This window comes from Streptomyces sp. NPDC001492 (assembly GCF_053597275.1).
On record NZ_JBSFHW010000067.1, the window covers coordinates 1 to 43,233 of the forward strand.

42 protein-coding genes and 1 pseudogene are annotated in these 43,233 nt (G+C 70.4%); 28 read left to right on the plus strand and 15 right to left on the minus strand.

Translation table 11 applies throughout. From position 1 onward, the window contains the following. Positions 1–113: 113 nt before the first annotated feature. From pgl to tkt, 5 genes are read right to left on the minus strand one after another with little or no spacing between them, the layout of a single operon-like run. Positions 114–896 (minus strand): 6-phosphogluconolactonase, encoded by a 783-nt coding sequence (gene pgl, locus ACWC1K_RS46235; protein WP_450839734.1) that lies wholly within the window; start codon positions 894–896, stop codon positions 114–116. Then, positions 893–1,966 carry a glucose-6-phosphate dehydrogenase assembly protein OpcA gene (gene opcA / locus ACWC1K_RS46240; RefSeq protein WP_450839736.1) on the minus strand — a complete coding sequence of 358 codons (1,074 nt, stop codon included), beginning with the start codon at positions 1,964–1,966 and terminating at the stop codon, positions 893–895. Before opcA ends, pgl begins: the two co-directional genes overlap by 4 nt. Then, entirely contained in the window at positions 1,963–3,486 is a 1,524-nt protein-coding gene (gene zwf / locus ACWC1K_RS46245; RefSeq protein WP_450839738.1) for a glucose-6-phosphate dehydrogenase, read from the minus strand. The genes opcA and zwf overlap by 4 nt, the downstream gene beginning before the upstream one ends. A gap of 4 nt (positions 3,487–3,490) precedes the next feature. Continuing rightward, entirely contained in the window at positions 3,491–4,609 is a 1,119-nt protein-coding gene (gene tal, locus ACWC1K_RS46250) for a transaldolase (RefSeq protein WP_450839739.1), read from the minus strand. A gap of 33 nt (positions 4,610–4,642) precedes the next feature. Continuing rightward, entirely contained in the window at positions 4,643–6,745 is a 2,103-nt protein-coding gene (gene tkt / locus ACWC1K_RS46255; RefSeq protein WP_450839741.1) for a transketolase, read from the minus strand. A 373-nt stretch (positions 6,746–7,118) separates the two neighbouring features. On the opposite strand from tkt, the gene ACWC1K_RS46260 reads away from it, so the two are divergent. The 3 genes from ACWC1K_RS46260 to ACWC1K_RS46270 all read left to right on the plus strand — a co-directional run bounded on the left by ACWC1K_RS46260 (position 7,119) and on the right by ACWC1K_RS46270 (position 9,664). After that, the gene (locus tag ACWC1K_RS46260) at positions 7,119–8,072 is read left to right on the plus strand and encodes a heme o synthase (RefSeq protein WP_450839743.1); all 954 of its coding nucleotides are present in this window, start codon (positions 7,119–7,121) and stop codon (positions 8,070–8,072) included. A gap of 92 nt (positions 8,073–8,164) precedes the next feature. Then, a complete protein-coding gene (locus ACWC1K_RS46265) occupies positions 8,165–8,497 on the plus strand; it encodes a hypothetical protein (protein ID WP_181922503.1) in 333 nt (110 codons plus the stop codon). Between the two features lie 60 nt (positions 8,498–8,557). Further along, positions 8,558–9,664, plus strand: coding sequence for an amidohydrolase family protein (locus ACWC1K_RS46270; protein WP_450839744.1), 1,107 nt, complete (start codon positions 8,558–8,560; stop codon positions 9,662–9,664). A 19-nt stretch (positions 9,665–9,683) separates the two neighbouring features. On the opposite strand, the gene ACWC1K_RS46275 is transcribed toward ACWC1K_RS46270, so the two are convergent. The 4 genes and pseudogenes from ACWC1K_RS46275 to ACWC1K_RS46290 form a co-directional block, all read right to left on the minus strand. Further along, on the minus strand, positions 9,684–10,676 hold the full coding sequence (locus ACWC1K_RS46275) for a COX15/CtaA family protein (protein WP_450839792.1): 993 nt from the start codon (positions 10,674–10,676) through the stop codon (positions 9,684–9,686). An 85-nt stretch (positions 10,677–10,761) separates the two neighbouring features. Next, positions 10,762–11,478 carry an ABC transporter permease gene (locus tag ACWC1K_RS46280; protein WP_450839794.1) on the minus strand — a complete coding sequence of 239 codons (717 nt, stop codon included), beginning with the start codon at positions 11,476–11,478 and terminating at the stop codon, positions 10,762–10,764. A 53-nt stretch (positions 11,479–11,531) separates the two neighbouring features. Beyond that, on the minus strand, positions 11,532–12,455 hold the full coding sequence (locus ACWC1K_RS46285; protein ID WP_450839746.1) for an ABC transporter ATP-binding protein: 924 nt from the start codon (positions 12,453–12,455) through the stop codon (positions 11,532–11,534). 11 nt (positions 12,456–12,466) lie between these two features. Then, a pseudogene (locus tag ACWC1K_RS46290) lies at positions 12,467–13,209 on the minus strand (AAC(3) family N-acetyltransferase). A gap of 172 nt (positions 13,210–13,381) precedes the next feature. Between ACWC1K_RS46290 and ACWC1K_RS46295 the strand changes: the two are divergent. The 8 genes from ACWC1K_RS46295 to ACWC1K_RS46330 are packed head-to-tail and all read left to right on the plus strand — an operon-like array spanning position 13,382 to position 19,948. Further along, on the plus strand, positions 13,382–14,134 hold the full coding sequence (locus ACWC1K_RS46295; protein ID WP_450839747.1) for a helix-turn-helix transcriptional regulator: 753 nt from the start codon (positions 13,382–13,384) through the stop codon (positions 14,132–14,134). Beyond that, positions 14,131–15,552, plus strand: coding sequence for a Fe-S cluster assembly protein SufB (gene sufB / locus ACWC1K_RS46300; protein ID WP_450839750.1), 1,422 nt, complete (start codon positions 14,131–14,133; stop codon positions 15,550–15,552). The genes ACWC1K_RS46295 and sufB overlap by 4 nt, the downstream gene beginning before the upstream one ends. Before the next feature lie 54 nt (positions 15,553–15,606). Further along, positions 15,607–16,788: a Fe-S cluster assembly protein SufD gene (sufD, locus tag ACWC1K_RS46305; protein WP_450839752.1), complete on the plus strand. Its 1,182-nt coding sequence runs from the start codon at positions 15,607–15,609 to the stop codon at positions 16,786–16,788. Beyond that, a complete protein-coding gene (locus ACWC1K_RS46310; protein ID WP_058926031.1) occupies positions 16,788–17,108 on the plus strand; it encodes a non-heme iron oxygenase ferredoxin subunit in 321 nt (106 codons plus the stop codon). Before sufD ends, ACWC1K_RS46310 begins: the two co-directional genes overlap by 1 nt. Before the next feature lie 7 nt (positions 17,109–17,115). Then, positions 17,116–17,880 carry a Fe-S cluster assembly ATPase SufC gene (sufC, locus tag ACWC1K_RS46315; protein ID WP_030933405.1) on the plus strand — a complete coding sequence of 255 codons (765 nt, stop codon included), beginning with the start codon at positions 17,116–17,118 and terminating at the stop codon, positions 17,878–17,880. Further along, positions 17,877–19,133: a cysteine desulfurase gene (locus ACWC1K_RS46320; protein WP_450839754.1), complete on the plus strand. Its 1,257-nt coding sequence runs from the start codon at positions 17,877–17,879 to the stop codon at positions 19,131–19,133. The genes sufC and ACWC1K_RS46320 overlap by 4 nt, the downstream gene beginning before the upstream one ends. 18 nt (positions 19,134–19,151) lie before the next feature. After that, positions 19,152–19,619 (plus strand): Fe-S cluster assembly sulfur transfer protein SufU, encoded by a 468-nt coding sequence (gene sufU / locus ACWC1K_RS46325; RefSeq protein WP_450839756.1) that lies wholly within the window; start codon positions 19,152–19,154, stop codon positions 19,617–19,619. Further along, positions 19,616–19,948, plus strand: coding sequence for a metal-sulfur cluster assembly factor (locus tag ACWC1K_RS46330; protein ID WP_037708299.1), 333 nt, complete (start codon positions 19,616–19,618; stop codon positions 19,946–19,948). Before sufU ends, ACWC1K_RS46330 begins: the two co-directional genes overlap by 4 nt. A gap of 633 nt (positions 19,949–20,581) precedes the next feature. Here ACWC1K_RS46330 and ACWC1K_RS46335 read toward each other — a convergent pair. Next, entirely contained in the window at positions 20,582–21,412 is an 831-nt protein-coding gene (locus tag ACWC1K_RS46335; RefSeq protein WP_450839757.1) for an AbfB domain-containing protein, read from the minus strand. A 224-nt stretch (positions 21,413–21,636) separates the two neighbouring features. Here ACWC1K_RS46335 and ACWC1K_RS46340 point away from each other — a divergent pair, with 224 nt between their 5' ends. The 3 genes from ACWC1K_RS46340 (at position 21,637) to dapD (ending at position 23,687) form a co-directional block, all read left to right on the plus strand. Then, positions 21,637–21,957, plus strand: coding sequence for a DMT family transporter (locus ACWC1K_RS46340; RefSeq protein WP_450839758.1), 321 nt, complete (start codon positions 21,637–21,639; stop codon positions 21,955–21,957). Next, positions 21,957–22,493, plus strand: coding sequence for a TetR/AcrR family transcriptional regulator (locus ACWC1K_RS46345; protein ID WP_450839760.1), 537 nt, complete (start codon positions 21,957–21,959; stop codon positions 22,491–22,493). The genes ACWC1K_RS46340 and ACWC1K_RS46345 overlap by 1 nt, the downstream gene beginning before the upstream one ends. Positions 22,494–22,697: 204 nt before the next feature. Beyond that, positions 22,698–23,687 (plus strand): 2,3,4,5-tetrahydropyridine-2,6-dicarboxylate N-succinyltransferase, encoded by a 990-nt coding sequence (gene dapD, locus ACWC1K_RS46350; protein WP_450839762.1) that lies wholly within the window; start codon positions 22,698–22,700, stop codon positions 23,685–23,687. Positions 23,688–23,738: 51 nt separating this feature from the next. On the opposite strand, the gene ACWC1K_RS46355 is transcribed toward dapD, so the two are convergent. Next, positions 23,739–24,242, minus strand: a complete 504-nt coding sequence (locus ACWC1K_RS46355; RefSeq protein ID WP_450839763.1) for a hypothetical protein — start codon at positions 24,240–24,242, stop codon at positions 23,739–23,741. A gap of 116 nt (positions 24,243–24,358) precedes the next feature. Between ACWC1K_RS46355 and ACWC1K_RS46360 the strand changes: the two genes are divergently transcribed. Further along, positions 24,359–24,928, plus strand: a complete 570-nt coding sequence (locus ACWC1K_RS46360) for a SigE family RNA polymerase sigma factor (protein ID WP_450839764.1) — start codon at positions 24,359–24,361, stop codon at positions 24,926–24,928. Next, positions 24,925–26,145: a WD40 repeat domain-containing protein gene (locus tag ACWC1K_RS46365; RefSeq protein WP_450839766.1), complete on the plus strand. Its 1,221-nt coding sequence runs from the start codon at positions 24,925–24,927 to the stop codon at positions 26,143–26,145. The genes ACWC1K_RS46360 and ACWC1K_RS46365 overlap by 4 nt, the downstream gene beginning before the upstream one ends. Here the strand turns inward: ACWC1K_RS46365 and dapA are convergent, their stop codons facing one another. After that, positions 26,146–27,042, minus strand: coding sequence for a 4-hydroxy-tetrahydrodipicolinate synthase (gene dapA, locus ACWC1K_RS46370; RefSeq protein ID WP_450839768.1), 897 nt, complete (start codon positions 27,040–27,042; stop codon positions 26,146–26,148). A gap of 177 nt (positions 27,043–27,219) precedes the next feature. Between dapA and ACWC1K_RS46375 the strand changes: the two genes are divergently transcribed. From ACWC1K_RS46375 to ACWC1K_RS46400, 6 genes are all read left to right on the plus strand, one after another. After that, complete coding sequence (locus ACWC1K_RS46375) at positions 27,220–27,354, plus strand: hypothetical protein (protein WP_351469211.1); 135 nt, start codon at positions 27,220–27,222, stop codon at positions 27,352–27,354. After that, on the plus strand, positions 27,351–28,034 hold the full coding sequence (locus ACWC1K_RS46380) for a hypothetical protein (RefSeq protein ID WP_450839770.1): 684 nt from the start codon (positions 27,351–27,353) through the stop codon (positions 28,032–28,034). The genes ACWC1K_RS46375 and ACWC1K_RS46380 overlap by 4 nt, the downstream gene beginning before the upstream one ends. Before the next feature lie 73 nt (positions 28,035–28,107). After that, entirely contained in the window at positions 28,108–28,527 is a 420-nt protein-coding gene (locus ACWC1K_RS46385) for a phage holin family protein (RefSeq protein ID WP_450839772.1), read from the plus strand. Continuing rightward, positions 28,524–29,048, plus strand: coding sequence for a DUF3618 domain-containing protein (locus ACWC1K_RS46390; protein WP_450839774.1), 525 nt, complete (start codon positions 28,524–28,526; stop codon positions 29,046–29,048). Before ACWC1K_RS46385 ends, ACWC1K_RS46390 begins: the two co-directional genes overlap by 4 nt. A gap of 92 nt (positions 29,049–29,140) precedes the next feature. After that, the gene (locus tag ACWC1K_RS46395; RefSeq protein WP_450839775.1) at positions 29,141–29,737 is read left to right on the plus strand and encodes an ArsR/SmtB family transcription factor; all 597 of its coding nucleotides are present in this window, start codon (positions 29,141–29,143) and stop codon (positions 29,735–29,737) included. 13 nt (positions 29,738–29,750) lie between these two features. Next, positions 29,751–30,485: an SRPBCC family protein gene (locus tag ACWC1K_RS46400; protein WP_450839777.1), complete on the plus strand. Its 735-nt coding sequence runs from the start codon at positions 29,751–29,753 to the stop codon at positions 30,483–30,485. A 15-nt stretch (positions 30,486–30,500) separates the two neighbouring features. Here the strand turns inward: ACWC1K_RS46400 and ACWC1K_RS46405 are convergent, their stop codons facing one another. Next, positions 30,501–32,327, minus strand: a complete 1,827-nt coding sequence (locus ACWC1K_RS46405) for an endonuclease/exonuclease/phosphatase family protein (RefSeq protein WP_450839779.1) — start codon at positions 32,325–32,327, stop codon at positions 30,501–30,503. A gap of 278 nt (positions 32,328–32,605) precedes the next feature. Between ACWC1K_RS46405 and ACWC1K_RS46410 the strand changes: the two genes are divergently transcribed. The 5 genes from ACWC1K_RS46410 (at position 32,606) to ACWC1K_RS46430 (ending at position 39,592) form a co-directional block, all read left to right on the plus strand. Next, positions 32,606–34,069, plus strand: coding sequence for a hypothetical protein (locus ACWC1K_RS46410; RefSeq protein ID WP_450839781.1), 1,464 nt, complete (start codon positions 32,606–32,608; stop codon positions 34,067–34,069). Positions 34,070–34,343: 274 nt separating this feature from the next. Then, positions 34,344–35,789: an alkaline phosphatase PhoX gene (locus ACWC1K_RS46415; RefSeq protein WP_450839783.1), complete on the plus strand. Its 1,446-nt coding sequence runs from the start codon at positions 34,344–34,346 to the stop codon at positions 35,787–35,789. A gap of 453 nt (positions 35,790–36,242) precedes the next feature. Further along, positions 36,243–37,823 carry a TROVE domain-containing protein gene (locus ACWC1K_RS46420; protein WP_450839784.1) on the plus strand — a complete coding sequence of 527 codons (1,581 nt, stop codon included), beginning with the start codon at positions 36,243–36,245 and terminating at the stop codon, positions 37,821–37,823. Between the two features lie 84 nt (positions 37,824–37,907). Next, positions 37,908–38,555 (plus strand): GntR family transcriptional regulator, encoded by a 648-nt coding sequence (locus ACWC1K_RS46425; RefSeq protein WP_450839786.1) that lies wholly within the window; start codon positions 37,908–37,910, stop codon positions 38,553–38,555. A 20-nt stretch (positions 38,556–38,575) separates the two neighbouring features. Continuing rightward, a complete protein-coding gene (locus ACWC1K_RS46430; RefSeq protein WP_450839788.1) occupies positions 38,576–39,592 on the plus strand; it encodes a 1-aminocyclopropane-1-carboxylate deaminase in 1,017 nt (338 codons plus the stop codon). Here the strand turns inward: ACWC1K_RS46430 and ACWC1K_RS46435 are convergent. Beyond that, the gene (locus tag ACWC1K_RS46435) at positions 39,589–41,037 is read right to left on the minus strand and encodes an MFS transporter (protein WP_450839790.1); all 1,449 of its coding nucleotides are present in this window, start codon (positions 41,035–41,037) and stop codon (positions 39,589–39,591) included. The genes ACWC1K_RS46430 and ACWC1K_RS46435 overlap by 4 nt on opposite strands. 162 nt (positions 41,038–41,199) lie before the next feature. Here ACWC1K_RS46435 and ACWC1K_RS46440 point away from each other — a divergent pair, with 162 nt between their 5' ends. Further along, on the plus strand, positions 41,200–41,778 hold the full coding sequence (locus tag ACWC1K_RS46440) for a TetR/AcrR family transcriptional regulator (RefSeq protein ID WP_450839791.1): 579 nt from the start codon (positions 41,200–41,202) through the stop codon (positions 41,776–41,778). 49 nt (positions 41,779–41,827) lie between these two features. Here the strand turns inward: ACWC1K_RS46440 and ACWC1K_RS46445 are convergent, their stop codons facing one another. Then, entirely contained in the window at positions 41,828–43,006 is a 1,179-nt protein-coding gene (locus ACWC1K_RS46445; protein ID WP_450839795.1) for a TerD family protein, read from the minus strand. Positions 43,007–43,233 lie beyond the last annotated feature (227 nt).

The following is a 43,233-nucleotide window of genomic DNA, read 5'->3' on the forward strand; positions in this document are numbered from 1 at the left end:
CCACCCTCCCCAGCTCCTCACCACAAACACCCCTCCCCTGGTGGTTTTTGCGGGGGGGGGGGGGGGGGGCCGGCCCCCGGGACGGGAAGGGGCGGCGGGGGCGGATCACATCCTCACGGCGAAGCCGGTGGGTACAGCGAGCGGGGCAGCTGGGAGGCCGCCGTCGCGTCCAGGAGCCACAGGGTGCGGGAGCGGCCGCGGGCACCCGCCGCCGGGGCCTGCACCTCGCCCGCGCCCGACAGGGCGATAGCCACCGCCTGGGCCTTGTCCTCGCCGGCGGCCAGGAGCCACACCTCACGCGCCGCCCGAATGGCGGGGAGCGTCAGGGTCACGCGGGTCGGCGGCGGCTTCGGCGCGCCATGGACGCCCACCACCGTCCGCTCCGTCTCACGCACCGCGGGCAGCTCCGGGAACAGCGACGCCACGTGCGTGTCCGGACCCACCCCCAGCATCAGAACGTCGAACGTCGGCACGGCACCGTGGTTCTCGGGGCCGGCCGCCCGGGCCAGCTCCTGCGCATAGCCCTCCGCCGCGGCCTCGACGTCCGCACCGTACGGACCGTCCGACGCCGGCATGGCGTGCACCCGCTTCGGATCCAGCGGGACGGAGTCCAGCAGGGCCTCACGGGCCTGCGTGACATTCCGGTCCGGGTCGCCCTCCGGCAGGAAGCGCTCGTCGCCCCACCACAGGTCCAGCCGGCCCCAGTCGATCGCGTCCCGGGCCGGAGCGGCGGCGAGCGCCGCCAGCAGGCCGTTGCCGTTGCGGCCGCCCGTGAGGACCACGGACGCGTAGCCCCGGGAGGCCTGCGCGTCCACGATCTTCGTGATGAGGCGGGCCGCGGCGGCCTGCGCCATCAGTTCCTTGTCGTGGTGCACGACCAGCTGCGGAGTGCTCACTTCGCCGCCGCCTTCTTCGGCTCGTCCTTCACCGGTGCCTCCGCCGCCGCGTCCTGCGCGGGAGCTTTCGCAGCCTCTTCGACAGGGGTTTCGACGGGGGCTTCGGCCGTGTTCGGTTCTCCTTTGGCCGGCGCTTCCGGTAGGGAGGGGTTCAGCCGCTCCACCCCGAACCGCAGCGCCGAGGCATACGTGTCGTCGGGATCGAGCCGCCGCAGTTCCTCCGCGATCAGCTCGGCCGTCTCACGCCGCTTCAGCGCGACCGCACGGTCCGGCTGGCCCTGGATCGACAGCGTGGCCAGTGAGCCGTCCGCACGGTCCAGGACTATCTGGCCGGTGTTCGTCGCCATGCGGACCGCCGTCAGGCCCGGTCCGCCCGACAGCGACCGCTTCACCGGCACGTCCAGCCGGTCCGCGAGCCACATCGCCAGCAGTTCGCAGCTCGGGTTGAACTCCTCGCCCTCCACCTCGACGGCCTCCACCTCACAGGTGACCTGGTCGAGCGCGGCGGCCAGCATCGAACGCCACGGCGTGATGCGGGTCCAGGACAGGTCGGTGTCGCCGGGGGTGTACGTGTCGGCGCGGGCCGTCAGCTCCCGTACCGGCTGCTCCGCGGCGTACGTGTCCGTCACCCGGCGCTGGGCCAGTGCGCCCAGGGGGTCGTTCGCCGGGTCGAGGGGCGCGTTCACCGGCCACCAGGCCACCACCGGGGCGTCCGGCAGCAGCAGCGGCAGGACCACTGACTGCGCGTGGTCCACGATCTCGCCGTACAGGCGCAGGACGACCGTCTCGCCGGTGCCCGCGTCCGCGCCCACCCGCACCTCGGCGTCGAGGCGCGACTGCGTACGGTCGCGGGGCGAGCGCGAGACGCGCTTGATGACCACGAGGGTGCGCGAGGGGTGCTCGTGCGAGGCGTCGTTCGCGGCCTTCAGGGCGTCGTACGCGTTCTCCTCGTCCGTCACGATGACCAGCGTGAGCACCATGCCGACGGCCGGCGTGCCGATGGCACGGCGGCCCTGCACCAGCGCCTTGTTGATCTTGCTGGCCGTGGTGTCCGTGAGGTCTATCTTCATGGCCGGCGCCAGCTCCGTCCGTCTCGCTCGAGCATTTCGTCCGCCTCGACGGGCCCCCAGGTGCCGGACGGGTACTGGGCGGGCCTGCCGTTCTTGTCCCAGTACTCCTCGATCGGGTCGAGGATCTTCCAGGACAGCTCGACCTCCTCGGTGCGCGGGAAGAGGTTCGAGTCGCCGAGCAGGACGTCCAGGATCAGACGCTCGTACGCCTCCGGGGAGGACTCGGTGAAGGACTCGCCGTAGGCGAAGTCCATCGAGACGTCCCGGATCTCCATCGAGGTGCCCGGCACCTTCGAGCCGAAGCGGACCGTCACGCCCTCGTCCGGCTGGACGCGGATGACGATCGCGTTCTTGCCGAGCTCCTCCGTCGCCGTGTGGTCGAAGGGGGAGTGCGGCGCCCGCTGGAAGACGACCGCGATCTCGGTGACACGGCGGCCCAGCCGCTTGCCGGTGCGCAGGTAGAAGGGCACGCCCGCCCAGCGGCGGTTGTCCACCTCCAGCTTGATGGCCGCGTAGGTGTCCGTCTTCGACTTGGCGTTGATGCCCTCCTCCTGGAGGTACCCCACCGCCTTCTCGCCGCCCTGCCAGCCCGCCGCGTACTGACCCCGCACGGTGTCCCGGCCGAGGTCCTTCGGCAGCCGTACGGCCCCGAGCACCTTGGTCTTCTCCGCGGCCAGCGCGTCCGCGTCGAAGGAGGCGGGCTCCTCCATGGCCGTCAGGGCCATCAGCTGGAGGAGGTGGTTCTGGATGACGTCACGGGCGGCGCCGATGCCGTCGTAGTAGCCGGCCCGGCCGCCGATGCCGATGTCCTCGGCCATGGTGATCTGCACATGGTCCACGAAGGACCGGTTCCAGATCGGCTCGAACATCGTGTTGGCGAAGCGCAGCGCCAGGATGTTCTGGACGGTCTCCTTGCCCAGGTAGTGGTCGATGCGGAAGACCTGGTCCGGGGCGAAGACCTCGTGGACGACCTTGTTGAGCTCCTCGGCCGACTTCAGGTCGTGGCCGAAGGGCTTCTCGATGACCGCGCGGCGCCAGGAGCCGCCGGTCTGGTCGGCCAGACCGTGCTTCTTGAGCTGCTGGATGACGACCGGGAAGGAGCGCGGCGGCACGGAGAGGTAGAAGGCGAAGTTGCCGCCCGTGCCCTGTGCCTTGTCGAGTTCCTCGATGGTGCCGCGCAGCCGCTCGAACGCGTCGTCGTCGTCGAAGGTGCCCTGGACGAAGCGCATCCCCTGGATGAGCTGCTGCCAGACCTCCTCGCGGAACGGCGTACGGGCGTGCTCCTTGACGGCGTCGTGCACCTCGGCCGCGAAGTCCTCGTGCTGCCACTCGCGGCGTGCGAAGCCGACGAGGGAGAAGCCCGGCGGCAGCAGACCCCTGTTGGCGAGGTCGTACACGGCGGGCATGAGCTTCTTCCGTGACAGATCGCCCGTGACGCCGAAGATGACCAGGCCCGACGGCCCCGCGATACGCGGGAGCCGTCGGTCGGCGGGGTCACGCAGCGGGTTGCTGCTCGACAAGGGTTCAGCCCTCCGAGGGGGCGAGGCGCTCCAGCTCCGCCTCGGTCGACTTGAGCAGGTCGTTCCAGGACGCCTCGAACTTCTCGACGCCCTCGTCCTCGAGGAGCTGCACCACGTCGTCGTACGAGATCCCGAGCTTCTCGACGGCGTCGATGTCGGCGCGGGCCTGCTCGTACGTACCGGCGACGGTGTTGCCGGTGATCGAGCCGCTCTCCTCGGTGGCGTGCAGGGTGGCCTCCGGCATGGTGTTCACCGTGTTCGGCGCCACCAGGTCGTCGACGTAGAGGGTCTGCTTGTACGCCGGGTCCTTCACACCGGTGGAGGCCCACAGCGGACGCTGCTTGCGGGCGCCCGCGTTCTCCAGCTTGCTCCAGCGGTCGGAGGAGAAGACCTCCTCGTACGCCTGGTAGGCGAGCCGCGCGTTGGCGACGGCGGCCTTGCCGCGCAGCGCCTTGGCCTCGTCGGTGCCGATCTCGTCGAGCCGCTTGTCGATCTCGGTGTCCACGCGGGACACGAAGAAGGACGCCACCGAACGGATCTGCGAGAGGTCGAGGCCGCGCTCCTTGGCCTTCTCCAGTCCGGAGAGGTAGGCGTCCATGACCTCGCGGTAGCGCTCCAGCGAGAAGATCAGCGTCACGTTGACGCTGATGCCGAGGCCGATGACCTCGGTGATCGCCGGCAGACCCGCCTTGGTGGCCGGGATCTTGATGAGCGTGTTGGGGCGGTCGACCAGCCAGGCCAGCTGCTTGGCCTCGGCGACCGTCGCCCTGGTGTTGTGCGCCAGACGCGGGTCGACCTCGATCGACACGCGGCCGTCCTGGCCCTCGGTGGCGTCGAAGACCGGGCGCAGGATGTCGGCGGCGTCCCGGACGTCCGCCGTGGTGATCATGCGGACGGCCTCTTCGACGGTGACCTTGCGGGCGGCGAGGTCGGCGAGCTGCTGCTCGTAACCGTCACCGGACGAGATCGCCTTCTGGAAGATCGTCGGGTTGGTGGTGACGCCCACGACGTGCTGCTGGTCGATCAGCTCGGCGAGGTTGCCGGACGTGATCCGCTTGCGCGACAGGTCGTCCAGCCAGATCGCGACGCCTTCTTCGGAGAGGCGCTTCAGTGCGTCTGTCATGGAATTACATCTCCTACGTGTCGTATGTGAGCGTCAGCGCTGGGCGGCGGCGATGGATTCCCGCGCCTTCGCGGCCACGTTCTCCGCAGTGAACCCGAACTCGCGGAAGAGGACCTTGCCGTCGGCGGACGCACCGAAGTGCTCCAGGGAAACGATGCGGCCGGCGTCCCCGACGTACTTGTGCCAGGTGAGACCGATGCCCGCCTCGACCGCGACCCGCGCCTTCACCTGCGGCGGCAGGACGCTGTCCCGGTACCCCTGGTCCTGCTCCTCGAACCACTCCACGGAGGGCATGGACACGACCCGTGTCGGCACCCCGTCCGCCTGGAGCTGCTCACGCGCCTCGACGGCGACATGCACCTCGGAACCGGTGGCGATCAGGATGACCTGCGCCGCGGCGCTCTGCCCTTCGGGCCCTTCGGCCTCGAACAGGACGTAACCGCCCTTGGCCGCGTCCTCGTTGGGCGCGTATGTCGGAACGCCCTGGCGGGTCAGCGCGAGGCCGTGCGGGGCGCCCTTGCCGAACTCCTTGGTGTAGCGCCCCAGGATCTCGCGCCAGGCGATCGCGGTCTCGTTGGCGTCGGCCGGGCGGACCACGTTCAGACCCGGGATCGCGCGCAGCGAGGCCAGGTGCTCGACCGGCTGGTGGGTCGGGCCGTCCTCACCCAGGCCGATGGAGTCGTGCGTCCACACGTACGTCACCGGCAGGTGCATCAGCGCCGACAGACGCACCGCGTTGCGCATGTAGTCGGAGAAGACCAGGAACGTACCGCCGTAGATACGCGTGTGGCCGTGCAGCGCGATGCCGTTCATCTCCGCGGCCATGGAGTGCTCGCGGATGCCGAAGTGGATCGTGCGGCCGTACGGGTTCGCCTCCGGCAGCGGGTTGTCCGCCGGCAGGAACGAACTGGTCTTGTCGATCGTCGTGTTGTTCGAGCCGGCGAGGTCGGCGGAGCCGCCCCACAGCTCGGGGATGATCGCGCCGAGCGCCTGCAGCACCTTGCCGGAGGCGGCACGCGTGGCGACACCCTTGCCCGGCTCGAAGACGGGGAGCTTGTCCTCCCAGCCGGCCGGCAGCTCACCGGCGTTGATGCGGTCGAACTCGGCGGCGCGCTCGGGGTTGTTCTGCCGCCACAGCTGGAAGGACTTCTCCCACTCGGCCTTCGCCTCGCGGCCCCGCTCCAGCGCCTGGCGGGTGTGCTTGATGACGTCGTCGGAGACCTCGAAGGACTGCTCCGGGTCGAAGCCCAGCACGCGCTTGGTGGCGGCCACCTCGTCGTCGCCGAGCGCCGAGCCGTGGGCGGCCTCGGTGTTCTGGGCGTTCGGGGCGGGCCAGGCGATGATCGAGCGCATGGCGATGAAGGACGGCTTGTCCGTCACCTGCTTCGCGGCCTCGATCGCGTTGTAGAGGGCGTGCGGGTCCAGGTCGCCGTCGGGCTTCGGGGCGACGCGCTGCACATGCCAGCCGTAGGCCTCGTACCGCTTGACGGTGTCCTCGGAGACGGCCGTCTCGGTGTCGCCCTCGATCGAGATGTGGTTGTCGTCCCACAGCAGGATCAGATTGCCCAGCTTCTGGTGACCGGCCAGCGAGGACGCCTCGGCGGAGATGCCCTCCTGGAGGCAGCCGTCACCGGCGATCGCGAAGATGTAGTGGTCGAAGGGGGACTCGCCCTGCGGGGCCTCCGGGTCGAACAGACCGCGCTCGTAGCGGGCGGCCATCGCCATGCCCACCGCGTTGGCGACACCCTGGCCGAGCGGGCCGGTCGTGGTCTCGACACCCTTGGTGTGGCCGTACTCCGGGTGGCCGGGGGTCTTCGAGCCCCACGTGCGGAAGGCCTTGAGGTCGTCCAGCTCCAGGCCGAAACCGGCCAGGTAGAGCTGTGTGTAGAGAGTCAGGGACGAGTGGCCGGCGGACAGCACGAAGCGGTCGCGGGCGACCCAGTCCGGGTCGGCCGGGTCGTGCCGCATCACCTTCTGGAAGAGGGTGTAGGCGGCGGGCGCCAGGCTCATCGCCGTACCCGGATGGCCGTTGCCGACCTTCTGTACGGCGTCGGCGGCCAGGACGCGGGCGGTGTCCACGGCCCGCTGGTCCAACTCGGTCCACTCGAGGTCTGTGGTGGTCGGCTTGGTGCTCACCCTGAGTCAGGGCTCCTCTCCACATGTCACGCATGTCGAAACGTCACGCATGTCGAATGCCGGCGCACTGGACGCCCACCGGCCGCTGTCGAGCCTACCCCCGTGAGAACGCGCATTTTTTCGAGTCATTACAGACTGCCGGGCCCACGGACGATCCGCCTCCCGACTGGGCGGATCGCATTCGGCAACTGAATACGGAGCGGCTCATCCGAGTGCTCAATCGAGCTGTCGATCGAGCGTGTGTACGCCCCCTCCCAACACGACCCCACCCCCGCGAAGGTCGGGGTATGGGCAACGTCTACAGTGGCGTGGTACGCGCGAGCCTTTACCGGGACTTCACACGGGTGAGGCTTGCTGGGATGTCTCTGTAGGGGTGTGCGTGACGGCCGTCGAATCCCGTCCAGCCGGGGTGCTGGGGGAGAGCAGGAGCTCGAGTCACCGGCCGTTCGGGGCCCGTGTCAAGGCGTTCGTGGCGCTCACCAAGCCGCGGATCATCGAGCTGCTGCTCATCACCACCGTTCCGGTGATGTTCCTGGCGCAGCAGGGCGTGCCGGACCTGACGCTGGTGCTGCTCACCTGCGTCGGCGGCTACCTCTCCGCGGGTGGCGCCAACGCGCTGAACATGTACATCGACCGCGACATCGACGCCCTCATGGACCGCACCTCGCAGCGCCCGCTGGTCACCGGAATGGTCAGCCCGCGCGAGTGCCTCGCCTTCGGCATCACCCTCGCGGTCGTGTCGACGCTGCTGTTCGGCCTCACCGTCAACTGGCTGAGCGCCTGGCTCTCCCTCGGCGCACTCCTCTTCTACGTCGTCGTCTACACGATGATCCTCAAGCGCCGTACCTCGCAGAACATCGTGTGGGGCGGCATCGCCGGCTGCCTCCCGGTGCTCATCGGCTGGTCGTCCGTCACGAACTCCATGTCGTGGGCGCCCGTCATCCTCTTCCTCGTCATGTTCTTCTGGACGCCGCCGCACTACTGGCCGCTGTCCATGAAGGTCAAGGAGGACTACGCGCGCGTGGGCGTCCCGATGCTGCCGGTCGTCGCCTCCAACAAGGTGGTCGCCAAGCAGATCGTGATCTACAGCTGGGTGATGGTCGGGGTCTCGCTGCTGCTGACCCCCCTCGGCTACACGGGCTGGTTCTACACGCTCGTGGCGCTGCTGGCCGGCGGCTTCTGGCTGTGGGAGGCGCACGGCCTGCAGAACCGGGCCAAGGCCGAGGTGACGGGCGCGAAGCTGAAGGAGATGCGTCTGTTCCACTGGTCGATCACCTACGTGTCGATCCTGTTCGTGGCGGTCGCCGTGGACCCGTTCCTGCGCTGAACCCTTTGTGACGTCCGCCGGGCGGGGCGCGTGGTCAAGGCCACGCACCCCGCCCGTCGCCGTTGGATCTACCCGTCGGTAGCATCCTGGCCATGGCAGAGACTCAGCAGGTTGACCCGAAGGCCGAGCGCAAGGTGGCACGGCTCGCCAAGCAGATCAGCGCCTTCTCCAAGGCGCACGGCGGGGCCGAGGGCCAGGTGGCCTACATCGGCGAGCGCGGCGCGCGCATCGTCCTCGTCGGCGAGGACGGCGGCTGGGGCGACCTGGTGGCGCCCTCGTACGAGCTGGCCGAGAAGGCGGTGGAGAAGGCCGGCATCACCGTCCACGAGGACTTCGACGGCGAGTTCGCGGCCAAGGTGAAGACCGGCCGCTACGAGTGGACGCGCATGGCCGGGATCCAGGTGGGCGGTCCGAGCAACACCTAGTGCCGGGTTCACCCGTTAGGCCCTGTGACAGGTGCAGGGACCAGCACACGGGGAGTCCGGATGATCGAAATGCCGTCCCTCGTGGACCAGTACTGCCACGGCGTACTGAGGACGGAGCTGGGCCTCGGCACCTTCGAGGCCCAGCTGTCCCGCACCGAGGGCCCGCCCGCCGCGGGCACCACCCTCTTCGACACCCAGACCGGTTTCGCCGTACGACGCTGGTGCCCTCCGCTGCTCGGCCTGGAACCGCACTGCCCGCCCGCCCGCTATCTCGCCCGCCGTCGTGAACTGGGCGTACTGGAAACGGGCCGCAGGCTGCTGCGCGGCAGCGGCATCACGACCTATCTGGTCGACACGGGGCTGCCCGGTGATCTGACCGGGCCCTCGGAGCTGGCGTCCGCCGGGGCCGCCGAGGCCCGCGAGATCGTCCGCCTGGAGTTACTGGCCGAACAGGTCGCCGACACCTCGGGCACCGTGGAGTCCTTCCTGGCCAACCTCGCCGAGTCGGTGCATGCCGCGGCCGCGAACGCCGTGGCCTTCACGTCGGTCGCGGGCCTACGGCACGGTCTGGCCCTCGCGCCCGAGCCGCCGGGGCCGGGAGAGGTGCGGGGCGCCGCCGGCCGGTGGCTGGCCGGACGCCGGGTGGGCGGCGAGCTGACCGACGCCGTACTCCTGCGGCACCTGCTGTGGATCGCCGTCGCCTCGGGCCTACCGCTCCAGCTCCACGCGGGCCTCGGCGAGCCGGGCCAGCGCATCGACCGCACCGACCCGGTGCTGCTCACGGACTTCGTCCGCGCGACGGCGGGCCTGGGCACCGACCTGGTCCTGCTGCACGGCTACCCCTACCACCGCCACGCCGCCCACCTGGCCGGCGTCTTCCCGCACGTCTACGCCGACTCGGGCGCCGCCCTGGTCCGCACCGGCGCCCGCGCCGCGACCGTCCTCGCCGAGATCCTGGAACTGGCCCCCTTCGGCAAGATCCTCTTCTCCAGCGGCGCCCACGGCCTGCCCGAACTGCATGTCGTGGGGGCGCGGCTGTTCCGGGAGGCCCTGGGACAGGTGCTGGGCGGCTGGGTCACCGAGGGGGCGTGGTCGCTGGCGGACGCGCAGCGCGTGGCGGGCATGGTGGCGGCGGGGAATGCCCGCAGGGTGTACGGACTGGAGTGAGCCGTACCGGGACAGGGCCTCAGGCGCGCGTGCCCACCGTGACCTCGGCCGAGGGGCCGGGCAGGTCGGCAACGGCCTCCGGTCGCTCCCGCAGTGCCAGCAGCACGCGCAGCGCCCAGATCCAGATCAGGCAGGAGCCGAACATGTGCAGCCCGACGAGCACCTCGGGCAGGTGCGTGAAGTACTGGACGTAGCCGATGACGCCCTGAGCGAGCAGCACCAGGAACAGCTCGCGGGTGCGGGCCAGGGGGTCCCTGGGGGCGTCGACCGCCTTCAGGACGAACCACAGGGCGAAGGTCAGCGTCACCACGATCCAGGCGAGCACCGCGTGCAGCTTGGCGACCGTCTCCCAGTCGATCGGGATCCGCTCGACCTCCTTGGAGTCGCCCGCGTGCGGTCCCGCGCCGGTGACCACCGTGCCCACGGCGATCAGCAGCACGGTGGCGAGGACCAGGAACCACACCATCTGCTGCACCGGCTTGCCGACCAGCGGGCGGGGCGCCCCGTCGCCCTCGCGAGTGCGCTGCCACATCACCACGGCGACCGCGATCAGCGCGGAGGCGAGCAGGAAGTGCGCCGCGACCGTGTACGGGTTGAGGCCGACCAGGACCACGACGCCGCCGAGCACCGCGTTGCTCATGACCAGCCAGAACTGCGCCCAGCCCAGACGGGTCAGGCTGCGCCGGTACGGCTTCTCGGAGCGCGCGGCGACGATCGCCCAGCCGATGGCGGCGCACAGCACATACGTCAGCATGCGGTTGCCGAACTCGATGGCGCTGTGGAAGTTCATCTCGCCCGTGGGCGCGAGCGAGTTCGCGGTGCACTTGGGCCAGGTCGGGCAGCCGAGCCCGGAGCCGGTCAGCCGCACCGCCCCGCCGGTGACCACGATGACCACCGACATGACGAGCGCGGACAGAGCCGACCGCTGGACCGTCCGGGGCTCGGGGGTCCAGCGTCCGGCGATGAAGGAGAGCGGGTTGCGCAGGGCCGCCACGGCGTCGGCGCGGGTCACGTTTGGCACGGGCCCATCGTAGGCGGGCCGCTTGTGCACGCGTTCACGAGGGTCCGCGAAGCCCCTGTGCCCGCACTGCTGCGGGTTACTCCCAGCGGAAGAACCTGCCGGCCGCCGCGAGCCCCACGACCGCCCACACCCCCAGAATCCCCAGGTCACCCCACGGCATCCCGGCCCCGTGCTGCAGCACGTCCCGCAAGCCGTCGGAGAGGGCGGAGATCGGCAGGAGTCCCAGCACGTCCTGCGCGCCCTGCGGGAACTTGTCCATCGGCACGATCACGCCGCCGCCCACGAGCAGCAGCAGGAAGACCAGGTTGGCGGCGGCCAGGGTCGCCTCCGCCTTCAGGGTGCCCGCCATGAGGAGCCCGAGGCCGGAGAAGGCCGCGGTGCCGAGGATCAGCAACAACAGGACTGCGGCCGGGTTTCCGTGCGGCGACCAGCCCAGCGCGAAGGCGATCACCGTCAGGAGGATCACCTGCAGGACCTCGGTGACCAGCACTGATGCCGTCTTCGCGGTCATCAGGCCCCAGCGGGGGAGCGGCGAGGAGGCCAGGCGCTTCAGGACGCCGTAGCGGCGCTCGAAGCCCGTGGCGATCGCCTGGCCGGTGAACGCCGTCGACATCACGGCGAGCGCCAGGATGCCGGGGGTGAGGAAGTCGACGGCCTTGCCCGCGCCGGTGTCGACGATGTCCACCGAGCTGAACAGGACCAGCAGGAGGGTCGGGATGACGACCGTCAGGAGGAGCTGTTCGCCGTTGCGCAGCAGCATCCTCGTCTCGAGCGCGGCCTGCGCCGCGATCATGCGGGGGAGGGGGGCCGCGCCGGGCTTCGGCGCGTACGTACCGGTGGCCGTGGTCACGAGCGCAGCTCCTTGCCGGTGAGCTCCAAAAAGACGTCTTCGAGGGTGTGCCGTTCGACCGAGATCCTGTCCGGCATCACCCCGTGCTGCGCGCACCAGGACGCCACCGTCGCCAGCAGCTGCGGGTCGACCTTGCCGACGACCCGGTACGAGCCCGGGGTCAGCTCCGCCGCCGAGCAGTCCGCGGGCAGCGCCTTGAGCAGGGAGCCCACGTCCAGGCCCGGGCGGCCGGTGAAGCGGAGCGTGTTCTCGGCGCCGCCGCGGCACAGCTCCTCCGGGGAGCCCTGGGCGATGACCCGGCCGGCGTCGATGATCGCGACGTCGTCGGCGAGCTGTTCGGCCTCGTCCATGTAGTGCGTGGTGAGGATGACCGAGACGCCGTCGGCGCGCAGGTCGCGGACCAGGTCCCAGGTGGCATGCCGGGCCTGCGGGTCGAGGCCGGCGGTCGGCTCGTCCAGGAACACCAGCTCCGGGCGGCCGACGACGGCCATCGCGAGCGCGAGGCGCTGCTGCTGGCCGCCGGAGAGGCGGCGATATGTCGTACGGCCACAGGAATCGAGGCCGAGCCGCTCTATCAGGGCGTCCACGTCCAGCGGGTCGGCGTGCAGTTTCGCCACGTGCCGCAGCATCTCGTCCGCCCGCGCACCCGAGTAGACGCCGCCGGACTGCAGCATCACGCCGATGCGCGGATGCAGCTCACGCGCCTGCCGTACCGGGTCGAGCCCCAGGACGCGCACGGTGCCCGAGTCCGGTCTGCGGTATCCCTCGCAGGTCTCGACGGTCGTGGTCTTGCCCGCGCCGTTCGGGCCGAGCACGGCGGTCACACCCGCCTGGGCCACCAGGTCGAGGCCGTCCACAGCGGTTTTGGTGCCGTACCGCTTCACCAGGGCCTGAACCTGGACCACGGGCTCACTTCGCATGGGACCAGAGTCTAGGTACGGGTTCCACGGCCCGGACGGGCGGGTGCAGGATCTCCACTCCCAGGGGGTGCGGGGATCTCGTCCTCACGGGACCGGTGCAAGGCCGGCCACCGCCGCATACGCCACCGCGTCAGCCACGGGGAACAGCCGGACCTCGGCGGCGCCCACCTTCCCGCGCACGACGGCACGGTCCCGCTCGAAGTCGTACCCCAGCTCGTCGAACCGCTCGGAGGTGATCGACACCTCCGTCACCGTCTCCCAGCCGCCCCCGGGCGCGGGGCGCCCCACCGCGACGAGCGGCGACGGTATTCGGTACTCGGCGAGGTGGAAGCTGGTGCGGGAGCCGTACCCGGCGCCGAGTGGCTGGCCGCCGGGGCGCGAAGCGGCGACCCGCGCTGAACCCGGCGCTGACGGCGTGCCGCTGCGCCCACCCGTGTCGCCCCAGCGGCACGACTGCCCGCAGCTGCGCAGTGCGATCCAGCCGGTCCGGCGTTTGAGGACGAGGCCCGTTCAGGGCCGAAGGGGGTCTGGGGCACAGCCCCAGGAACGCGCTGCAAGGGCTCGCGGGGCATCCGAAACTACACGTTCAGCTCCCCATGCGGCTCTGCCGCCGGAGGCACCCGCAGACCCAGCCGAGGCTGCTGAGGGAGGAGTGCGCCAGGAGGGTCTCGCCGGTTTCGACGCCCAGCAGGCGCAGCTGGGTGGCGATGGTGTCGCGGGGGACAAGAGGGCCGGTCGGAGGGGGTGTCGGCATGGTTGGGGCGTGTCCCCGAAGGCGCTCCCGGCCGCCACCGAATTGGCCCTGCTCCGATCGATCAAAGATCGTTTCCGCAGGTCAGGTTAGGTGTGCCTAAGTGACGCAGGGCACCGTCCAGCAGCCGGGACGCGGGTTGCCCGCCCCTGAGGAATTACGCAACAATGGCGTTGTGAAAAACGTCGGCGAGGCTCTGGAGACCCCCACGGGGGCGCACCAGGAAGAGCACGCGACCGGTGAGCGCTCCACGCGCAACCGGGTCGCGCGGTCGATCCTGGACCACGGGCCGTCGACCGTCACCGAGCTGGCCGGGCGCCTCGGGCTCACCCCCGCGGCCGTACGACGGCATCTGGACGCGCTGGTCGCGGACGACGTCGTCGAGGCGCGGGAGCAGCGGGTGTACGGCGCGCGCACGCGCGGTCGTCCCGCCAAGGTGTTCGCGCTGACCGACTGCGGCCGTGACGCCTTCGACCAGTCCTACGACAAGCTGGCCGCGGACGCCCTGCGCTGGATCGCGGAGCGCTTCGGCGGGGACGAGGCGGTGGTCGCCTTCGCCCGCGCGAGGATCGCGGAGCAGGCCGCCGCCTACCGCGCGGCGATCGAGGCCGCCGCCCCCGAGCAGCGCACCGAAGCCCTGGCCAAGGCCCTGAGCGCGGACGGGTACGCTGCTACGGCGCGCAGCGCCCCCCTCCCGCAAAAAGGTGAGCAGCTCTGCCAGCACCACTGCCCGGTGGCCCATGTCGCGGAGAAGTTCCCGCAGCTGTGCGAGGCGGAGACCGAGATCTTCTCCCAGCTGCTCGGCACGCACGTCCAGCGGCTGGCGACCATCGCGCACGGCGACGGCGTCTGCACGACGTTCATCCCCAAGATTTCCAAGACCACTGACAACGCAACTGCAAGCACGGCCGGGAGGAACCCCGCATGACTCTCCCCACGGAGACTGCCCACCCTGAGCTCGAGGGTCTGGGCAAGTACGAATACGGCTGGGCCGACTCCGACGAGGCCGGTGCCTCTGCCAAGCGCGGTCTGGGCGAGGACGTCGTCCGGGACATCTCGGCCAAGAAGAACGAGCCGGAGTGGATGACCAAGCTCCGTCTCAAGGGCCTGCGCCTGTTCGAGAAGAAGCCCATGCCGAACTGGGGCTCCGACCTCTCGGGCATCGACTTCGACAACATCAAGTACTTCGTGCGCTCCACGGAGAAGCAGGCGGAGTCCTGGGAGGACCTGCCCGAGGACATCAAGAACACGTACGACAAGCTCGGCATCCCCGAGGCGGAGAAGCAGCGCCTCGTCGCCGGTGTCGCGGCCCAGTACGAGTCCGAGGTCGTCTACCACCAGATCCGTGAGGACCTGGAGGAGCAGGGCGTCATCTTCCTGGACACCGACACCGCCCTGAAGGAGCACCCCGAGCTCTTCAAGGAGTACTTCGGCACGGTCATCCCGGTCGGCGACAACAAGTTCGCGTCGCTGAACACCGCGGTGTGGTCCGGCGGCTCCTTCATCTACGTGCCGAAGGGCGTGCACGTGGAGATCCCGCTCCAGGCCTACTTCCGCATCAACACGGAGAACATGGGCCAGTTCGAGCGGACCCTGATCATCGTCGACGAGGGTGCCTACGTGCACTACGTCGAGGGTTGTACGGCCCCGATCTACAAGTCGGACTCGCTGCACTCCGCGGTCGTCGAGATCATCGTCAAGAAGAACGCCCGCTGCCGCTACACGACCATCCAGAACTGGTCGAACAACGTCTACAACCTGGTCACCAAGCGCGCCGTGGCGTACGAGGGCGCGACCATGGAGTGGATCGACGGCAACATCGGTTCCAAGGTGACGATGAAGTACCCGGCCGTCTACCTGATGGGCGAGCACGCCAAGGGCGAGACCCTGTCCATCGCCTTCGCGGGCGAGGGCCAGCACCAGGACGCCGGCTCCAAGATGGTCCACATGGCGCCGAACACCTCCTCCAACATCGTCTCCAAGTCGGTGGCGCGCGGTGGTGGCCGCACCTCCTACCGCGGTCTCGTCGAGATCGGCGAGGGCGCCCACGGCTCCAAGTCGAACGTGCTGTGCGACGCGCTGCTCGTCGACACCATCTCCCGCTCCGACACGTACCCCTACGTGGACGTCCGTGAGGACGACGTGTCCATGGGCCATGAGGCGACCGTCTCCAAGGTCTCCGAGGACCAGCTCTTCTACCTGATGAGCCGCGGCCTCAGCGAGTTCGAGGCGATGGCGATGATCGTGCGCGGCTTCGTCGAGCCCATCGCGAAGGAGCTGCCGATGGAGTACGCGCTGGAACTCAACCGGCTGATCGAGCTCCAGATGGAAGGCGCGGTCGGCTAAGCAACGGCCGCCCCCATCAAGTCACTTACGTAGGAAGAGAGCAGACCGACAGCCATGGCTGAGGCTCAGAACATCCCGGTGGGGTCCACCACCGCCGGCCAGATCGCGGTGGCCGCCGAGTCGACCGTCGCCACGCGCATGAGCGCGCCCCCGTCCTTCGACGTGGCGGACTTCCCGGTCCCGCACGGACGCGAGGAGGAGTGGCGGTTCACCCCGCTGGAGCGCCTGCGCGGGCTGCACGACGGCACCGCCGTCGCGACCGGCGAGGGCGTGAAGGTCGAGGTCGAGGCCCCCGAGGGCGTCACCGTCGAACTCGTGGACCGTGACGACCCGCGCCTCGGCAAGGCCGGCACCCCGGTGGACCGCATCGCCGCCCAGGCGTACTCGGCGTTCGAGAAGGCCGGCGTGGTCACCGTCCCCAAGGAGACGGTGCTCACCGAGCCGATCCGCGTCGCCGTGCACGGCGAGGGCGGGGTCGCCTACGGCCACCAGGTCGTGGAGCTCGGAGCCTTCGCCGAGGCCGTCGTCGTCATCGACCACACCGGTGACGCCGTGCTCGCCGCCAACGTCGACTACATCCTGGGCGACGGCGCCAAGCTGACCGTCGTCTCCGTCCAGGACTGGGACGACAAGGCCGTGCACGTGGCCCAGCACAACGCCCTCGTCGGGCGCGACGCCAGCTTCAAGTCGGTCGTGGTGACCTTCGGCGGCGACCTCGTACGGCTGCACCCGCGCGTCACCTACGCCGGTCCCGGCGGCGAGGCCGAGCTGCTCGGGCTGTACTTCACGGACGCCGGCCAGCACCAGGAGCACCGCCTCCTGGTCGACCACAACGTCCCGCACTGCAAGTCGAACGTCGTCTACAAGGGCGCGCTGCAGGGCGAGTCCGCCCACGCGGTGTGGATCGGCGACGTCCTCATCGAGGCCAAGGCCGAGGGCACCGACACGTACGAGATGAACCGGAACCTCGTCCTGACGGACGGCGCCCGGGTCGACTCCGTGCCGAACCTGGAGATCGAGACCGGCGAGATCGTCGGCGCGGGGCACGCGAGTGCCACCGGCCGCTTCGACGACGAGCAGCTCTTCTACCTGATGGCCCGCGGCATCCCGGCCGACGAGGCCCGTCGCCTGGTGGTCCGCGGCTTCTTCGCCGAGCTGGTCCAGCAGATCGGCGTCGACGACATCGAGGCGCGCCTGCTGGAGAAGATCGACGAGGAGCTGGAGGCGTCGGTCTGATGTCAGCGTTCGTACGCGCCTGTGGGCTGAGCGAGCTGGAGGAGGACACCCCGAAGCGGGTGGAACTCGACGGCACGCCGGTCTCGGTCGTCAAGACCGAGGGCGAGGTGTTCGCGATCCACGACATCTGCTCGCACGCGAACGTCTCCCTCTCCGAGGGCGAGGTGGAGGACTGCCAGATCGAGTGCTGGCTGCACGGCTCCAGCTTCGACCTGCGCACCGGCAAGCCGTCCGGCCTCCCCGCGACGCGCCCCGTCCCCGTATACCCCGTAAAGATCGAAGGGGACGACGTTCTCGTCTCCCTCAACCAGGAGTCCTGAGGCACCCATGGCAACGCTTGAAATCCGCGACCTGCACGTCACCGTCGAGGCCGACAACGCCACGAAGGAGATCCTCAAGGGCGTCGACCTGACCGTGAAGCAGGGCGAGACGCACGCCATCATGGGCCCCAACGGCTCCGGCAAGTCGACCCTCGCCTACTCCCTCGCGGGCCACCCGAAGTACACGATCACCGGCGGCACCGTCACCCTCGACGGCGAGGACGTCCTGGAGATGTCCGTCGACGAGCGCGCGCGGGCGGGCCTGTTCCTGGCGATGCAGTACCCGGTCGAGGTTCCCGGTGTGTCCGTGTCGAACTTCCTCCGTACCTCCGCCACCGCGATCCGCGGCGAGGCCCCCAAGCTGCGCACCTGGGTGAAGGAGGTCAAGGAGACCATGGAGCGCCTCTCCATGGACCCCTCCTTCGCCGAGCGCAACGTCAACGAGGGCTTCTCCGGCGGTGAGAAGAAGCGCCACGAGATCCTTCAGCTCGAACTGCTCAAGCCGAAGATCGCGATCCTCGACGAGACCGACTCCGGCCTCGACGTCGACGCCCTTCGTGTCGTCTCCGAGGGCGTCAACCGCGTCCGCGAGACCGGCGAGGTCGGCACCCTGCTGATCACGCACTACACGCGCATCCTGCGCTACATCAAGCCCGACCACGTCCACGTCTTCTCCGGCGGTCGCATCGTCGAGTCCGGCGGCGCCGAGCTCGCCGACAAGCTGGAGGACGAGGGCTACGAGGCGTACACGAAGGGTGGCGCATCCGCGTGACGACACTGCCGGGCCTCCTCGACACCGAGGCGATCCGCAAGGACTTCCCCATCCTGGACCGCCAGGTCCACGACGGGCAGAAGCTCGTGTACCTGGACAACGCGGCGACCTCGCAGAAGCCGCGCCAGGTGCTGGACGCCCTGAACGAGTACTACGAGCGCTACAACGCCAACGTCCACCGCGGTGTGCATGTGCTCGCCGAGGAGGCCACGGCGCTGTACGAGGGCGCGCGGGACAAGGTCGCGTCGTTCATCAACGCGCCCAGCCGCGACGAGGTGATCTTCACCAAGAACGCCTCCGAGTCGCTCAACCTCGTCGCGAACATGCTGGGCTGGGCCGACGAGCCCTACCGCGTGGACCACGAGACCGAGATCGTCATCACGGAGATGGAGCACCACTCCAACATCGTGCCGTGGCAGCTGCTCTCGCAGCGCACGGGCGCGAAGCTGAAGTGGTTCGGCCTCACCGACGACGGCCGTCTCGACCTCTCCAACATCGACGAGATCATCACCGAGAAGACGAAGATCGTCTCCTTTGTGCTGGTGTCGAACATCCTCGGCACGGTCAACCCGGTCGAGGCGATAGTCCGCCGGGCCCAGGAGGTCGGTGCGCTGGTCTGCATCGACGCCTCGCAGGCCGCCCCGCACATGCCGCTGGACGTGCAGTCGCTGCAGGCCGACTTCGTGGCCTTCACCGGCCACAAGATGTGCGGCCCGACCGGCATCGGCGTCCTGTGGGGCCGGCAGGAACTGCTGGAGGACCTGCCCCCGTTCCTCGGTGGCGGCGAGATGATCGAGACCGTGTCGATGCACTCGTCGACCTACGCCCCGGCGCCCCACAAGTTCGAGGCGGGCACGCCCCCGATCGCCCAGGCGGTCGGTCTCGGAGCGGCCATCGACTACCTCCAGTCGATCGGCATGGACAAGATCCTGGCCCACGAGCACGCCCTCACCGAGTACGCGGTGAAGCGGCTGAGCGAGGTCCCGGACCTGCGGATCATCGGCCCGACCACGGCCGAGGACCGCGGCGCGGCGATCTCCTTCACGCTCGGCGACATCCACCCGCACGACGTGGGCCAGGTCCTCGACGAGCAGGGCATCGCGGTCCGCGTCGGCCATCACTGCGCGCGGCCCGTCTGCCTCCGCTACGGAATTCCTGCGACCACGCGAGCGTCGTTCTATCTGTACTCCACGCCGGCCGAGATCGACGCACTGGTCGAGGGGCTGGAGCACGTACGGAACTTCTTCGGCTGAAGGGCGTGAGCTGAGACCGTGAAGCTGGACTCGATGTACCAGGAAGTCATCCTGGACCACTACAAGCACCCGCACGGGCGTGGTCTTCGGGATGGCGACGCCGAGGTGCACCACGTGAACCCGACGTGCGGCGACGAGATCACCCTGCGCGTGAAGTACGACGGCACGAAGATCGAGGACGTCTCCTACGAGGGCCAGGGCTGCTCGATCAGCCAGGCCTCGGCCTCCGTCCTGAACGAGCTGCTGGTCGGCAAGGACCTGGCGGACGCCCAGAAGATCCAGGAGACCTTCCTGGAGCTGATGCAGTCCAAGGGCCGGATCGAACCGGACGACGCGATGGAGGAGGTGCTGGAGGACGCGGTCGCGTTCTCCGGTGTCTCCAAGTACCCGGCCCGGGTCAAGTGCGCCCTCCTCAGCTGGATGGCGTGGAAGGACGCGACGGCCCAGGCCCTGGGCGGAGCCGACGCCGAAAGGAAGACGGCATGAGCGAGACCGTTGAGATGAAGCCGGCCTCGGAGGAGGAGATCCGCGAGGCGCTGTACGACGTCGTCGACCCCGAGCTGGGCATCGACGTCGTCAACCTCGGCCTGATCTACGGCATCCACATCGACGACGCGAACATCGCGACGCTCGACATGACGCTGACGTCGGCGGCCTGCCCGCTGACGGACGTCATCGAGGACCAGGCCAAGTCCGCCACGGACGGCCTCGTCAGCGAGCTGCGCATCAACTGGGTGTGGATGCCGCCGTGGGGCCCCGACAAGATCACGGACGACGGTCGGGAGCAGCTGCGGGCGCTGGGGTTCAACGTCTGAGCGACCCGACTGACCCCGTCGAGGCCCCCGGAGACATTCCGGGGGCCTCGATCCGTTCAGCGGCGCAGCGCCCGGGCGAGTCCAGCCACACGACGCACTGCCGGCCCCGGTGTGACAGAGCCCGGGCATGTTCGACGTACCGGTCCAGCGCGCCCTCCTGGCGTGGAGCCAGCAGCTCCAGGTCGGGTAGCACGCGAGACATCGACATACGGGGCCAGGGGGCCGTGCTCGGCTGACTTACGGGCCTGACGCATGCCCAGCAGGACCGGGTCGGCGTTTCGCACACGGGTGCCGCTTGCCGGCCCGGGCGTGGCCGACGCCGAGGACGGCGCCGGCTGTCCCGCTGCATCGTCGCAGACGGCCCGCCATCGGCGACGATCGAGACGTGCTGCCGGAAGATCGGACAACTCGCCGACGACGCTCAGCAGAGTCTCCAGTGCGGCCCCGTTCTGAGGACGGCTCTGACCGGTCTGCCAACTGCTCAGGGTCGTCCTGGTAAGACGTATCCGGCGAGACCTGCGGGACGCGTCGTCCACGCGCTCCAGCGTGAGACGGGAGTCGGTGATGAGGCTCCGCACCGCAGCACCGAACTCCGGGTACCTGACGTCCCTTGACACGCGCCCCCCGACGACCTCAGCTCAGTCCTTCCACCAACCGGAACGCCGAGTCTGCCAAATAGAGCGAGCTGTTCTGGAAGGAATCCAGCTCCAGCTGGAAGTTCCGGTGCCGCAGGAACCGCCCCGGATAGTTCGCCGACTCCAGCATCACCGCGTCCGAGTACGCCGACGGCCGCGGGCAGAAGGTGGCGTCCTGCCCGAAGAGGTAGGAGCCGTCGTTCGGTTCGTCGCGGAGCAGGAAGTTGCGGTGGCGCAGGTACTTGCCGTCGTGCGTGACGAACGAATAGCAAGCGCTGTCCGCCAGCCCTTTGACGACCTTGAAGGTGGAGTCCTGGCGGGACTGCGAACTGGCCGGCGGGTCGAGCCTCACGTAGTCGCCGCTCACATGCCAGTAGCGGTCGGGGTAGTTCACCGACTGCACGGACCGGTGGGTGGCCGACGGTTTCGGATGGCTCGGCGAACTCGCGTGCGGTTCGGGCGCCTTGGAGGGCTTGCTGCCGCCGGCGGCCGAGTCGTGCGGACCGGGCGAGGGGGACGTGCTGGTCCGCGCGGACGACGGGCCGCTCCTGCCGGCGCGTGTCGTGACGCCGTTCTTGGACGGGGTGGCGAAGGAGATCAGGCCGGGCGGCGTCTCGGCGACGGTCGACGACGGGATCCCGGACGCCTGTGACGGGCGGTCGGAGTCCCTGTCCATCACGGTTATCGCCGTGGCGCACGCGACGATCGTCGACAGCGCCAGTGCGCCGGCCAGCCAGAGTCTTCGGGTTCCCGGGGCTCGGGAGGTGTCAGGGACCCAGCCGTTCTCCCAGGGCTGGTTCCGGGGCGGCTCGGGGGTGGTTTCTGGCATGCGCAGTTCCTCCAGCGGCGCCCGAGGCGGCGGCCGGGGATGAGGTGAAGGTGACGTAAGTGAGCGGTGAAACCTTAGTGGAGCGGAGAGATCGCGGGGAGTCGTTTAAGTGAGCGATTTCCATGAAAGTTGAACCTCCTCATCCGGAATGCAGGGCTACGCATCCTCCCGCACCGGCGTGCTGTTGCGTACGGTCGTACACATCATTGTGTACACTCGTACACATGGCATTCCTGATGCTCCTCGCGGCCATCGCCGCCGAGGTGGGCGGCACCACCGCCATGAAGTTCAGCCACGGCTTCAGCCGGCTGTGGCCCTCCGTGCTCACGGTCGTGGGCTACGGCATCTCCTTCGCGCTGCTCGCCCAGACCCTCAAGACCATGTCGGTCGGCACGGCCTACGCGATCTGGTCCGGCCTCGGCACCGCTGCGATCGTGGCGATCGGGATGCTCTTCCTCGGCGAGGGGATGACCGTCCCCAAGGCTGTCGGGATCGCGCTGATCATCGTGGGGGTCGTGGTGCTCAACCTCGGAGGCGCGCACTGATGCCCCGGCGCTACGACCCCGACCGACGGCAGCGGATCATCGACGCGGCGATCCGCGTGGTGGGCGAGAAGGGCCTGGCCGGGCTGAGCCACCGCTCGGTCGCCGCCGAGGCGGACGTCCCGCTCGGTTCGACGACGTACCACTTCAAGACCCTCGACGAGCTGATGGTCGCCGCGCTGCGACAGGCGAACGAGGGCTTCGTCAAGGTGGTCGTCTCGCGCGGCGGCCTGGAGGACGCCGGCGCCGATCTGGCCACCGAACTCGCGGGCCTGATGGGCGAATGGCTCGCCGGCGACCGCACCGGCGTCGAGCTGGAGTGCGAGCTCTACCTGGCCGCCCTGCGCCGGCCCGCCCTGCGCCCGATTGCGGCCGAGTGGGCCGCGGACCTCGCCGACCGCCTCGCCCGCCGCACCGACCCGCTCACGGCGCGGGCGCTGGTCGCGTTGCTCGACGGGATCTGCCTGCAGGTGCTGCTCACCGGGATGCCGTACGACGAGGAGTACGCGCGTGAGGTGCTGGCGCGGGTCATTCCCTGACCCCGGTCCCGGGCCGGGCGGTGCTTCCCTCGCGCCGTCTTGTGAGCGGACCACCGTCTTTGCGGCCGACGACTCCCCCACGCTCGAAGGCGCACGGGGGAGAGCGGGGGGCCCGCGCGGTGCCCACCGGACGTGCCGCCCGGTACCTGAGACGCACCCGCCACTGGTTGGCCTGCGCGGGCCCCGGCCGGTTAGGTTGCCCTCATGACCGACACGACTGCTCCTCGCACCACCGGCGCCGTGGCCGCCGGCCTCGCCACGATCGCCGCCGACGGCACTGTTCTGGACACCTGGTTCCCCGCGCCCGTGCTCGCCGAAGAGCCCGGCCCGTCCGGCACCGAGCGGCTGTCCGCGGAGAAGGCCGTGGAGCTGCTCGGCGAGGGCGCGGCGAAGGCGATCGGTCCGGACGCGCGCCGGGGCGTCGAGGTGGTCGCGGTCCGCACGGTCATCGCCTCGCTCGACGAGAAGCCCATCGACACGCACGACGCCTACCTGCGGCTGCACCTGCTCTCGCACCGCCTGGTCCAGCCGCACGGCCAGAGCCTCGACGGCATCTTCGGCCTCCTCCCGAACGTCGCCTGGACCTCGCTCGGCCCGGTCGCCGTCGACGAGATCGAGAAGGTGCGGCTCAACGCGCGCGCCGAGGGCCTGCACCTCCAGGTGACCTCGGTCGACAAGTTCCCGCGCATGACGGACTACGTCGCCCCCAAGGGCGTCCGCATCGCCGACGCCGACCGGGTGCGGCTCGGTGCGCACCTCGCCGCGGGCACCACCGTGATGCACGAGGGCTTCGTCAACTTCAACGCCGGCACGCTCGGCACGTCGATGGTCGAGGGCCGCATCTCCGCGGGTGTCGTGATCGGCGACGGCTCCGACATCGGCGGCGGCGCCTCCACCATGGGCACGCTCTCCGGCGGCGGCAACGTCCGCATCACCATCGGCGAGCGCTGCCTGATCGGCGCCGAGGCGGGCGTCGGCATCGCGCTCGGCGACGAGTGTGTCGTCGAGGCCGGGCTGTACGTCACCGCGGGCACCCGTGTGACCATGCCCGACGGGCAGATCGTCAAGGCCCGCGAGCTCTCCGGCGCCTCCAACATCCTCTTCCGCCGCAACTCGGTCACCGGCACGGTCGAGGCCCGCCCGAACAACGCGGTCTGGGGCGGTCTGAACGAGATCCTGCACAGCCACAACTGAGCGGTACGACAGCTCGGGCGCCCTTCCACCGGCGGGCGGGAGGGCGCTTCGTCATGTCCGCAGCGCCGCCGCGAACTCCGCGAGTGCCGTGAAGTCGTCCTCCCGCAGGCCGAGCCGCGGGTTGACGTGGTGCAGGAGGGCGGGGCCCGGATGGTGGGCGCGCACGTACTCCTCGTCCGCCTGGCTCTGCTCGTCGTCCACCCAGGCGAACGGGCGGCCCTCGGCGTACGCCACGATCGCCTCCGTCTTCCAGTGCACCCCGTCGGGCCGGAGTGCGAACAGGCCCGCGCCGAAGTCGACGTACGGCAGCTCGGGCAGGCCGATGACCGGGGCGATCCAGCGGTTGGCGGCGTCCATCCAGGTCGTGGCCCAGCAGAGGTCGTAGTCCAGGGAGAGGAGCGCCGGGCCGTGGGACGGGTTCAGCCAGACCCGCAGGGGCCGGCCAGGATGCAGGGCCACCCGGATCGTCGTACAGCCCTCGGGGCGTCGTTCCGGCTGTGCGGCCCACGGGTTGAGCGGGCCGTCGACGTCGAGGAACAGCAGGGGGCGGCTCACAACAACAACGTACGGAAAATTTCTTCGTCCGGCAGGCATAGCGGCGGACGGCGAGACGCGTCACAAGGGACACAGGGGCGGGCACAGAGGCAGCCGCCGGGGAAGAGAAGGTGACGATGGATGCCGAAGGGCTGGACAGCTTCCGCGCGTTCGTGGACAGCAGGTCGTCGGCTCTGCTGAAGACGGCCGTGCTGCTCTGCGGGGGAGATCAGCACGCCGGCGAGGACCTGCTGCAGAACGCGCTCGTCAAGGCGGCGGGGAAATGGCAGCGGATCGACGAGCCCGAAGCGTACGTACGCCGGATCCTGTACCGCCAGCAGGTCAGCCGCTGGCGGCTGAAGTGGCGCAGACGGGAGGTCAGCGTCGCCGAACCGCCCGAAGGGGACGGGCAGTCGACGCACTCGGGTGACACGGCCGCCGCGGCCGAACTGCGCGTCGTGATGCGGGAGGCGCTCGCCCGGCTCACCGCCCGTCAGCGCACCGTACTGGTGCTGCGCTACTTCGAGGACCTGCCGGAGGCCGATGTGGCCCGCCTGCTGGGCTGCTCCGTCGGCACCGTACGGTCCACCACCCACCGCTCCCTCGCCCGACTGCGCGCCTTGTCGCCGGAGCTCGCCGCCCTCGGCCCGGCGGACGCCGAACAGCCGCCGTCCCGTGACTACTCGCCCGTGGAGGTGCGTCCGTGAACGTCGACGAACTCGTGCGCGACGCCCTGCGTGAGCAGGCCGCCGGACAGCACCCGGCAGCAGCGGGGTTCGCCGACCGTGTCCTGGCCGTCCGACGGCGCCGCCGTACCCGCAGGATCACGGCCGCCGCCCTGGCCACCGCGGCCGTGGTCGCCGTCGGGGTGGCGGTTCCGCTGCTGGACTCCGGCAAGAAGGACGTACGGCCCTCGGACGTCGTGGAACAGAACAGGACCAGGGCCCACCCCGACCAGTCGCCCCCGCGCGATCTGATCTCGGCCGGGGGGACGTCCCTGGCCGCGTACTACATCACGCAGACCGTCAGGCAGACCAAGGACACCGCCGTCAACCGGCGGACCTACTACCTGCTGAACCCGAAGACCGGCAGGTACGAGAAGGCCCCCGAGTGGTCCTGGGTCGCCGTCGCGCCGGGCCTGAAGACCGCCGCCGTCCTGGAGCAGGACCTGCCCGCCTCGCGCATCGGCCTGCTCGACCTGGCATCCGGCGAGGTGAAGCGGTGGATCCAGATCGACCACGGGGCCGGCGGGCTCGCCTTCTCCCGGGACGGCCGGCAGCTCGTGGCGACGACCTACAGCGAGAACCCGGACCTCCAGCCCATCCCCAAGAAGCTGAAGGGGGGCGGCGAAGTGACCGTGGAGACGGGTTCGCACCGCACCGGCTTCTACGTCATCGACGTGGCGTCCGGCAAGGCGCGCTGGAGCCGGGTCGACGCGGGCGGCGGTCGCGGTTTTCCCGGCATGGTCAACTCCCGCCAGGACTTCGCCCTCACCGACGACGGCCGGTACGTCTGGGCCGGTAACCCCGACGGTGAGATCGGCAAGGAGTTCTGGGAGCTCACGGGCAAGAAGGTCTCCGTACCGCCGGGCTACAAGTACCTGGAGTGGTACGTCGACGCCGGGATGTCGCCGAACGGCAAGCTGGTCGCCGGGGACTTCGCCGGCGAGGGGTGGAAGACCGCGTCCTGGATCGTCGACGCCTACACCGGCAAGAAGACCAAGGTGCGCGGACAGCAGCTGCTGGCCTGGGTCGGCAACAACCGGCTCATCGCCTGGGACATCGACAAGGACGTCAGGAACGAGTTCCACAACCGGCTGGTGCTGGTCACCATCGGCAGCAACAAGGAGGTGCCGCTGAGCGGTTTCCGCCAGGGCAACGACGGTGCCGCAGGACGCTGGGAGCCGCTGTTCGCCCAGCCCTGATCAGCCGGCCGTGAGCTCCTCGTAGGCCGCCAGCAGCCCGTCGACCGTCTCGCGGCCGGCGGGCCGCAGCGGGGCACGGACGGTTCCCGCCGGCAGGCCGAGCTCGTTGAGGAGCGCCTTCGTGGTGACGGTGCCGGGCAGACCGGCCGACATCATCAACTCGATGAGCGGTGTGGCGCGTTGCTGGAGGCGGGCGGACACGGGGGTGTCGCCCGCCTCGAACGCGTCGATGACCGCGCGGAGTTGCTCCGGAACCACGTTCGCGACCGTGCTGATGTAGCCCGCGCCGCCCACCGCGTACAGGGCGAGGTTGTGCTCGTCGCAGCCCGCGTAGTACGCCAACTCCGTGCGGGCCAGCACCTTCTGGGCGGCGAGGAAGTCGTAGGAGCAGTCCTTCACCGCCACGATCCGGGGGTGCTCGGCGAGCCGGATCATCGTGTCGGACTCGATGCGGGTTCCGGTGCGGCCCGGGATGTCGTACAGCACGACCGGCAGCCCGGACGCGTCCGCGACCGTTTGGAAGTGCTCCTCCAGCGCGTCCTGCGGGGGCCTGCTGTAGTACGGACTGACCACCAGCACGCCGTCCGCGCCCGCCTTTTCGGCCTCCCGGGCGAGCTCCACGGTGTGCCGGGTGTCGAAGGTGCCCACACCCGCCACGACCGACGCCCGGCCGCCCACCGCCTCCCGCACCGCCTCGACCAGTGCCGCCTTCTCGGCGTCCGTGGTGGTCGGCGACTCGCCCGTCGTACCGGAGAGCACCAGACCCTCGCACCCGCGGGAGACCAGGCGGTCGGCGAGCCGCTGCGCCCCGTCGAGATCGAGCGCGCCCTCCTCGGTGAAGGGGGTGATCATCGCGCAGAGGGCACGGCCGAAGGGGGCGGGGGCGTCAGGTGTCATGTTCTCAGTCTCGGCGGGCCGACAGTGAAGCTCCACTTAATTCTCCTACGAGATATTGCTAAGCGTTGCTGTGGTGCGGCCGGTGAGGCGCCCTGCCCCTCCAGGCCCTATGTCCATTTCGCCCGCCATGGGTCAGCATGGTCGTGACGGTCATCGGCATCGGCCCATGGAGGCGTCATGAAGCTCGGCAAGGCACTGGCCACCGGAGTCGCGGAGGAACAGCCGCAGACCCATGAGGAAGAGCTCGAACTGCCCGAGGAGACCCAGGACGTCGAGGCGTCCGCGCGCGAAGAGGTTCCGGCGGCCCGATGAGACTGCGGCTTCCGGAGGAACGCCCGACGGAGCCGCCGACCGGATACAAGATCGCCCACCCGGTGCTGTCCCAGGACGGCACCCGGGCCGGGTTCACCGGTGTGTCGCTGGGCGGCGCGCTGCCGTACGGAGTCCTGGCCGACGCGTCCTGCGTCTACGGACTGCGCCACCGGGCACCGCACCGCCGCTGCGACTGCGGCTTCCACTGCGTGCACGACCGCGCGGCGGCCGAGGCGCTGCTGTGCACGGCCGAGCACCGGGCGGCCGTCCTGCTGGAGGTCTGGGTCCTCGGCCGCTACATCCGCTTCGAGCGAGGCTTCCGCTACGCCCGTCAGCGGGTGCGGACCGCCACGGTCGGCCCCTGCGTGTGCGGCGCGGTCGCCACCGCCCTGGCCGACGCGGGCTGGGGACGGCCGGGCTGGCGCGCGCTGGCCCCCTCCTGCGCGGGCTGCGTCCGCGGCCGAACATCCGTCTCGCTCGCCTCCTTCGCGCGGCTGGCCGGGGAGGGGCTGCGGGTGGTGGCGGGCAGCGGCGCCGCAGCCGACCTCGCGGTGCCCGAGGGGCTCGGGGTGCCCGAACTCGTCGCCGAGGCAGCCCTGTTGCAGGCCCGCCTCGACTGGTTCCAGACCCAGCTCGGCCGGCTCGGCGAGCGCGGGCCGGGCGGTGACCGGCAGGGGTAGCGGAGGTCGGCAGGGGGTACCCGGAGTTTTCCGAACGGAGGAAGCCGAGAGGAACGCGAGAGGAGGCGACCCCGTGACCGGGACCATGCACCCCCAGCCGGTGCGCGACGGGCACCGCTCGGTGGGCGAGCTCGTCGGACAGGCCACTGAACAGCTTTCCCGGCTCGTACGACAGGAAGTGGCCCTCGCCAAGGAGGAGTTGTCCGCCAAGGGCCGGCGCGCCGGGCGCGGCGGCGGACTGCTCGGCGCCGCGGGCGCGTTCGCCTACGCCGGCCTGCTCGCCCTGGCCGGCACGGGCGTAGCCGCCCTTTCGCTGGTGCTGTCGGTCTGGGCTGCGGCGCTCATCGTGACCGCCGTGCTCTTCGTGATCGCGGCCGTGCTGGCCGTGACCGGTCGCGCCCAGCTGCGCCGCGCCGCACCGCCGACGCCCGAGGAGACCCTCGGCAGCGTCCGGGCCGATGTCGAAGAGATCAAGGAAAGGGCGCACCGATGACGGACAGGACAGGGCCTTCCGGCGCCAAGGGGCCCGATGAGCTGAGGCGGCAGATCGAGCAGACGCGCAGCCAACTCGGCGAAACAGTGGAGGAGTTGGCGGAGAAGATGGATGTGAAGGGACGCGCGCGGGCCCGGGCGGCCGACCTGAAGGACAAGGCCGGCGCCATGACCGTGCAACTGCGCAGCACGGCCGCGCACGCCGGCCATGCGGTCCAGGACCGGGCCGCGCAGACCGGCCACAAGGTGCACGACAAGGCCGCGCAGACCGGCCACACGGTGCACGACAGGGCCACGCGGGCAGGACATCAGGTGCACGACAGGGCCACGCAGGCGGGCCACCAGGTGCAGGACAGGGCCACCCGGACCGGACACACGCTGGAGCACCGGGCGGAACACGACATGCCCTGGCCCGCCGGCCCCGTCGTCAGGGCGGCGGTACGGCATCCGCGGCCCGCGCTGGCCATCGGAGCGGCGCTGGTCTTTGTCGTGGTGGTGGGCTGGAGGTACCCCAAGCGGTAACAGGACCACCGTCCTGCCACGTGCCCTGACACCGTCCCACCGAAAATCTCAGTCTTCTGGACAAAAAAAGTTTTCGGTGGGACGGTGGACGCATGCTGGACGTGACCGTCATCGAGGACCCCGAGGCCGCCGCCGTCTCCCTGGACCCCGTCAGGGCCAGGCTGCTCGCCGAGCTCGCGGCCGGACCCGCGTCGGCGGCGATGCTGGCCGGCCGCATCGGCCTGCCGCGGCAGAAGGTGAACTACCACCTCAAGGCGCTGGAGCGGCACGGCCTGGTCGAGCTGGCCGGGGAGCGCCGCAAGGGCAATGTCACCGAGCGGCTGATGCAGGCCACCGCGGCCTCGTACGTCATCTCGCCGCTCGCGCTCGCCGCCGTACAGCCGGACCCGGACCGTTTCCGGGACCAGCTGTCCGCGCGGTGGCTGCTGGCGCTCGGTGCCCGGCTCGTGCGGGACGTCGGCTCGCTCATCACCGGTGCCGCGAAGGCCCGCAAACGGCTGGCCACGTATGCGCTCGACGGTGAGGTGCGCTTCGCCTCCGCCGCCGAACGAGCCGCGTTCGTCCAGGAGTTGACGGCGGGCGTCACCACGTTGATCCGCAAGTACGACGCGCCGGACGCCGAGGGCGGGCGCGACCACCGGATCGTCGTGGCCGTCCATCCCACCCTCAAGGCAACCGAGCAGGACTAGGCAGGAGCCCACGATGTCAAAGGAATTCGAGATCGCGCGCGAGTTCGAGGTCGACGCCACTCCGGAGGAGGTGTGGGAGGCGATCACCACCGGCACCGGGGGGTACCTGTGGCCGATGGAGCCGCCCGAGCCCCGGGTCGGCGGCAAGGGGCCCTTCGGGTCCGAGGTCACCGCCTGGGACCCGCCACACCGCTACAGCAACCGCGTCGGGGACGTCGAGGGCATCTCCGAGCAGACCCTCAACCAGCTCGACTACACGATCGAGCCCCGCGACGAGGGGCGCCGGGCCTGGGTGCGGTACGTGCACAGCGGCATCTTCGTCGACGACTGGGACAACCAGTACGACGGCGCCGCCAAGCACACCGACTTCTATCTGCACACCCTGCGCGAGTACCTGGTCCACTTCGCGCCCAGGCCGGCCGCCTTCGCCACCTTCGACGGGCCCGAGGCCTCGAAGGGCGCCGACGCCCTCGCCGTCGTCGGGCGGGCGCTCGGTGTCGGCGAGGACGTGACCGCCGGCACCCGGGTGACGGTCCGGGGGCCCGACGAGTTCGACGCCGTGGTCGACTTCCGCAACCCGTACTTCATCGGGCTGCGCACGGACCGCGGCCTCACCCGCTTCTTCGGGCGCAACCACTGGGGCCACCGGGTCGGCATCTCCCTGCACGACTTCACCCCGGGTGCCGACATCAAGGAGTGCGAGGCCGCCTGGCAGGACTGGCTGAACGGCGTGTTCAGCCAGTCCTGAGCGGGGCCGGGTCCGTTACGGGCGGAAGCGCAGCACCTGCGGGTCGTGGTCGCTGATCTGGTCGTTGAACTCCGAGTTGACGTGCACGCTGTCGTACGCGAAGTCACAGGACCGCCGGATCGACGGGCTGACCAGGATCTGGTCCAGGACCTGCTGGTTGCCCTGGTAGTCATAGGTGTAACGCTCGCTCTTCGGCAGCGACTTGATCGCCGACCAGAGCTCGCCGTCACCCTCCAGGATCTTGGCGGTGTCGGAGAACTCGAAGTCGTTCATGTCGCCGAGCGCGATGACGTCCGCGTTCTTCTGGGCGTCCAGGATGCTCTTGACGAACGCGTTGACCAGCATCGCCTGCGCGTGGCGCTGGGTCTCCGAGCTGCGTGTCGGGGGCTGGTACTGCGAGGTCAGCCCCTGGTCGCCGCCCTTGGAGTTCAGGTGGTTGGCGATCACGAAGACCGTGCGGCCGCGGAAGGTGAACTCGCCGGCCAGCGGCTTGCGGCTGGACTTCCAGGCCTCGTTCGCCGGGTCGATACGGCCGGGGGAGGCCGTCAGCTGCGCCTTGCCGTGCACCTTGGTGACGTCCACCGCGGTGGTGGAGTCGCCGCCCGCACGGTCGACGAAGGACACCCGCTCCGGGTTGAACAGGAACACCTGGCGGATGTTGCCGCCGGGCTCGCCGCCGTCCTGGTCGTTGACCGGGTTGATCGAGCGCCAGTCGTACTTGGGGCCGCCGGCCGCGACGATCGCGTCGATCAGCTTGTTCACCGTCTGGCTCGCGTCGACGACGCCGTCGTCCGTCGCGCCGTCGTTGTCCTGGATCTCCTCCAGGGACACGATGTCGGGCGACTGCAGGTTGTTCACGATCGCGGCGGCGTGCGCGTCGAAGGTCTTGTCGGACGGGTCGAGGTTCTCGACGTTGTACGTCGCGACCGCCAGCTCGCCGCGCGACTGCTTCTGCGTCGTCTCGCGCTGCAGACCGCCGCTCTTCAGCGTCCCCAACTGGCTCGCGACCAGGGTGTAGCCGCCGAACTGGTTGAAGTCCAGCGGTCCTGTCGTGGTGCCGGTCAGGGTGTCGCCGACGTTCGCCTTCGGGAAGTCGGCCGTCGCACCCAGCGACTGGATCTGCAGGCGTCCGGTGTTCTGCGACTCGTAGGAGCCGTACAGCGTGCCGCCGCTGGGCGTCCGGTGCTCGTGCGGCTTCACCGTGACCCACAGCTCGGAGTACGGGTCGGTGGCCGTGACCACGCGCGCGTCGGCGACCTGGACGTTCATGCCCTCCAGGGACTCGTAGTAGTCCAGGGCGTACGTCGACGGCTGCAGCGGCAGGCCGTTGATCGAGCCGTTCGCGGCGGTGTCGCCCGCCGGGGTGTAGAGCGCGGGCACCGACTTCGCGTCGATCACCGTCGGGGCCGGGACCGCGTTGCCGGTGGAGACGGTGGTGATCGTCGGCTTGGTGATCTCGGTGACCGACTGGTTGCCGGACGAGGCGCCGCCCGGGACGTACTCGGAGACCGTGCCGGTGACCGTGACGGAGTCGCCGACGGCGGCCTTCGGGGTGGAGCTGGTGAAGACGAACACGCCCTCACTGGTGGCCGGGTTGTCGTCCGGGTTCGGATCCTGGATCCAGAAGCCTCTGGAGGAGCCGTAGGTGCGCACAGCGGTGACAATTCCGGCCACGTCGGTGACCTTCTGGCCCGCGTACGGAGAAATGCGCGTACTGCCCTGGATGTCATGGATGCGCACGGTGTCGGCATGCGCGGGCGAGGTCAGGGCTACGGCGGACGCCGCGGAACAGACGGCGGCGACGGTGAGCGCGGCGAGACGCGCGGAAGACTTGCTCGGCAACGGGATCCCTCCGGGGACATGCGTGGGTGCCGGGACGAGGGTGGTGCGTGGGACGGTCCGAGGCCGCGACCTGTGGGGCGGTGGCGACGCGCGTAGAAAATACAGTGAACATGTGTCCGCTTCGTTTCTACGCGCGTCAATCTCCTGCGTACTCACGCCAGTTGTCAAGGTTTCGGCCATGTACGGACGGGGGCCGGGAGATGAACCGGGCGGCATGGGTGGAAATCCGTCTAGGCTGAGCGTTTGAGTGGTACGACACGCCCGAGGAGATCCAGCCGATGTCAGACAGCTCCCCCCTGCCGCCGGTGCGGCTGCACCCCGAAGCGGAGCTGGCGCGGGACGCGTTGGCCACACCGCTGCTCTCGCGGGCCGCGCGGCTGGCCCGCTGGGCCGGGCCGGACACCCGGATCGACGCCGGGGGCGGGCTCGTCGAGGAACAGCTGCCGGCCGCCGCCGAGCTGCTCGGGCTGAGCGGGGACGACGCGGCGGCCCTCGCGAGCGAGGCCTGGCGGGTCGCCGTGGACACCGGGCTCGTCGAGATCGTCGACTCCGAGGACTCCGAGGACTCCGAGGACGAGGACGGGGGCACCGTCACCGCCGGGCAGGACCTGGCACTGCTCACCCAGGGCTCACCGCACGAGGTGCTGACCGTGTGGCAGGAGGCACTGGAGACGGTGCTCGCCGACGCCAGTGTCCCCGACCTGGACGACCTGGAAGGCGCCCTCGACGAGACCGGCGAGATCGACTTCTCCCGGCTGGAGTGGGACCCCGAGGCGGAGGCCGAGTTCCTCGACGGCGTCCTCGGCAACCTGTACCTGCTCACCGTCAGCGAGGACGGCCCCGGCGACGGACCCGTCCCCCTCCCGGCGCTCGCCGCGTCGATGATCGTGCCCAGCGACATGGGGGAGCCCACCAACGACGTCCTGGAGCAGGTCTCCGACGCGATGATGCGGCTCGACGACCAGTTCCGCATGCTGGAGCCGGTGGGCCTCGTCGAGTACCAGCCCGTCGACGAGGCCCTGATGGCGGAGCCCGACGACACTGCCGCCGAACCCGCCGCCCGGGCCGACGACACCGACGTCTCGCGCTACGGCATGGTGCGGCTGACCCCGCTCGGCCTGTACGGGCTGCGGGCACGGCTGCTGGAAGCCGGGCTCACCGCGCCCGCCGTCGGCGACCTCGTGGACAAGGGCGCCGACGCGCTGCTCGACGGCACCGCCGCCTTCCCCCAGGCCGCCGCGCAGGCCGAGACCGAACAGTGGCTGGCCCGCCGCGAACCCCTCGCCGCCGCGCGGGAGTTGCTGGCGGCGGCCCGCGGTGCGGACGCGGGCGCGCCGCTGCGCCGGCTGCGCTGCCAGCAGGCGCTGTCCCTCGTCGGCGCCGAGGCCGAACCCGCACTGCGCGAAGTCCTCGACGACCCGGAGCTGGGCGGACTCGCCCGGGTCTGGCTGACCGAGCACGGCGCCCCGGACGTGCCGGCCCCGTCCGAGGCGATGATCTTCTGGCTCACCATCGACACCGTCGCCGCCCAGCTGGCCGCCGAGGGCAACTCCGAGGAACTGCGGGCGCTGGTACAGGGCCTGGCCGCCCAGCACGGCGGCTTCTTCGCGGCGGCCTGGCGGGTCGACCACCCCGCCACGGCGGACGTACTGGAGGCCATGGGGCGCCTGCACCCGGACAAGCGGATCGCCAAGGAGGCGCGGAAGGCGGCCTTCAAGGCGCGGTCGCAGCAGGGGGGTTGAGCCAGACCCTCGACGGGCCGTGCCGCTGGGCGGCTCCGCCGCGGGACGCGATCGCCGCCGACCGTTCCGCGGGCCCCTCCCTGCGGGCATTCATCCGACCCATGACCCGGGCACAAGGTCCTTTTGAGTTCCGTGGTCCGCACTGGACGGATTCATGGAAGTGGGCCCGTGGGTGTCGCCCGGCGTTCAACTCCCGTTCAGGCGCGGGCGAAACGGTGGCGCCGACCCGAGGTCCGCCACCCTCCACGGCACGCCCACCGTCACAGGAGACACCATGTCGCTCACCCGCAGGGACTTCGCCAGAAAATCCGCGATCACCGGTGCAGGTGTCGCACTGGCGGGCAGCGTCGGCGCCCTGGCCACCGCCCCGAACGCCCTGGCGTCCACGGACACCGACGAGGCGGGCGAGGAGTCGGCCGGCGCCCACCACGGCGTCGGCTACGGACCACTGGTCCCCGACCCGGACGGCATCCTCGCCCTCCCCGCCGGCTTCAAGTACCGGATCATCACGTACAGCGGCAGGACCAAGCTGGAGTCCGGCGAGTTCACCCCCTCCAACCACGACGGCACCTCCACCTTCGCCGGCCCCCGCGGCACCACCCTCCTCGTCAACAACCACGAGCTGAAGGGCCCGCGCGCCAACTGGCCGCACCCCGTCCCGCTCACCGAGGGCCTCGTCTACGACCCCGCCGCATCCGGCGGCTGCACGGTCGTCGAGGTGCGCCGCGACCATGTCGCCGAGTGGGTCGGCATCGCCGGCACCTCCACCAACTGCGCGGGCGGCAACACCCCTTGGGGCACCTGGCTCACCTGCGAGGAGACCGAGGACAAGGCCGGCGCCAACGGCATGACCAAGGACCACGGCTACGTCTTCGAGGTCGACCCCTCCGACCGCCGCGCCAACCGCGACCCCAAGCCCATCAAGGCGCTGGGCCGCTACGCCCACGAAGCGGTCGTCGTCGACCCGAAGCGCGGCCACCTCTACCTCACCGAGGACGCGGCGACCCCCAACGGCCTCCTCTACCGCTGGACCCCGCCGGAGGGCTTCTGCCACGGCCGCGGCAAGCTGCGCACCCTCGCCGACGACGCCGGTGTCCTCCAGGCCTTCAAGTGCTTCGACTCCGGCGGCCAGTTCGTCGACGACCTCTCCCGCGCCACGAAGATCGGCACGGTCTACGGCGTCGACTGGGTGGACGTCCCCGACCGCGACGCGCGGACGACCTCCGTCCGCAAGCAGTTCACCACCGGCCAGGTCACCCGCGCCCGCAAGCTGGAGGGCATGTGGTGGGGCGACGGCGGCGCCTACATCGTCTCCTCCTACGCCCGTGACGAGAGCCCCGTGCAGCACGACGGCGCCGTCTGGTTCTACGATCCCAAGCGCCGCACCCTGACCCTGAAGGTCCTGCTGGGCGTCAACCCCGACCCCTCCGTGGACGGCAACTTCGACGGCCCGGACAACATCACCGTCTCCCCGTACGGCGGCCTGGTCATCGCGGAGGACGGCGAGGGCCTCCAGCACCTGTTCGGCGCGACCGACAGCGGCCGCACGTACCCGATCGCCCGCAACGAACTGAACATCGGCACCGAAGAGAAGCCCGAATACAGCGAGTTCACCGGCGTCACCTTCTCACCCGACGGCAGCACGCTGTTCGCCAACATCCAGGAGCCCGGGATCATGCTGGCGATCACCGGACCTTGGAAGCGCCAGAAGCGCGGTTAATTAATTCGCTCGCTCCGCCCGCGGCACGCCTCCTACAGTGATGAACGTCCAGGTGCGAAGGCAGGACCTACTTCCACTGATAATGGGGCGGCCGCGGGTTCGAGTCCCGCCACCGGTACAACGCGCCGGTGTAGCTCAGGGGTTGGAGCACCTACGTCGGTTCCGCCGGCCTTGAACTCTGGACACCACAACTTCATTGCACCTCCCGGTGCGAATCATTTGATCTCGGGGAGGCGCAGCTCAAGGTGGGTGCCCGGTGCGCAGGCAGCGGATACTTCAGGGGACTGGTGGGGGAAAACCCTCGTGCGGGTTCGAATCCCGTCATCGACCCGGGGTCGGTGTGGCGGAACGGAAGACGCGCCAGTTGACAAGCACCGCAGTCGAATTCGACCTCGGACGCCCTCCTTTTGCTGCGCCTCCCTCCGAACGAAACCGAATTCGGGGGAATTCACCATGGCACGATTCAACACCAAGGCGGCGCGGGCGCAGCCCACTTCGCGCGTCACCTCCACGGGCCGCGTGCTCCGTTCGTACGAGGGCGGCCGCGGCCGTGAGCGGGATCCGCGCTCCGAGCTTTTTCTGCTCGCCGTTGCCAACTTCGTGTCGCAGCAGACCTTCTACGAGTCCGGCGCCGACCGTGACGACCGCTTCGCGCGCCTCGTCCGGCGCCTCGCCGTGGAGGACCCGACCTGGACCGCCGGCCTGCTCGGCTGGCTGCGCGGCGAGGGCAACATCCGTACGGCCGCGCTCGTCGGCGCCGCCGAGTACGTGAAGGCACGCCTCGACGCGGGCGCCACCGACGGCCCCTCGAACCGCCAGGTCATCGCCTCCGTACTGCAGCGCCCCGACGAGCCCGGCGAACTGCTCGCGTACTGGACCGCGACGTACGGCCGCAGCGTCCCCAAGCCCGTCAAGCGGGGGATCGCGGACGCCGTGCGCCGCCTCTACAGCGGCAAGTCGCTGCTGAAGTACGACACCGCCTCCAAGGGCTACCGCTTCGGCGACATCCTCAACCTGGTGCACGCCGCGCCCGACCCGGACAAGCCGTGGCAGGGCGAGCTGTTCCAGTACGCCCTCGACCGCCGGCACAACCCGGACACCGCGGTGCCGCCGACGTCGAACCGCGTACTGACCGCGCACCGCGAGCTGATGGCGGTGCCGGTGGCCGAGCGGCGCGCGGTCGTGACCTCGCGCCGCGGAGCGGAGCGGCTAGCGGCGGCCGGAATGACCTGGGAGGCGCTGGCAGGGTGGCTCCAGGGCCCGATGGACAGGGCGGCCTGGGAGGCCGTGATCCCGTCCATGGGGGTCATGGGGCTCGTGAGGAACCTGCGGAACTTCGACCAGGCCGGCGTGTCCGACAAGGTCGCGGCCCAGGTGGCGGCACGCATCAGCGACCCGGCGGAGGTCGCGCGCTCGCGGCAGTTCCCCTTCCGGTACCTCGCCGCGTACCAGCACGCGCCCTCGCTGCGCTGGTCGTACCCGCTGGAGCAGGCGCTCGGCCACTCGCTGGCCAATGTGCCCGCCCTGCCGGGCCGGACGCTGGTGCTCGTCGACCGTTCCGGCTCGATGTGGGCGCCGCTGTCGGACCGCTCGGAGCTCAACCGGGCCGACGCGGCGGCGATCTTCGGCACGGCGCTCGCACTGCGGGCGCAGGACGCCGACCTCGTCGAGTTCGGCACCACCAGCCGACGGCTGTCGTTCGACGAGGGCGAGTCGGTGCTGAAGATCCTCGGCCGCTTCGGCGACCTGGGCGGCACCGACACCACCTCGGCCGTCCGCGCGCACTACCGCGGGCAGGACCGGGTGCTGATCGTCACCGACGAGCAGTACACCTACAGCCACCACGGCGACCCGACCGAGCAGGTCCCGGCGAACGTACCGGTCTACACCTGGAACCTCGCCGGGTACCGCGCGGGCCACGGCCCGTCGGGCAAGGCGAACCGGCACACCTTCGGGGGCCTTTCGGACGCGGCTTTCCGCATGGTGCCGCTGCTTGAGGCGGCACAGAGCGCCGACTGGCCCTGGGCGGCCTGAGCCGCACGGTCGTGGCCCGCACTTCTACGAGGTGCGGGCCACACCCTTGTCCGCGCCCAGGACTGACATCTAACATTTCAATTCGTGGAGGCCATACGACCCGTCGAGCGCACCCTCCTCAGGGACCGCGCCTACGCATCCATCCGGGACGCCATCGTGGCCGGGGAGCTCGAGCCCGGCGCCGTGGTGCGGGACGCCGAGCTCGCCGAGCGGCTCGGGCTGTCCCGGGCGCCGGTACGGCAGGCCTTCTCCCGGCTGGTGGACGAGGGGCTGCTGGAGAGCAAGCCGCAGAGCTATACGCGGGTCACCCCGGTCGTCACGGCCGAGGTGCGGGACGCCGCCGCCGTGGTCGGCGCCATGCACGAGCTGGCCACGCGGGTCGCCGTGCCCCGGCTGTTCGCCGCGGACGTCCAGGCGATGCGTGCGGCCAACGAGCGGTTCGCCGCGGCCGTCGGCTCGGGGGACGTCGACGGTGCTCTGCGCGCCGACGACGAACTCCACGACGTGCTCGTGCGCGTCGCCGGCAACCAGGCGGCTGCCGCCACCATTGCCCGCTACACCCCCCTCATCCGCCGATTGGAGCGACGCCGCTTCGGCGAGAGCACCTGCCGCTCGGCCGGCCTGCACGAGCAGCTGATCGACGCCTGCGCGGACGGCAATGTGGCTGAGGCGGTCCGCGTCACCGCGGAGATCTGGCGCACCCTCGCCGACGACCTCGCCGACGGCGACTGATCCCGACCCCGGGAGGACCCATGTCCCTTTCCTCGTACGAGCGTTACCCGCTCCTCTTCGGCCCTTCGCCGGTGCACCCGCTGGAGCGCCTGACCGCACACCTCGGCGGCGCCTCCCTGTGGGCCAAGCGCGAGGACTGCAACTCCGGTGTCGCCTACGGCGGCAACAAGACCCGCAAGCTGGAGTACCTGGTCGCCGACGCGCTCGCCAAGGGCTGCGACACGCTCGTGTCCATCGGCGGCGTCCAGTCCAACCACACCCGCCAGGTCGCCGCCTGCGCCGCCCGCGCCGGGCTCAAGTGCGTGCTGGTGCAGGAGAGCTGGGTGGAGTGGCCGGACTCCGTGTACGACAAGGTGGGCAACATCCTGATCAGCCGGCTCGCCGGGGCGGACGTACGGCTGGTGCGGGCCGGGTTCGGGATCGGGTTCAAAGAGAGCTGGGAGCAGGCGCTCAGGGAGGTCGAGGAGTCGGGCGGGAAGCCGTACGCCATCCCGGCCGGGGCCTCCGACCACCCGCTCGGCGGCCTCGGCTTCGCAGGATGGGCGTACGAAGTCGCTGAGCAGGAGCGGGAGCTGGGGATCTTCTTCGACACGGTGGTGGTGTGTTCCGTCACCGGGTCGACCCAGGCCGGCATGGTCGCCGGGTTCGCCGCCCTGGAGGAGGCCGGCGGACGGCCCCGACGCGTGCTCGGCATCGACGCCTCGGCCAAGCCCGCCGCCACCCGGGAGCAGATCGCCCGGATCGCCCGGAACACCGGCCGACTCATCGGTGTGGAGCGGGAGTTGACCGAGACGGACGTCGAGCTGGACGAGCGGTACCACGCGGGCGTCTACGGCATCCCCGACGAGACCACCCTGGCCGCGATGCGCCTCGCGGCCCGCACCGAGGGGATGGTCACCGACCCCGTGTACGAGGGGAAGTCGATGGCGGGGATGGTGGACCTGGTCGAGCGGGGGGAGATCAGCCGGGACTCGACCGTGCTCTACGCACACCTGGGCGGGCAGCCCGCCCTCAACGCGTACAGCGCCCTGTTCTAAGCGGCTTCACGCCGGGCGACTTCCCGCTTCTGCCCTGTGATCACGAACGCCGACACCAGCAGGGCGGTGAGCGCGATCAGTGCGCCGACGCCGAACGCGCGCGCCGACCCTTCCGTGAGGATCTCGGCCGGGGTGCCCGAGGCATGCCGGGTCGCCGTGCCGAACACGGTGACCAGGACGGACAGTCCGAGGGTGCCGCCGAGCCACTGCAGGGTCTGGAGGAGACCGGAGGCGGCGCCCGCCTCGCGCGGCTCGATACGGGCGAGGATCGTCGCGTTGAGCGGCATGAAGCTCAGGCCGACACCGACGCCCATCAGCAGCAGCGGGCCGAGCAGACCGGACGGGTAGCCCTCGCCGGGTTCGAGCCGCCACAGCCAGGCGGCCGCGGCGACGAGCAGGCCCATGCCGGTGAGCAGGACCGGCTTGACCCCGAACCGGGCCAGCAGCCGCGGCACGAAGCGGACGGTGGTGAACATCGCCAGGGTCATCGGCAGGAAGGCGAATCCCGCGCGCAACGGGCTGTATTCCAGGACCTGTTGACTGATCAGGGTGAGGAAGTAGAACGCGCCGAACATGCCGGCCGGCAGCAACAGCACGCCCGCGTAGCCGCCCGCGCGGTTGCGGTCCGAGAAGAGCCTCAGCGGCATGATCGGTTGGACGGCCCGGGACTCGACGATCGTGAATCCGGCGAGGAGGGCGGCGGCCGTACTGAACCCGAGCAGCGCCTGCGTGTCGCTCCAGCCCGCCTCGGAGACCCGGATGAAGGCGTATACGAGTGAGGTCATGCCGGTGGTGCCGGTCAGTGCGCCGGCCGCGTCGAACCGGCCTGCGTGGCGCGGTGTCTCGTTGACGAAGCGGGGCAGGGCGAGGGCCACCCCGATCCCTATCGGGACGTTGATCAGCAGTGCCCAGCGCCAGGACGCCCAGGAGGTGAGCATGCCGCCCAGGACCAGCCCGATGGAGGCGCCGATGCCCGCCATGGAGGAGTAGATGCCGAGGGCGTGGTGCCGGCGCGGGCCCTCCGGGAAGTTGGTGGTGATCAGGGCGAGGGTGCTGGGGGCGGTGAGCGCGGCGCCCGCGCCCTGCAGTGCGCGGGCCGCGAGCAGCCAGGCGCTGTCGGTGGCCAGCCCGCCGAGCAGGGAGGAGCCGGCGAAGAGCAGAACGCCGGTGGCGAGGGTGCGGCGGCGGCCGACGATGTCCCCGACGCGCCCGCCGAGCAGCAGCAGACCGCCGAAGGCGAGCGTGTAGGCGTTGAGGACCCAGGACAGACCGGTGCGGCTGAAGCCGAGGTCCTGCTGGATGTCGGGCAGGGCGACGTTGACGACGGTGGAATCGACGCCGACCATCAGGTAGGCGGTGACGATGACGAAGAGGACGGTGCGGAGCCTGGCGGGGTGCTGTGGTGCGGTCAGACGTGCTTCGGTGGTGCTGGACGGGCTGGACATGGAGTTCTCCCGTTCGATGTCCCCCGGGTGGGATGTGCGCGGGCAGCACTGAGCAACGGAATGTGGGCAGGCAAGGGTGGCCCGCAGAGATAACCGGGGACTGTCTCCGTTTAACTCTCGCTAAAATACGGAGAGAGTCCCCGGTTCGCAAGGAGTATCTGAATGGCGCAGGTCAAGCCCATGCGAGCGGACGCCCGTCGCAACTACGAACGGCTGCTGAAGGTCGCGGCGGAAGCCTTTGCCGAGCATGGGGAGAACGCGTCGCTCGACGACATCGCCAAGCGGGCGGGGGTCGGGTCGGGCACGCTGTACCGGCATTTCCCGACGCGGCAGGCGCTGCTGGAGGCGGTGTACGTCGATGCCATCGAGGCGCTCGCGGCACGCGCCGACGACTTCGCGCGGGAACTGCCGCCGGGCGAGGCGCTGGTGGAGTGGCTGAACGAACTCAGCGCCGGGATGATCCAGGTCAGGGGTCTCAAGGCCCTGCTCGGCTCGGCTGTCACGGACGGCAGCAATGCCGTGGTCACGGCCTGTGGCAACTCGGTGAAGGGCGCGGCGGAACGACTGGTCGGGGCGGCGAAGCGGGAGGGGACCCTGCGCGAGGACGTCGAGCCGATCGAGATCCTGCGGCTGGCGCACGGTGTGGCCACGGCGTCCGAGCTGGCGAACGGCGAGGGCACACACATCCGCCGCTATCTGTCGCTGCTGACGGACGGTCTGCGTCCCGCAACCGGGGCGTGAACGCCGGGCGCCCCCTGGCCGGGGGCGCCCATGGTCGTCGTAGGACGAACTACAGCGCCTGGGCGGCCGGCTTCACCATGTTCCGGACCGTGCGGGCCTTCACGAACTCGCCCATTGCTGTCATCTCCCACTCGCCGGAGAACTGGCGGATCAGTTTCGCCATCATCACGCCCGTCTGGGGTTCGGCGTTGGTGAGGTCGAAGCGGACGAGTTCCTCGTCGGTGGTGGCGTCCAGGAGGCGGCAGTAGGCCTTGGCGACCTCGGTGAACTTCTGGCCGGAGAAGGAGTTGACCGTGAAGACCAGGCCGGTGGCCTCCTGCGGGATGCGGCCGAGGTCGACCACGATGACCTCGTCGTCGCCTCCGCCCTCACCCGTGAGGTTGTCGCCGGAGTGCTTGATCGCGCCGTTCAGGATGGACAGCTTGCCGAAGTAGCAGCTGTCGATGTGGTTGCGCTGCGGGCCGTACGCGATGACCGACGCGTCCAGGTCGATGTCCTTGCCGCCGTAGGCAGGCTCCCAGCCGAGGCCCATCTTGACCTGGGAGAGCAGCGGGCGGCCGCCCTTGACGAGGGACACCGTCTGGTTCTTCTGGAGGCTGACCCGGCCCTTGTCGAGGTTGATCTTTCCGGTGCCCGGGGCGGGCGGGCCCGCCCCGGGGGCGGGCGTGGCCGGCGGAGGCGGCGGGGTGGTGGACAGGGGCGGGGCGACCGGCTGGGGCGGGGCCGCCGCGGCCGGTTCCTCCACCGTGACGCCGAAGTCGGTGGCGATGCCCGCCAGGCCGTTGGCGTAGCCCTGGCCGACCGCGCGGGCCTTCCACTGGCCGCCCCGCAGATAGATCTCCACGATCACCAGTGCCGTCTCGGTGCCGAGCTGCGGGGGTGTGAACGTGGCCAGGACGGTGTTGTCGTCCGCGTTGCGGATCGTGGCCGTCGGTTCGATGCCCTGGAAGGTCTGGCCCTGGGCGTCCGGGCTCGCGGTGACCACGATCTTCTCGATGCCCGGCGGGACGCTGGCGGTGTCCACGGTGATCGCGTCGGGAGCCGTGCCCCCGCCCGACCGGTAGGTCACGCCCGGGCCGACCGGCTGGTTGTAGAAGATGAAGTCTTCGTCGGAGCGCACCTTGCCGTCGGCGGTGAGCAGCAGGCCCGATACGTCGAGCCGCACCGGGGCGGCGACGTCCACCGTCACGCGGGCGGTGGAGAGAGGGATGTTCGAGCCGGGGGTCATAGCTGTCATGCCGGGTGAACGAGCGGGAGCGCTTTACCGTTCCCTTACCCTGCGCCCAATTGGCCCTCCTACGATCTCGCCCCCGCCGCCCCTTCCCGTTCCCGACTCTGGGGGCTGCCGCCCCCAGACCCCCGCTTTCGGCCTGAACGGCCTCGTCCTCAAACGCCGGACGGGCTGAATAACCAGCCCCTCCGGCGTTTGAGGAGCGGGGGTCCCGGGGGCTGGCC

Excerpts from the sequence above, each read along its gene's own strand:
- ACWC1K_RS46445 (WP_450839795.1), bottom strand. The coding sequence starts at position 43,006 with ATGACCCCCGGCTCGAACATCCCTCTCTCCACCGCCCGCGTGACGGTG.
- ACWC1K_RS46440 (WP_450839791.1), top strand. The coding sequence starts at position 41,200 with ATGGCGCAGGTCAAGCCCATGCGAGCGGACGCCCGTCGCAACTACGAA.
- ACWC1K_RS46330 (WP_037708299.1), top strand. The coding sequence starts at position 19,616 with ATGAGCGAGACCGTTGAGATGAAGCCGGCCTCGGAGGAGGAGATCCGC.
- ACWC1K_RS46310 (WP_058926031.1), top strand. The coding sequence starts at position 16,788 with ATGTCAGCGTTCGTACGCGCCTGTGGGCTGAGCGAGCTGGAGGAGGAC.
- ACWC1K_RS46435 (WP_450839790.1), bottom strand. The coding sequence starts at position 41,037 with ATGTCCAGCCCGTCCAGCACCACCGAAGCACGTCTGACCGCACCACAG.
- ACWC1K_RS46380 (WP_450839770.1), top strand. The coding sequence starts at position 27,351 with ATGAGACTGCGGCTTCCGGAGGAACGCCCGACGGAGCCGCCGACCGGA.
- ACWC1K_RS46375 (WP_351469211.1), top strand. The coding sequence starts at position 27,220 with ATGAAGCTCGGCAAGGCACTGGCCACCGGAGTCGCGGAGGAACAGCCG.
- ACWC1K_RS46410 (WP_450839781.1), top strand. The coding sequence starts at position 32,606 with ATGTCAGACAGCTCCCCCCTGCCGCCGGTGCGGCTGCACCCCGAAGCG.
- tal (WP_450839739.1), bottom strand. The coding sequence starts at position 4,609 with ATGACAGACGCACTGAAGCGCCTCTCCGAAGAAGGCGTCGCGATCTGG.
- ACWC1K_RS46280 (WP_450839794.1), bottom strand. The coding sequence starts at position 11,478 with ATGATCGCGGCGCAGGCCGCGCTCGAGACGAGGATGCTGCTGCGCAAC.
- ACWC1K_RS46285 (WP_450839746.1), bottom strand. The coding sequence starts at position 12,455 with ATGCGAAGTGAGCCCGTGGTCCAGGTTCAGGCCCTGGTGAAGCGGTAC.
- ACWC1K_RS46345 (WP_450839760.1), top strand. The coding sequence starts at position 21,957 with ATGCCCCGGCGCTACGACCCCGACCGACGGCAGCGGATCATCGACGCG.
- ACWC1K_RS46395 (WP_450839775.1), top strand. The coding sequence starts at position 29,141 with ATGCTGGACGTGACCGTCATCGAGGACCCCGAGGCCGCCGCCGTCTCC.
- ACWC1K_RS46420 (WP_450839784.1), top strand. The coding sequence starts at position 36,243 with ATGGCACGATTCAACACCAAGGCGGCGCGGGCGCAGCCCACTTCGCGC.
- opcA (WP_450839736.1), bottom strand. The coding sequence starts at position 1,966 with ATGAAGATAGACCTCACGGACACCACGGCCAGCAAGATCAACAAGGCG.
- ACWC1K_RS46360 (WP_450839764.1), top strand. The coding sequence starts at position 24,359 with ATGGATGCCGAAGGGCTGGACAGCTTCCGCGCGTTCGTGGACAGCAGG.
- ACWC1K_RS46400 (WP_450839777.1), top strand. The coding sequence starts at position 29,751 with ATGTCAAAGGAATTCGAGATCGCGCGCGAGTTCGAGGTCGACGCCACT.
- dapD (WP_450839762.1), top strand. The coding sequence starts at position 22,698 with ATGACCGACACGACTGCTCCTCGCACCACCGGCGCCGTGGCCGCCGGC.
- dapA (WP_450839768.1), bottom strand. The coding sequence starts at position 27,042 with ATGACACCTGACGCCCCCGCCCCCTTCGGCCGTGCCCTCTGCGCGATG.
- sufB (WP_450839750.1), top strand. The coding sequence starts at position 14,131 with ATGACTCTCCCCACGGAGACTGCCCACCCTGAGCTCGAGGGTCTGGGC.
- ACWC1K_RS46265 (WP_181922503.1), top strand. The coding sequence starts at position 8,165 with ATGGCAGAGACTCAGCAGGTTGACCCGAAGGCCGAGCGCAAGGTGGCA.
- ACWC1K_RS46340 (WP_450839758.1), top strand. The coding sequence starts at position 21,637 with ATGGCATTCCTGATGCTCCTCGCGGCCATCGCCGCCGAGGTGGGCGGC.
- ACWC1K_RS46390 (WP_450839774.1), top strand. The coding sequence starts at position 28,524 with ATGACGGACAGGACAGGGCCTTCCGGCGCCAAGGGGCCCGATGAGCTG.
- ACWC1K_RS46335 (WP_450839757.1), bottom strand. The coding sequence starts at position 21,412 with ATGCCAGAAACCACCCCCGAGCCGCCCCGGAACCAGCCCTGGGAGAAC.
- ACWC1K_RS46430 (WP_450839788.1), top strand. The coding sequence starts at position 38,576 with ATGTCCCTTTCCTCGTACGAGCGTTACCCGCTCCTCTTCGGCCCTTCG.
- sufC (WP_030933405.1), top strand. The coding sequence starts at position 17,116 with ATGGCAACGCTTGAAATCCGCGACCTGCACGTCACCGTCGAGGCCGAC.
- sufD (WP_450839752.1), top strand. The coding sequence starts at position 15,607 with ATGGCTGAGGCTCAGAACATCCCGGTGGGGTCCACCACCGCCGGCCAG.
- ACWC1K_RS46270 (WP_450839744.1), top strand. The coding sequence starts at position 8,558 with ATGATCGAAATGCCGTCCCTCGTGGACCAGTACTGCCACGGCGTACTG.
- ACWC1K_RS46415 (WP_450839783.1), top strand. The coding sequence starts at position 34,344 with ATGTCGCTCACCCGCAGGGACTTCGCCAGAAAATCCGCGATCACCGGT.